This window comes from Burkholderia sp. SRS-W-2-2016, from assembly GCF_001931485.1.
In the GTDB taxonomy this organism is placed as follows: Bacteria; Pseudomonadota; Gammaproteobacteria; order Burkholderiales; family Burkholderiaceae; genus Paraburkholderia.
In genome coordinates this window covers 55670-113340 of the sequence record NZ_MSDV01000028.1, presented here as the reverse complement: position 1 = coordinate 113340, position 57671 = coordinate 55670, and the positions used below count along the sequence as shown (strand labels likewise).

The window sequence follows — 57671 nt, the reverse complement described above, 5'->3', positions numbered from 1 at the left end:
CGCCGCGAATGCGCAGTGGCGCCAGTCGGTCGATGCGATCGGCACACCGGTCGGTGAGGCCGCGCTCAGTGCGTGGAATATCGATGTCGCGCCGGACGGCCACGGTTTGCCCGCCGGCAGCGGCGATGTCGCGACGGGCGCGCGCATTTTCGCGGCCAAATGCGCGGCGTGCCACGGCGCGAAAGGCGAGGGATTGATCGGCGATCAGTTGATCGGCGGCGCGGGCACGCTCGCGAGCGCGAATCCGAAGCGCACGGTAGGCAGTTACTGGCCGTACGCGACCACGCTGTTCGACTATATTCGCCGCGCGATGCCGTATAACGCGCCGCAGTCGCTGAGCGCGGACGAAGTGTATGCGGTGAGCGCGTGGATTCTGAACCGCAACGGCATCGTGCCGGATGATGCGCGGCTCGACGCGGCTTCGCTCACCGCAATCAGGATGCCGAACCATGCCGGATTCGTGCCGGACCCGCGGCCCGGGCGGCTGTGATCCGCGTAACGCGGCGGCCCGGCCGTGGCCGGCGCCGCCGCGCGTTGCGCGTTGCGCGATGCCGGCCGGCCTGCGCCGCGCTCCACGGCCACCGGCGCGCCGGGCTTCACGAAGCGGCCGCCGCCAGTTCGCCGCGCTCGCGCGCACTCTGCGTATAGCGATTGACCGGACGCGGCAAGCCGAGATGCTCGCGCAGCGTACGCCCCGTGTACTCGGTGCGAAACAGCCCGCGGCGCTGCAATTCCGGCACGACGGTATCGGCGAATTCGCCGAGCCCGCCCGGCAGCCACGGCGACATGATGTTGAAGCCGTCCGCGCCTTCTTCTTCGAACCATTGCTGCAACTGGTCCGCGATGCTCTGCGGCGTGCCGATCACCTGCTGATGTCCGCGCGCGCCCGCGATGCGCAGATACAGATCGCGGATCGTCAGGTTGTCGCGCCGCGCGAGATCGAGCAGCAGCCGTTGCCGGCTCTTGCCGCCATTGGTTTCGGGCAGCTCCGGCACCGGGCCGTCGAGCGGATACGACGACAGGTCGACGCCGCCCGACATGTTCGACAGCAACGCGAGGCCGACCACCGGATCGATCAGTTCCTGCAACGCGTCGAACTTGTCCTGCGCTTCCTGCTGGGTTCTGCCGATCACTGGAAAGATGCCGGGCATGATCTTCAGATGCTCGGGCCGGCGGCCATAGCGCGCAAGCCGGCCTTTGACGTCGCGATAGAACTGCTGCGCTTCGTCGAGCGTCTGGTGCGCGACGAAAATCACCTCCGCCGTTTGCGCGGCCAGTTCGCGGCCGGCTTCCGACGCCCCGGCCTGCACGACGACCGGCCAGCCTTGCGGCGAGCGCGCGACGTTCAGCGGTCCGCGCACGCTGAAGTGCTTGCCGCGATAGCCGAGCACGTGCAGCTTGTCGGCGTCGAAATAGATGCCGCTCGTCTTGTCGCGTAAGAATGCATCGTCCTCCCAACTATCCCACAGGCCCGCGACCACGTCGTAGAACTCCTTCGCGCGCTCGTAGCGCAGCGCGTGATCGAGGTGCTGGTCGCGGCTGAAGTTGTGCGCTTCGGTCTCGGTGCTCGACGTCACCAGATTCCAGCCGGAACGGCCGCCGCTCAGATGATCGAGCGATGCGAACTTGCGCGCGACGTTGTACGGCTCGTTAAAGCTGGTCGAAACGGTCGCGATCAGGCCGATGCGCTCGGTCACGACCGACAGCGCGGACAGCAGCGTCAACGGTTCGAAGTGATCGGCGCGCGCGGTGCGCGACAGCGACGGCAGGTTGGTGTCGCGCACGCTGACGCTGTCCGCGAAGAAGATCGTGTCGAATTTGGCCCGCTCGGCGATGCGCGCGAGTTCCGCGTAGTGCGCGAAGTCCAGACCGCCGGCCGCGTGCGTGTCCGGGTGACGCCATGCGGCGATGTGGTGGCCGGTTTCCATCAGGAACGCACCGAGACTCATCTGCCGTTTGTTGTGTGCTGCTGCGCTCACTGCTGGCTCCTTGCGATTGACGATTGACGTGGACGAAAGACGCACTTTCGGAAACACGCTAGGCGGCGTGATGCGCCGGTTCGGCGAAATCGGCGAGGATCCGCTCGCGCAATTGCACGAAGCGCGCATCGCCGCGCTCGCGCGGCCGCGGCAAGCCGACCTCGGTGATCCGCTTGATGCGGCCGGGGCGCGGCGCCATCGTGACGACCCGGTCGCCGAGCTGGATCGCTTCGTCGACATCGTGCGTGACCAGAATCATCGTGATCCGCTCGTGTTCCCAGATCCGTTGCAGCTCGGTTTGCAGGCGCGCGCGGGTGAGGGCGTCGAGTGCGCCGAACGGTTCGTCGAGCAACAGCACGCGCGGCCGGTTCACGAGTCCGCGTGCGATCGCCACGCGCTGCGCCATCCCGCCCGACAGCTCATGCGGGTACGCGCGCTCGAAGCCTTGCAGGCCGACCAGCGCGACGTGCTGCGCGACGGCCGCGCGCTTCTGCTGTAACGAAAGCGGCGCGTTGCGCAGCGCGGCCTCGATGTTCTGGGCCGCGGTCAGCCACGGGAACAGCCGGTGATCCTGAAACACGATCCCGCGTTCGAGCGACGTATCGCGCACGCGCTCGCCGTGCACGCTGATTTCGCCGCGATAGTCGGTGTCGAGCCCGGCCACCAGCCGCAGCAGCGTGGACTTGCCGCAGCCGCTCGCGCCGAGCACGCTGATGAATTCGCCGGGGGCGATGTCGAGCGAAACGTCGTCGAGCACGAGCAGGCCGTCGTCGTTGCCGGCCTGCTTCGGATAGCGCTTGGTGACGCCGCGAATGCGGATGCCTTCGGAAACCGGATGGGTCATGGGTTTGCTTCCTGTCGATACCTGGCTGTACGAATGAAGGATTTCAGGCGGGCGCGCGTTCGCGCGGCGCGCCGCTGCGCCGCGCCATCACGCGCCGCTCGACGCCGCGGGCCAGCGCATTGAGCGCCCAGCCCGTCAGCCCGACGACGATGACGCCGAACAGCACGAGGTCCATCCTGAACTGCTCGCTGCCGTCGATCAGCGTGTTGCCGATGCCGCTGCCGGCAACCAGCAGGTATTCGGCGCCGAGCGTCGCGAGCCACGAATAGATCAGCCCGAGATAGAGGCCGGTGAAAATCGTCGGCAATGCGGCGGGCAGGATCACGTAGCGGATCAGTTGAACGCGCGAATAGCGCAACGCGCGCGCGACCTCGATATAGCGGCGCGGCACCGAGTGGATGCCGTCGCAGGTGTGCGCGGCGACCGGCAGCAGCGCGGCCAGCGACAGGAACACCACTTTCGCGACATCGCCGAGGCCGAACCACACGGAGATCAGCGGGATCCATGCGAACAGCGAGATCTGTTTGAAGGTGTCGAACGACGGCCCGATCAGCCGGGTCGCGAGCGGCGACAGGCCGAGCATGCAGCCCAGCACCAGTCCGCTCGCGGCGCCGATGATGAAGCCGCTCGCTTCGCGCGCCAGCGAAGCCGACAGCGCGCGCAGCAACGCGCCGCTGGTGAGTTGCTGCCACGCGGTATGCGCGACGTCGGCGGGGCTGACCAGCAGGCCGCTTTTGACCAGATGCAGCGCCGACACGAGCCACCACAGCGCGAATAGCGCGAGCGGCAGCACGAGGCCGCGCCAGTTGAACGCGCGCACGCGCTGCGCGAACGCCGAGGTTCGCGCCGGCGTGACGGGTGCTTCGCAAGCGCAGCGCGGCGGCGCGCCGCGACGCGGCTGAAACAGGCGGCGCGGCGTCGAGGCGGATGAGAGCAGGGGCATCGCAGATTCCTCTTTCAGTTAAGCGCCTACGCGCGAAACGCCGAAGGTTGGCCGCGCCGCAGACGCGCTTCGAGCGCATCGAGCAGACGGTTGATCGCAAAGCCGATCGCGCCGACGATCACGACGGCCGCCATCACCAGATCGAGCTGAAACAGCTGGCGTCCGTAGACGATCAGATAGCCGAGTCCTTCCGACGACGCGACCAGTTCGACCACCACCAGCGCGAGCCACGACTTGGTGAACGCGAGCCGCACGCCGGTCGCGAGCGTCGGCACCGCGGCCGGCAGCACCACGTACACGATGCGCTGCCAGCGGCCGTAGCCGAACCCGCGCGCGACTTCATCGAGCGCGGCGGGCGTCTGCCGAAAGCCTTGCATCGTGCCCAGCGTGACCGGCACCAGCGCCGCGTGGGCGATCAGCAGGTACTTCAGCGGTTCGCCGACGCCGACCAGCAGCAACAGGAACGGCAGCCAGCCGAGCACCGGGATCTGCACGAGCGCGTTGAAACCGGGCAGCACGTACGCTTCGACACTGCGCGACAGACCGAGCGCCGCACCGATCAGCAAACCGGCCAGCGTGCCCGCGGCGAAACCGAGCAGCACCCGCTGCACGCTGATTAGCGTGTGGTGCGCGAGGTCGCCGTTGCGCGCGAGTTCGTACAACGTGTCGAACACCAGGCGCGGCGGCGGCAGGATTTGCGGCGCGATCCAGCCGCGTGCGCAGCCGATGCTCCACAGCGCGAACAGCGCGGCGGGCAGCAGCCACGGCGCGAGATGCCAGCCGATGGTGCACGCGCGGCGGCGTAGCTGCGCGGTTCGAGGGGCGGCCGTGTCGGCCGCGTTCGAGCCATGCGCGGCGGCCGGCGCGCCACGCGTATTGGCCGTGTTTGCTCCACGCGCGGCGGCGTGCGCCGCGCCGGGCGACCATTCACTAATCGCCTTGCTCATCGTCGATCTCCGGTTAGCCGAGCGGTTTGCCCTGCGGGTCGTAGCGGGTCCAGTAGTGTTCGAGTGACTGACTGTGCAACGCGTTGTCGAGATAGCGCGGCTCGAACCAGCCGTCGACCTGTACGGGTTGCCGGATCAGCTTGAGTTTCAGCGCGTCGCCGGCCACCGCCTTGTAGCGCGCGACGATGAACGGATCGATCAGCGGCGAGTTGCGCGACTTCAGCGGCTGGTTCGCGAACTCCGCTTGCCACGACGCGTAGCTGACGCCGCTGTTTGCCCACAGCTTGAACAGCGCGTCGCGGTTCGCTTCATCGGATGACCATTGCGCGCCCTTGACGAACGCATTGACGACCCGTTGCACGATGTCCGGATGCGCGCGCTCGAAATCGTCGAGCACCAGCAGATGCGATTGGCGCGTGAACTGCGGACCGGCCGTCTGCGATTCGAACACGATCTTCGCGAGCCCCTGATCGCGTAGCTTGTACACGTGATAGTCGTTGACCGATGCGTCGATCCCTTTGGACGACAGCGCCGCCAGCGAGCTTGCCGCATCGAGATTGATCACGCGCAGCTCGCGCTCGTCGAGCTGATTGGCCGCGAGCACGTTGTCGGCGACGAGTTGCAGATTGGTGCCGCGGAAAATCGACACCCGCTTGCCCTTCAGATCTTTCACGCTCTGGATCGGCGAGTCGGGCGGCACCGCGAACTTGATGCCCACGCGCACGCCCGATTCGAGCAGGATGCGTGTCTTCAGGCCGTTGGCCCGCCCGAGTACCGATGGCAGATCGCCCTGAAACGCGAAGTCGAGCGACTTGTCGGCGATCGCTTCGTTGACCGCGGGGCCGGCGCCCTTGAAAAACAGCCATTCGACCTTGATGCCGTCGGCGGCGAATTCCTTTTCGACCAGTTGTTGCTGTTGCACGGTGGCGGCGGGCGAGCCGCCGAACGTCGGCGGATCGCCGGCGCCTTGCTGCGCGACGCCGATGCGGATCACCGCGGGTTTGTCGGCATGCGCGTAGGGCACCGTAAACGCGAGCGCGGTGGCGAGCAACGCGGACTTCAGAGCGCGCAGCGAGCGCAAAAAGTTTCCGGCAAATCGATTGGCCATGGATCGGGACGCGGCGGCGCGGCGTGTTGGACGAATGGCCATTCTTGTCGACGGTTTTCGTCAGGACAAGAAAGCATTGCAGCTATGGATATGCGTGGCGGTGCTTTTGGGCGCACGGGAATCGGCCGTTGCTGCGATGGATTCGACGCGGTGGAGGGATCGAGGCGGCAGCGAGTTTCGCGGACGCTCGATTGTGCGGATCTTCGCTGGCGCGGAGGGTGTGAACGGGAGTGCTTCGGTGCTGCTATTTGTAGCGAGTGTGCGCGGCGGCGGCTCGCGAGCCGCGTGGCCGCCGCGCGATGGCGTGCGCAGACTACTTCAACCGCCCCGCCAGAAACTGCTGCAAGCGCTCGCTGCGCGGATTGGTCAGCACGTCATGCGGATGCCCCTGCTCCTCGATCTTGCCCTTGTGCAGAAACACCACATGATTCGACACGTTGCGCGCAAAACCCATCTCGTGCGTGACGACGATCATCGTGCGGCCTTCCTCGGCGAGCGCCTGCATCACGCGCAGTACTTCGCCGACCAGTTCCGGATCGAGCGCGGAGGTCGGTTCGTCGAACAGCATCACCTCGGGCTCCATCGCCAGCGCGCGGGCAATCGCGACGCGCTGCTGCTGGCCGCCCGACAGATGCGACGGATACTTCTGTTCGGTATTGGCCGGCAAGCCGACCTTGGTCAGATACTTGCGCGCGCGTTCCTCGGCTTGCGCGCGGCTCAGACCCAATACGCTGATCGGCGCCTCAATGATGTTCTCGAGCACCGTCATATGCGCCCATAGATTGAAATGCTGGAACACCATTGCGAGCCGGGTGCGCATCGTTTGTAGTTGCTTCGGATTGCTGACGCGCAGCGAGCCGTTGCGATCGACGCTCGTGTTGATCGCCTCGCCGTTCAGCGTAATGCGTCCGGAGCACGGCGATTCCAGAAAATTGATGCAGCGGAGAAAGGTGCTTTTGCCGGAACCGCTCGAGCCGATCAGGCTGATCACGTCGCCTGCCTTCGCCTTGAGCGAGACGCCTTTCAGTACTTCGTTATCGCCGAACTTCTTGTGCAGGTCGTCGACCGTCAGCTTGTACATGCTCGTATGCTCCATCGTCGCGCGATTGCGCGTTTAATGCCCTTGAGGTTTCAGATAAGCCAGCAAACGCAGTTCCATTTTGCGGAAGCCCCAGATCAGCGCGAATACGATCGCCGCATACAGCAGCGCCGCGATCGTGTACGCCTGGAACGTCGCGTAAGTCGCGGAGTTCACGTCGCGCGCGATCTTCAGAATGTCGGGGACGGTCGCGGTGAACGCGAGCGTGGTCGCGTGCAGCATCAGGATCACTTCGTTGCTGTACGACGGCAGCGAGCGGCGCAGCGCCGACGGCAGGATGATGCGGGTGTACAGCTTGTACTTCGACATTCCATACGCCTGCGCCGCCTCGATCTCGCCGTGCGAGGTTTCGCGGATCGCGCCGGCGAAGATTTCGGTGGCGTACGCGCACTCGTTCAGCGCGAACGCGAGCAGCGTGCAATTCATCGCGTTGCGAAAGAAGCTGTTCAGCAACTCGTGCGAATGAACGAAATGCAGGCTGTAGAGCCCGGTGTAGATCAGCAGCAATTGCACGTACAGCGGCGTGCCGCGAAAGATATACGTGTAGAGCCAGACCGGCCCGGAAATATAGCGATTGCGAGACGCGCGCGCGATTGCGAGCGGCACCGCCATCACGAAGCCGAAGCCGATCGACGCGACCAGCAGCCACAGCGTGATCGCCAGACCGGTGGTATTGAAGCCGTCCGTGAACAGGTAGTTCTGCCAGTATTGGCGAATCAGATCGATCACAGTACGGCCCTCCGCACGCCCGTCGAATAACGTTTCTCGAGGCGATTAAGAATCAGATTCGAAATGGTCGTGATGGCCAGATAGATCGCGCCGGTCATCAGCGTGAAGAAGAAAAACGATTGAGTACTTTTGCCGGCATCCTGCGAGGCCTTGACCACGTCCGCGAGACCGATGATCGACACCAGCGCGGTCGCCTTCACCAGCACCTGCCAGTTATTGCCGATGCCGGGCAGCGCGAAACGCATCATCTGCGGAAACAGGATGCGGGTGAATACGCGCCGCGCGCTCATCCCGTATGCGAAGCCCGCTTCGATCTGGCCGCGCGGCACCGCGAGGAACGCGCCGCGGAACGTTTCGGTGAAGTACGCGCCGTAAATGAAGCCGAGCGTGATCACGCCGGCGAGAAACGGATCGATGTCGATCTGGTCGACGTTGAACACGTCGGTCAGATCGTTGAGCCAGATCTGGATGCTGTAGAACAGCAGCAGCATCAGCACGAGATCGGGCACCGCACGGATCAGCGTCGTGTACGCGGTGCCGATGCGCGAGAGCACGCGATTGCTCGACAGCTTCGCCGCCGCGCCGAGCAGACCCAGCGCGAACGACGCCGCGAGCGACAGCACCGCGAGCTTGATGGTGACCCACGTGCCGGCGAGCAGGATCGGGCCGAAACCTTGGAAGAGCATGGGAGTGTCCCTCGGGTGTCCTGGTAAGAGGAGCGAGCCGCGCGCGAGCGCGGGCGTGGGTTTATCCGCCGTACACGTCGAACGAGAAATACTTCGACTCGATCTTCTTATAGGTGCCGTCCTGGATCATGTCGGCGATCGCCTTGTCGATCTTGCCCTTCAGTTCGACGTCGTCCTTGCGCATGCCGATTGCCGCGCCGCTGCTCGGAATTTCCGGGCCGGCGAAGCTAAAGCCCTTGCCGCGCGGCGTTTTCAGAAAGCCGAGGTCGGCCTGCACCGCGTCCTGCAGCGCGGCGTCGAGGCGGCCGGACTGCAGATCGGCGTAGACCTGATCCTGGTTCTGATAGGGCACCACGTTCACGCCCTTCGACGCCCAGTTCTCCTTCGCGTAGCTCTCCTGGGTCGTGCCCTGTTCGACACCGATCGTCTTGCCTTTCAGCGATTCGGCCGTCGGCTGCAGCGGCGAGCCGCTCTTCGCGATCAGGCGCGTCGGCGTTTTAAAGAGTCGCGACGAGAACATGATCTGCGCTTCGCGCTGCGGGGTGACCGTCATCGCCGAAAGCACGCCGTCGAATTTCTTTGCCTTCAGGCCCGGGATCATTCCGTCGAAGTCCTGTTCGACCCACACGCACTTCGCGTTCAGGCGACGGCAGATCTCATTGCCGAGGTCGACGTCGAAGCCGACCAGCTTGCCGTCGGCCGCCTTCGATTCGAACGGCGCATAGCTCGCGTCGACGCCGAAACGGATCGTCGACCACTCTTTGGCGAACGCGCCGCTGGCGGCAAGCGCGATGGCGACGGACAAGACGAGTTTCTTCATACAGTCTCCGGGATAAGTCTTCTGACGTGGATGGCGGGCAACGGCGGCCTGCTCGGTATTCAATGTTGTCTAGACAATTTAGCGCTCTGGAGCGAGGGCGGACAATCGGGGTTAGTGCGGATGGGGCGTCCAGGCGAGGCGATGTTTATTACAAAAAATCCATTTAAATACGGTGTGTTATCGATATTTTGTGGAGATGATGTGGTGGCTGGATTTTTCTGCTGGCCGGGGATTTATTTCGGCAGGCTATCTTGTCCATACAACTTCGTTGCGGCGGCGATCGGAAGGAGAAGGAGTTCGTTCGCGGCGCCCCAACGCGCGTGAACGCCTCGTGACGCGAATGGCACCCGGAGCGCGATGCTGTCGGCAAAATGTAAGCACCGCGAAGCAACGCAACTGCTGCAACCGTCGCAACCGTCGCAACGGTCGCAACCGGCACGATCAGGCCGAAATACCTTCTAGGTATCGACGCGATACCAAATCGGTGTTGGACCATGCGAACGGCGTGCCACTATTCTTCAGGTCCGGCTGGTGTCCCCGAGAAGCCGTACCTATCAGAAACAGATAAGCAGCAATGAGACATGCTGAAATCGACACCGTGACCGCTTTCATGCGTTCGCGCCTCGTCCCTCATCGCAATCGTTCGTGTGGCACGGCAAGCATCGGGCTTGCCGATAGGCGCGCCGGCGATTGTCCTGCATACTATCGGCCCACCATGATCCCGCTGCGCGCAGCGCGTGCCACGCGTTTCGCTGCGGACGGCGTGCCGTGCCTCGACCCACATCGACAATGAATCCCTCCAATAGTCAGACGCCGGCGACGCGCGCAATAGCCACCGACTGGTCCGTTTCCGCGATCGTCGCGGGCTTTCTGGCCGTGCTGATTTCGTACGCCGGTCCGCTCGTGATCTTCTTTCAGGCGGCGCAAGCCGCGCATATGCCCAACGAAATGGTCGCGTCGTGGGTATGGGGGATTTCGATCGGCGCGGCGGTGTCCGGCATCTACGCGAGCTGGAAACTGAAAGTGCCGGTCGTGACCGCGTGGTCCGCGCCGGGCACCGCGCTGCTGGTCACGCTGTTTCCCGCGTTGACGCTGAACCAGGCGGTCGGCGCATACCTCACCGCGGCGGTGATCATTCTGCTGATCGGCGTATCCGGCTATTTCGACCGGATGGTGCGCAGTATTCCTAAAGGCATCGCGTGCGGGATGATGGCCGGCATTCTGCTGCAGTTCGGCACGCATGCATTCGGCGCGGCCGCGTCGATGCCGGCGCTCGCGTTCGGGATGATCGCCGCGTATATCGTGTTCAAACGCTGCCTGCCGCGCTATTGCATCGTGCTGGTATTGCTGACCGGCACGCTGCTCGCGATCGCGCTCGGCGACGCGCATCTGAGCGCGTTGCCGCTGCACGTCACGCGGCCGATTTTCATCAAACCAGAGTGGACGCTGAGCTCGACATTGAGTCTCGCGCTGCCGCTCGTCGTCGTCAGTCTGACCGGACAGTTTCTGCCGGGGATGGCGATTCTGCGCGTATCCGGTTATCAAACGCCGGCGCGGCCGATCATTACCGCGACCAGCGTCGCGTCGATCGGCGTCGCGTTTTTCGGCGGCATCACGATCGTGATCGCCGCGATTACCGCGGCGCTGTGCACCGGCAAGGACGCGCACGACGATCCGGACAAGCGCTATATCGCCGGGATTGCGAACGGCGTGTTCTATCTGATCGGCGGCACTTTCGCCGGCGCGATCGTCGCGTTGTTCACGATGCTGCCGAAAGAGTTCGTCGCGATTCTCGCGGGCCTTGCGCTGATCGGCGCGATTACCGCGAACGTGATGGGCGCGATTCAGGACGAGGACCATCGCGAGGCATCGGTGATCACGTTTCTGGCGACCGCATCGGGGATGACGTTCCTCGGCCTCGGCTCCGCGTTCTGGGGGATCGTGATCGGCTCGTTCGCGTATCTGGTGTTGAACAAGGTGCGGCGTTAAGCGGTGCGCGTAGCGCGGCGCGGGCTCGATTCTCAGTCGAGCGTGCGCCGGTAGAACTTCACCGCGATGCCCATCACGACGCACAGGAAGATCAGCAGCGGCCACACGTGCGGCCACATATCGGCCCAGCCGACACCCTTGAGCAGAATGCCGCGCACCAGCCGGTTGAAATAGGTGAGCGGCAGTAGATTGCCGATCACCTGCGCCCACTTCGGCATTCCGGCGAACGGAAACATGAAGCCCGACAGCAGGATGTTGGGCAGGAAATAGAACATCGTCAGCTGCATCGCCTGCAACTGGTTCTGCGCGAGCGAGGACAACGTAATGCCGATCGTCAGATTGGCCGCGACGAACAATAACGCCGACAGATACAGCGCGATCAGGCTGCCTTCGAACGGCACGTCGAACACGAAGCGCGCGGCCACCAGAATGATACTCACCTGAATCAACCCGATCGCCACGTACGGGACGATCTTGCCGGTCATGACTTCGAGCGGCAGCACCGGCGTGGCGAGCAGGTTTTCCATCGTGCCGCGCTCGCGTTCGCGGGTGATCGCGAGGCCGGTCATCATCACCATCGTCATCGTCAGGATCACGCCCATCAGGCCCGGCACCACGTTGTACTGGGTCACGCTCTCGGGATTGTAGAGGCGGTGCAATTGCACGTCGAACGCGGCGGGGCCGACCGCGAGCGTCGCGAGCGGACCGGTCAGATCCTTCCGCAATACCGATTGCGTAATCGACGGCAGCGCGCCGAGCGCGGTGCCGACCGCGGTCGGATCGGTCGCGTCGGCCTCCATCAGCAGCGACGGATGCGCGCCTTTGGCCAGATCGCGCGTGAAACCGACGGGAATGTTCAGCACGAACAGCACCTTGCCTTGCGCGAGCGCGCGGCGGCCCGCTTCTTCGTCGGGCAATGTCGCGACGATGTCGAAGTAGTCGGAGTTGCGCATCGCGGCGACGAAACTGCGGGTGAACTCGCTGTGATCGGCGGCGATGATCGCGGTCGGCAGATGCTTCGGGTCGGTGTTGATCGCGAAGCCGAACAGCGCCATCTGCATGATCGGCAGACCGATCATCATCGCGAACGTGATGCGGTCGCGCTTCAGTTGCAGGAACTCCTTGCACACGATGCTCCACCAGCGTGTCAGCGAAAAACGCGGCAGCCGGCGGGCGGTACTCACGCTGCGCGCTCCGCGGCAGGGGGCGCGTAATTGTCGGTCGAGCGGTTCATCATGAAGATGAACACGTCTTCGAGGCCGGTTTCCTGAGGTTCGATGCGCAGCGCGGGACTCGTGTGCGCGAGCTGGTCGATCGTCGCGTGCAGCTCGGGCGTGTCCGGACCGCTCACATGCAGCGACGAACCGAATGCGACGGTCTGTTCGACGCCGGGCGAGCGCCGCAGCCGGTCGCCGAGTTCGACCAGATTCTCGCCATACACGGCCCACGTCACGAGTCCTTGCGAAGCGATCACCTGACTCGACGTGCCTTGCGCGAGCAGCTTGCCGTACGCGATATACGCGAGCTTGTGGCAACGCTCCGCCTCATCCATATAGTGCGTGCTGACCAGCACCGAGATGCCGCGCGCGGCGAGGCGGTGCAGCTCTTCCCAGAAGTCGCGTCGCGCGCTCGGGTCGACTCCGGCGGTCGGTTCGTCGAGCAACAGCAGTTCCGGCTCGTGCAGCATGCACGCGGCCAGCGCGAGACGCTGCTTCCAGCCGCCCGATAACGCGCCCGCCAATTGTTTCGCACGGCTTGCGAGTCCGAGTTGTTCGAGTGCGCGGTCCACGGCATCGCGGCGATTCTTCATCTCGTAGATACGCGCGACGAAGTCGAGATTCTCGCGAATCGTCAGGTCCTCCCAATAGGAGAAGCGCTGCGTCATATAGCCGGTGCGCCGTTTGATCTGCGCGCTGTCGTGCACGATGTCGTAGCCGAGACAGGTGCCGCTGCCGGAATCGGGCGTGAGCAGTCCGCACATCATGCGGATGCAGGTGGTCTTGCCGCTGCCGTTCGGACCGAGAAAGCCGAAGATTTCGCCGCGTTGCACGCGCAGCGATACGTCGTTGACGACGTGCTTGCTGCCGAAATGTTTGTTCAGCCCGTGTACGTCGATCGCGTAGACGGGGGCGGCCTCGGCTGTTTTCTCGGCGGTGGCGGATGTGCTCATTGCAGCGTCACCGTGACCGGTTGGCCGGGGCGCAGCTTCGGCGCGTCGGCGGTTTGCGGTTTCGCTTCGACCATGAACACGAGCTTCGAGCGGCTTTCGTTGCTGAAGATCACCGGCGGCGTGTATTCCGCCTGGTTCGAAATGAAGCTGAGCACCGCCGGCACGTCGGCCGCGCAACCGTCGCAACGGATCGTCACGCGGCGGCCCGGCGCGAGCGAACCGACCACCGCCTCGGGCACGAAGAAGCGCACCTTGACGTTTTCCGGCGGCAGCAGCCGGATCACCGGACTGCCGGCCGGCACCCATTCGCCGCTGCGATACATCGTGTCGAACACGAGGCCGCCATGCGGCGCGCGCATGCTTTTCTGGTCGAGTTTCCACTGGGCCTGGCCGAGCTGGGCCAGCGCCGCGTCGACCTGGGCCTGTTGCGCGCGGATCTGTTCGCTGCGGCCCGGCAGATGCGCGACCACGACCTGGCTTTGCAGCTCGCGCACTCGCGCGGCGCTCGACAGCGCGTTCGCGCGCGACTCGTCGAGCTGGCTTTGCGCGATGCCGCCCGCTCGCAACTGTTGTTCGTCGCGCCGGTACTGGGTGGCGGCGCGAGCCGCGTCCGCCTCGGCCTGAACGAGTTGCGCGCGGGTCACGTCGACTTCGGGCGGACGTTTGCCGGTCGCCAGATCGGCGAGTTGCGCGCGCGCCGCCTGCAATTGCTGATTCGCCTGGGCGACGGCCTCCGTTTCGTTGCGCGCTTCGAGCGCGAACAGCGGGGTGTCGTTCGCAACCGTCTGGCCGCGCGACACCGACAACTCTGTCAGTTGTCCTGCCTGCGATGACGCGAGGTACAGGAACTCGCCTTCTACATAGCCTTGCCAGCTATTGGTTGGTTCGCGCGAGCAACTCGCGCAGACGATGCAAAGCGCGAGGATGAACACGAGCGGGGATTGGCGCGCGAAGTACTTCATGGCGCGGGCCTTTTCGCGCGGCGTGACGCCGACACCGGCGTTGGCGTCGGGCCGCCGCTGATTCCATGCGTCAGCAGCGCGACCACATGGCGCTCGAGCGTCGCGCGCTCGAACGATGCGTGCGGATCCAGACGCTGCCAGATTTTCGCGGTGGCCTGCGGCAGCATCACCAGACCGAGCACCGAATTGAACAGCAGCAGCGGTTCGAGCTGCGCGTTCAACTGCCCCGACGCGCAGCCGCGCGCGATGTTCTGCGCGAAGCCCGCGAGCTTCGATGCCGGCAGATGCGCGAGCGCGCGTTCGCGCAGCAGGCCGCCTTCGTTGATCACTTCGCGCAGCCACAGCGAAGGCAGCCATGGCATCCGCGCGGTGACGTCGAACATGCGGGTGACGATACCTTGAGTGAGCGCGAGCGGATCGTCGTGGGCGGGATCGGCGGGCTGCCAGACCGAGTCGAATGCGACCAGCAGTTTTTCTTCGAACAGCGCGTCGAGCAGCTTTTCGCGGGTTTGAAACCAGTAGTGCACCATCGCAGACGTCACGCCGCTGGCGGCCGCGATCTGCGCGACCGTCGTATTGGCGATACCGCGCTCGGCGAACAGTCGCACCGCGACATCGAGCAGATGTTCGCGCGCGTCGAAGTCCTGCGGATGCGAACGGCGACCCATGCGGGAGCGGGCAGGCAAAGCCATGTTCCGGTCAACTAATTGATGAGTTAGTTAGTTTCTCGTCTTTGAGACTAGGATGTTTTCGGGCGGGTTGCAGGAGGGGAAACCCTGGCGGCCGGCGAACCGGTTACTACGTTTCGGATTTCGGATATTCGAAGTCGATTTTAAATGTCACAAAAGATTCATTCCAAACGAGTTTGAATTTCGACTCACGCGGCCAATAATTTTTACAGACTCTTTTCAACGGCATACCTCCTGTTCCTCTCCGATCTTCGCGCTGCTCGAATCGAGCTGCGCGAATGCTGGTTGTTTTCTTCGCTGGAAGCAGGACGGCAAAAGCGCTTTATGCGGGTACTGTAAAAGGAGAGACATCATGGTCGCAGAAAAGAAATCACGCTATACCGTAGTCAAAGGCAAGTACTGGATTCACAACGCGGAAAAGCCGCGCCAGGGACCGCAGCCCGACGGCGATACCGTCGCGTTTATCCCCGACTCTCCCGACGTTGTCCGCCAGCTACGAAAGATCTCCGGCCGGCCGGCGGATATCCACGGCGGACGGATCAACGTTCGCTACGAGGGTGTCGACGCGCTCGAAACGCACTTCGTTGGCGTACATCAGCAACTGGCATTGGCGCGCGCCGCGCGCGACCGCAATCTGCAACTGCTGGGATTTACCAACGTGCGCTTTTTCGAAGATTTGCCTAACGTCGTCGAATCCGTCGATCAGAGCCAGTTACCCGGCTTCGTATTGGCGAACGGGATTGAAGCGAATGGCCGTTTGCTGGGGCTCGTGTACGCGGGCGGGTCGGATCACGACGATGGTGAGGGCATGTTCGTCGAGACGGAGATGCTGGACCAGAGTGTCAACGCGAAGTTGGTCGTCGCAGGACTCGTCTATGTCGAGCCGTACGATTCGATGCCGATGTCGCTCGTCAGGCATCTGCGTGCGGCCGTTCACTGTGCACGAAAAACCGGCGCCGGGCTGTTTCCGCAGGAGAGCATCACGACTGAAAAAGCTGCTGTGGTGCAGAACCTTGGCGACGCTCAGGCACTGGTCATGTGGCCGAAACTATTTCGACGGCTCGCAACGTTTCTCGATGAAGGGCATGTGGGCCTCGACCGCTTTGATGAGTGGATTCGCGACGATCCCGTTCGTCGAGACGACACGCTGCGCTTGCCGGACGGCGAAAAAGGCAATATGCACGACACGTTCACTATCGTGAACAACGCATTGCAACTGCGATTTCGCCCTGAGGATCTGCTGATCACGCCGGACCCAACGCCTGTTCCGCACTAGCCGGTCCGCAGCGCCGCGTTCAACGACTTCCGTGCGCTTTGATGAACGCCATCAGCGCCGCAAAGGAGGGGGGAACGGCAGGGTCGGCGCAACTGAACTCCGTCGTGTCGTCGCCAGCGGTAATGCGGATGCGATAGGCCCGCCCGTCCGGCACGGCTTTTGTCGCCGCTGCTTTCATCCCGGCCGGCGCCATGCGGGCGGCCGATACGAGTTGCGCAAGCTCTTCGCGCTCCGCGGCCGGAAGCTGGTTTTCATCGAGCACGATCGGCCGCGCGAGTCCGGGAAAGAAGCCGACGCCTCCGTCGATGAACAATTCCGCATGCATCGGCAACTCCTTTTGAGCGGCGCCATCGGTCATACAGCCTGCCAATATCAGACAGAGGCAGACGGGCCCGGCCAGCACGCGGCCCCATCTGCCCGCTGCTCGACTCACAGCACGCCAACCGTCTTCCATGCTTTGCCGACCGCTTTTGCTTCGGCGCTGCCGGAGCCATATAGCCGATCGGCATTGGACACCGTGAGTGTAGCGAAGCTCTTGAAATTGGTGTTTGGCTTCAGGTGCGAGTCGTTGAGCGTCTCGTACCACACGCGTCCGACCTTTTCCCACGCATGCCCGCCGATCTCGAGTGCAGCCAGGCAGAACGCACGGTTCGGAATGCCCGAGTTGATGTGGACGCCGTGGTTGTCCTGCGCGGTGTTCACATACTGACTCATCTCGGCGGGCTGCGGATCCTTGCCGAGCACCGGATCGTCGTAAGCGGTGCCGGGCTCTTTCATCGAGCGCAGCGCGACGCCTTTGACGCCGCTCGCGAGCAGTCCCGCTCCGATCAGCCAGTCGGCCTTGTCCGCTGTCTGCTTCAGCGTGTACTGCTTGATCAGCGAGCCGAACACATCCGACACGGATTCATTGAGCGCGCCGGGCTGACCGGAGTAGAGCAGGCCTGCCGTATGCTCGGTGACCCCGTGCGCCAATTCGTGGCCGATTACATCGAGTGCGATCGTAAAGCGGTTGAACAACGTGCCGTCGCCATCGCCGAATACCATCTGCTGCGAATTCCAGAACGCATTGTCGTACTGCTGCCCGTAGTGCACCGAGCCAATCAGCGGCATGCCCGCATCGTCGATCGAATTGCGGTGGAAGATCTCCAGATAGAACTCGAATGTCGAACCGAGGCCGTCGTACGCTTCGTTCACACTGACATCGTTCGACTTCGGCCCGCCTTCGGATCTCACCAACGTACCGGGCAGCGTCTCGCTCTGATTCGCCGTGTAAATGGTGCGGTGCGCGGACGGCACGGCCGGAACCGGCGCGACGGAACTGCCGCGTTTCGGTGCGAGCAGCACCGACTGAACGGAGCGGATCTGGCGGAACGAGTGATCGGTCGCCAACGTGTCGATGGCGACCGAGCGCTGTGCCGGCGTGCCGTTCTTTGCTATTTCCTTGAGCATGTGCGGCGGCAGAATGCAATAGATCGAGGGAGCTCGCTGATGTCCGGCGTGATTGCACATGATTTCCTCCATGAAAGGACCAGGCGACAGGAATGACGGCTGGTGAGAACAACAAGTCCGGCGCAAGCTCGACGTGACAACGTGGCGCGAACAATACCCGCCACGTTACGCATGCTCAGGTCTGCGCGGACAACGGGGTTTCGCCGGCCGCAGCCGGACGCTCGCGCTTCGGCTCGGACGGCGGCTCGGGCTGCTCACGGTCCGATGGAAACAACGCGTGCACGAGCCGGTCGATGAACTGGAAGAACCTGTCTGACGCATAACCTGCGACGAACGCGACCGCCAGCGGCGACATGCTCTTACCCTCCTGGAGCATCTCGCTGAAAAGCCCGATCGAAATGCCGACGATCACTGCTGTTGTCACATGCGCACGATTGGCGACCTTCGAGTATTCGGGGTGAAAAAGACACGCGGCGGTATCGTCGCGTAACTTGCGAAGGATCGCGGCGGTCGCGCCCAGCCACGCGTAAAGAATCGGCAGGACGAAGCCGGTTGTCATGCCGACGAAGGTGAGGATATTGTCGCGGGCGTAGTTCGCCGTCGCGCGAATCTGCTGATAGAGCGCGATTTTCTGGAAGCCCTGATTCACTGTGTCTTTTGGAATCTGCTGGTTTTTCTGATCCGATGTCGTGCTGATATCGAAGAGCGGCACATCTATTTCCAGTGCATGGCGCAAGGAATTGGTCGAGCATTCCCAATCCGCGGTTGCTGGCGGCGTGTGCACAATTGGAGGGGAGCCGGGCGGCATGCCGTTGGAGAGCGCGAAATTCGGGTCCGGCACGCTCCCGGTATCCGCCGACGGGCAATTCTGCCCATACAGGCTCTTCACGATGCCCCAGTTTTCGCCCCACGGCTTGCCGAACAGCGCGTACAGGTGTTGGCCCAGCTGATTCGGCAGCCAGAAAAATAGTCGGCTTATCGTTCTCGTGCGCTCGATGTCCGAATACAACTGGCGATTATTGGCCGCGAACTTTTGCAGTGTGTCCTTGATCGCCACTGCTTCGGGAGAGTTCTGCATCTGTTCGAGCACATCCTCGGAACGACGCTGATTGACCTGCTCGTTCGCTCTCGACAGCGCGGAGGAGTAGGCCTGCAACTGGTTGTGCATCCTGAGCGCCATCGGATCGCTCTCCTTGATGCGATCTTCAACGTCGGCGGAGATCTGCTTGATAGCGAAAAGCAGGCACGACAACACCAGCACCAGAAGCGTGAGAAGCGCAGCCAGCAGCGAGTAGTTTCGAATGGCTTTGCGAGCGCCTTTGCGTGCTTCGGCGCCGACCGTATCGCCGGCCACCGGCGCGATCGATTCGGTCATGCGGCTCATTGCATCGTAAAACGGCACCTCGACCGCCGGCGACCAGTCGAACTCCCTCTGCGCATCGCGCGCCGCGGCGAGCGCATTGAGATCGGACGTTGCGAGTGCTCTGCCGGTGATCCCCGCATGCGATACGACATCTGCGCAACATCTCAGATCTTCCGCGATTTTCGCATTCGGATAAGGCGCGTGCGACGCGATGTGCGCCATCGCGCTGTAGAACGCGGCTTCCGTTTCCGGATCGACCCCGCCTGCATGGAGTTGCGCGCGTGCCAGCTTGACCGCGCGGATTATCGGTTCGGGAATAGTCACGCCCGCCCGCGCGGCCTGCGAAATGCACATTTCGCAATACCTGATGTCCTGTCTGAGTTTCTCCTGCAGCGATTCGTCGCCAATTCCATTTACTGAAGACGCAGCACTCATAGAAAACTCCACGAGGATTCGCGACACGAACCTCCTTGAGCGCCCTTCGAGATAATACGGCTTATGTTGGGATTAACGCGCGCTGAAAATGGCGGATTTCTACTCGTTGTCGTTATTATGGAATCCGGGTTGTATCAGCCGGTCAATGGTGATTCACTCGGTAAGAGTAGTTCGATTTTTCGAACTGTCCATCGAGTAATCGGCAAAGGTGTGAAATATAACGGCGTATGCCTTGTCTTGTCGCTTTCTCGCTAGGCTTTGTCGGCACGATGCGCGCGCAACGCGAGGAAGCGTTGAAATAGGGCCGGCCGCCGGATGCTACTCGCCCGGCGGCCCATTTGCCTGCAACGCGTTACAGATATTCGACGTTCCCGTCGACACTGATCGCCTGCCCCGACACGTTGCGGCCGGCCGGCGACGCGAGGAACAGCGTCATCGCCGCGATATCGTCGACAGTGACCATGCGGCGCAGCGAGATCTTCTCGAGGTATTCGTTCTTCATCTGCTCGAAACCGATCCCGAGCGCTTCGGCGCGCGCGGAAATCACCCGGTCCATCCGCTCGCCTTCGACAACCCCCGGCAAAATCGCATTGACACGGATATTGCTCGGCCCGAGTTCGACCGCGAGCGACTTGACCATGCCGACGATCGCCCACTTGCTCGCCGCATATGGCGTGCGAAATGCGTAGCCCAGGCGCCCCGCGACCGACGCCATCGAGATGATGCACGGCTGCGTCGAGGTCTCTTTCAGCAGCGGCACCGCGCGATGCAGGAAGTAGTACTGGCTGTTCAGGTTGGTCGCAATCGTGCGGTCCCACTGCTGCGGATCGATCTCGTCGATGCCGCCGGTCGGCCCGGCAATGCCCGCGTTGTTGACCAGAACGTCGAGTCCGCCGAGCTTGTTGCCGGCGTCGTCGATTACGCGGTCTACCTGCTCGCGATCCGACACGTCGGCAACGCCGACATGCAGCCGCGGATTCGCGCTCTTCGCTTTCTCGATAGCGGCCGGATCGACGTCGCACACATACACATTCGCGTCGACGTCGAGAAACGCTTGCGCGATCGCCGCGCCGATGCCGGCGGCGGCGCCCGAGATCAGCACGCGCAAACCGGGGGTGGGTTTCAGAAGCTCGATGGTTTTCATATCAGTGTTCAGGAAGCTTGTGACGGGTAAATGGCGTCGCTCGTTGCGTCAGCGCCGAGATTCTGCGATTGAATCGCTTTCGCGAGAAGGGGCACCAGCAGCAGGCCGAGAATCGATGCGCCGATCACGACCGAGAAACCCGCCGAACTTTTGCCCGTCGCGCTTTCGGCGAGACCGAACAGATAAGGGCCGACGAAGCCGCCGATCAGCCCGATCGTATTGATGAACGCGAGTCCGGCGGCAGCCTGGATGCCGTGCAGCCACTTCATCGAGATCGCCCAGTACAGCGGCAGCACGCCGCCGGCGAAGAACGCGGTCGCGACGAACAGCAGCAACTGTGCCGGCAACCAGTTCGACCACGTGAACAGCATTGCGCTGACCACGAGGCCGGCGGTCAGCACGCCGAGATAGCGGCAATCGTTGGTGAGGCGTCGATGAATGCGCGGCACGACCAGCACGCCCAGCAGAAAGCCGAAGCCGACGCTGGTCGACAGCAGCCCGATCATCAGCGACGAATCGACATGCATCTGCTGGATCATTGCCGGGGTGAAGAACACGAGTCCGACCAGCGCGACCTGGTTGAGGAAATAGATCAGGCCGATCAGCACGGTCGCGGGGCGCTTCAACGCGGCGACCCAGTCCGGCGAGAACAGGCCCTTATGCGCGGCTTCGGGCACCGCGCGCGCTTCGAGCACCTGCGCTTCTTCACGCGAGAGCCAGCGCGCGTCGGACGGCTTTTCCGGCAATTTGAACCACAGCACCGCGCCGACCACGATGGTTGGCAGTCCTTCGAGCAGGAACAGCCATTGCCAGCCGTGCAAGCCGCCGATGCCGTCCATCTGCATCAGCAGGCCGCCGATCGGATTGCCGATGATCAAGGCCAGCGCGGGCGCGGTATAGATCCAGCCGATCACCAGCGAACGGTCCTTCGGCGCGAACCACAGCGTGACCATATACATCAGCGCCGGAAACAGGCCCGCCTCCGCGATGCCGAGCAATACGCGAATTGTGTAGAACGACGCTTCGCCCTGCACGAACATCATCGCCGCCGACAGCGCGCCCCACGTGAGCGCGATACGCGCGATCCAGCGCCGCGGCCCGACCCGGTGCGCGATCAGGTTGCTCGGCACTTCGAGCAGCGCATAGCCGATAAAGAAAATGCCCGCGCCGAGCCCGTAAGCCGCCGCGCTGATGCCGAGATCGGTTGCGAGTCGCGCCTTCGCTAGCGACACGTTGGTGCGATCCAGATACGACATGAAATAGATCGCGCACATCAGCGGGATGATCCGCCACATTGCCTTGTGCGTCGCGAGGCGATGCAGCAGATCGCTGTCGCCGTTCAGCTGGTTTGCCATGTTGTCTCCACCAAAGTTTGCGCGTTGTTGTTGTCGAATCGCGTTTGCGTTGCGTTGTATTGCGCTTAAAAGTTGACCTTGCTCGCGCCTTTCAGGCCGAGCATTTGCCGCGCTTCGGCCGGCGTCGCGATCTCGAACGACAGCTCTTCGAGAATGTGGCGAATCTTGCGCACCTGCTGCGCATTGGTTTCGGCCTTCACGCCCTTCGCCAGATACACGCTGTCTTCGAGGCCGACGCGCACGTTGCCGCCCATGATCGCGCCCATCGTCACGAACGCCATCTGGTGACGGCCCGCGCCGAGAATCGAGAAGTGATAGTTCTCGCGGCCGAACAGGCGGTCCGCGGTCGCGCGCATCACTGACATGTTCTCGGGCTCCGCGCCGAGTCCGCCGAGAATGCCGAATACCGACTGAATGAAGAACGGCGGCTTGATCAATCCCGCGTCGACAAAATGCGCGAGATTGTAAAGGTGGCCGACGTCGTAGCATTCGAATTCGAAACGCGTGCCGTATTCGCCGAGTTCGAGCAGGATGTGTTTGATGTCGCGGAAGGTATTGCGGAAGATCGTGTCTTCCATTCCTTCCAGATAGTCCTTCTCCCAGTCGTAGCGCCACGACGAAATGCGCTGGGCGATCGGATGAATCGAGAAGTTCATCGAGCCCATATTGAGCGAACACATTTCCGGCTTCGCAATGCGCGGATAGGCGAGGCGCTCGGCGAGCGTCATCCGGGTACTGCCGCCGGTCGTGATGTTGATCACCGCATCGGTCGCGGCGACGATCTGCGGGACGAATTGCCGGAACACCTCGGGCGACGGCGTGGGCCGGCCGTCGACCGGATCGCGCGCATGCAGATGCAGGATCGCGGCGCCGGCTTCGGCTGCTTCGATCGATTGCGCGGCGATTTGCGCGGGCGTCAGCGGCAGATGTTCGGACATCGACGGCGTATGCGTCGCGCCGGTGACCGCGCATGAAATGATGACTTTACGGTTGAGCAAGCGTGTCTCCTGTCGCCCGGAACCCGTGCTGAAGCGAGTGTTCCGGACTCGTGCAAGTTGATGGCGAGGTTATTGGCGATGACGGGTTGGCCAACGGACCCGTCTGTTGTGCTAGCGATACTAGTCAGATACGATTGCGCCGAAAAGGTCATTTCCGGACAACGCGATGTTGTTGCGGGACATTCTGGGAGGAAGCGGTGTCGTCGAAATTGCCGTTGCAGAACGAGCGCATTTACGCGCCGTACAAGATCGCCGCGCTGGTCGAAGTGCTCGGCGAGCAGGGCATCGCGCCGGAGGACATCCTGAAGGGCAGCGGTGTGGAGGTGGACAGCATTTACGACGCATCCGCGCTGACCTCGGTCCGGCAGTACGCGGCCGTGTGCCGTAATGCGATTTCGCTGTCGTGCAATCCGGCCACGCCGTTTATCGTCGGCTCGCGGCTGCATCTGTCCGCGTATGGAATGTACGGTTATGCGCTGATGTCGTGCCTGTCGCTGCGCGACTATTTCCGCCTCGGCGTCAAATATCACCGACTCGCTACTCCAACGCTGACGATCGAATGGACCGAGTATCCCGATGAAGGAATCTGGACGTTTCCCGATGCGTTCACGTCGAGTACTTCGAGGGAATTGAACGAGTTTCTGATCGAACAGCAATTCACGCAGCACGTGACTCATCTTCAGGATGTGGCCGGCAGAAGCTGTCCGCCGACCAAGGCGTGCTTTTCATACCCGGCGCCCGCGCATGCGGAGCTTTATTCGCAATACCTCGGTTGTCCGTGCTATTTCGATCAGCCGCAATGCGAGTTGCACTACGACAGCGGCATTCTCGAACAGCGGCCGCAACTCGCGCACCGGCTCACCGCGACGCTATTGCAGGAGACTTGCGACCGGCTGATCGGTCAGGCGAAGACGTCGGTGGGCGTGTCGGGCGAGGTGTATCAGTTGATGATGCGCACGCCCGGCGAGTTTCCCGATATGGAGTCCGCGGCGGCGATGCTGAAGATGACGAGCCGCACGCTGCGGCGGCGGCTCGAGGCGGAAGGCACGTCGTTCGTCGCGATCGTCGACGACGTGCGCTGTTCGCTGGCCACCGAGTACCTGAAGACGACCCGCATGAGTACCGACGATATCGCGATGCTGCTCGGTTTTAGCGACGGCGCGAATTTCCGGCGCGCGTTGAAGCGGTGGACGGGGAAGGGGCCGAACGAGTTGCGGGGGTGAGAGCAAGGCGCCGGACCTTCCGGGTGAGCGGAGGTCCGGGCTGCGAGCATTATTCGCCGGAAGCCGCCGGCATTTCGTTAGCCGCGTTCTTCGCGGCGGCGCCTTCGAGACCCGGCACCAGACCTTGCAGCGTGCCGCCCGACAAACCGATTTCATTGAGCAGCGAATCGAGCAACGGCGCATGCGCGCGGTAGGTTAGCGCCGCGGACATCGCCTGCTCGGCGAGATTGCTGCCGTTGTGCCCGCCCGGCTGGCCGGCCGCGCCGTCTGCTCCGCCCTGGCCGCCCGCGCGATTCAAGCCGTCCACCTGAATGATCTTGATGCCGTCGATCGACTTCATCGGTTCGACCGTCTGCTGGATCACGCCCGGCAGCGCCTGCAGCAACGCAAGCTTGAACTTCAGGCTGGTCTGATCGGACGACAGCGCGTTGATCGCGTCATTGAGCGCGCGTTGCGCCTCGGCTTCCGCGAGCCCTTTCTTGCGGGCCGCTTCCGCCAGTTCGACGATCGCCGTGGCCCGCATCTGCGCGGCCTCGCGCTCGGCGCGCGCGCCGGTCGTGATGTGTACCGCGCTCGTCTCCGCTTCCTGGGCAGCTTCGATCAGCGCAACCTGCTTCGCGCGGTCGGCCTCGGCGGTGCGCCGGGTGGTTTCGACGAGCTGTTCGGCCTTGACCGCTTCCGCGAGCGCCTCGTTGGCGCGTGCCTGCGCCTGCGATTGCGCTTCCGACTTGGCCGCGATCACGATCGCCTTGTCCTGCGCGGCGATCTCGGTGACCTTCGCCTGTTCGATCGCCGCCATCTGCGTGACCTTGGTCTGCTCGATTTCCTTCACGCGAACCTCGCGCTCGGCTTCGACCTTGCGCGTGCGCACCGCCTGCTCGCGCTGAATCTCCGACTCCTGCACCTGACGCTCGGCGACGATCCGGCTCTGCTCCGCCTCCTGATGCCGCTCGGCTTCATAGGCGGCGATTCGCGCGCTCTGTTCCGCGGTACGCGTCTTCACCTGCTGTTCCTGTTCGAGCTTCATGAAGGATTCCTGCTGCTCGATTGCCAGCTTTTTCGCGAGTGCATCACGGTTCTTCTCGCGCACGGACACTTCGGTATCCTGTTCGACTTCGTTGCGCTCCTTGCGGCGGCGCTCGGTTTCCTGAGTCAGCTTGGTCAGCCCTTCGGCGTCGAACGCGTTGTTCGGATCGAAGAATTCTTTCGAAGTCTGGTTGAAGTTGGTCAGCGAAACGCTTTCGAGTTCGAGGCCGTTCTTGGTCAGATCTTCGGCGACGGTGTTCTGCACACCCTGCACGAATTTCTCGCGGGCGTCCTGCAGATCCTGCATCGTCATCTGCGCCGCGGTGGAGCGCAGCGCGTCGACGAACTTGTCGTCGACCAGCGCGCGCAGGTTTTCCGGCGCGAGCGTGCGCTGGCCCAGCGTCTGCGCGGCGGTCGACACACCCTCGGCGGTCGGTTTGACCCGCACGAAGAACGCGACCACCACGTCGACGCGCATCCGGTCCTTGGTGATCAGGCTATCGCGCATCGCGCGGCTGACCTCGAGCTTCAGCGTGTTCATGTTGATCGGAATGACTTCGTGAAACACGGGCAGCACGACCGCGCCGCCGCTCATGATCACTTTTTGGCCGCCGAGGCCGGTGCGCACGAAGGCCCGTTCAGCCGACGCCCGCACATACAGCCGGGCAAAGATCAGGCCGATGACGCTCAGGCCGACGAGCACGGCAAGGCCGATGGCCCCCCAGAAGATGATTGCATCCATGTTGGTGGTTGAACTCCGTTGAAAGAACGACTTGGAAAACAGTGGGAAATGCAGGCAGGCGGCGTGTTTCGCACGCCAGCTATTGCGGGTCCGGCACGGCAATGGCGACCGCGCGATACAGCGACCCCGACACGCGCGACACGATCGCCACGGTCGTGCCTCGTGCAAGGATCTGATCGGCGCGGTCAGGCTCGACACGGATGTAATGGGTGCGGCCGAAGCGGTCGCGCAGGCGGGCTTCCGCGGGATTGCCGACCGATGCTTCGCCGGTCACGATTTGCGCGGGCAGGCCGACAAAATCGGTTTCGGACACGGCGAATGATTCGATCGGCGGTAGATAACGCGCGATAACGCCGCCGCTGAAGCGGATGAACGGCAGCGACCCGAAGGTAGCCGCGATGATGGCGAGCGCTGCCGGCAACTGGATACCTGCGAGCAGATACAGCAGCGATTGCAGCAGCAGTCCAACGACGGAAAATCCGAGCAGAAAAAGAATCAGGAGAATTAGTAACGGCACCCGGCCGAGATGCAGCCAGCTAAGAAACTGGCCGACGACATTGAGATCGGCGTTGACTTCGGCATGGTCGATGCCGAAATGGCTGACGAGAAGATTGCCCGCATGTTCGGTAATGCTCAGTCCGAACAGCAATGCGACAACCTCGACGATACCGATCATGATCATCAGCCCGAGTGCGGCCACGAAGGGCGCCTGACCAGGCAGGAGCAGGAGACTCACGGTGATGGTGTCCCGTTATGAATATTGAATGAAATTTGCCGGCGCTCTTGTAGTTCGTGATTTCTTTAAGGTGCCGGCGGGAGAGCGGGGCGGCTGTTTGCGGAGTCGCGCATGGCGTTGAGAAAACCCATTCATACCTGTCATCGCGGAAAATTATCTGGAAAAGTAATCCTTGATATATAAGGCATGAGAATACGTCAATCGGAAGAGTCCGAAATCAAAATATACTCGCATTCAAATGGTTTTTGAGGCAATTGAGATGCCAGTTTTTTGAATATATTTGACGAATAAAGCTGCGATACGGAGAAAAGGAGAAAAGCAAAAAGCCGTATTGCCGCTGCTGCTTTCACGCAGCGACGGCGAACCGCAAGGTATGCGAATGGAGATACCGCTTGCTACGAATCTCTAAGCAGTCCGCTGCCCACCAGTAATCACCCGTTCCAGCGACAGCTTCAGATGGCGCAGCATCGCTGCCTGCGCCTGAATCGGATCGTGCGCTTCGAGTGCTTCCAGAATCACGCGATGCTCGTCGGGCACCGCGCCCCACGTCGTTTCGTTCTCGAAGTGGCCGCGCAGCTTTTCCGACAGCGGGCTATGGCGCGCATCGAACAACGAACTCACGGTTCTCACCAGCACTTCGTTGCCGGACATCTGTGCGATCGCGAGATGGAACGCGCGGTCGGCCGCGACCGGAATTCTGCCGGCCGCCACTTCGCGCTCCATCTCCTGAAAGATCGCGCGCAACGCCTTCAGGTCCTTCGGTTTGCACAGCGGCGCGACGTTCGCAACGATCGCGCCTTCGATCACGCAGCGCGCGCCCATGATGTCGAGCAGGCTGTCGCCGAGTTCGGCCGGTGCGGTCGCGCCGTTTTGCGCGGGCGGCGTCGCGCACAGATAGACGCCGGAGCCCATGCGGATTTCGACCAGCCCTTCCAGTTCGAGCGCGACCAGCGCTTCGCGCACCGACGGCCGCGACACGCCGAGCGTTTCCGCCAGCGCGCGCTCGGGCGGCAGGCGGCCGTGCGGCGCGAACTCCGGCTGCGCGATCAGCTCGCGCAGTTTGTCGGCGATCTGGAGATAGAGACGGCGAGTGTCGGCAGGTTTGGCGGTCACGAGATGTTTCCTGGCGCGAGGGCTTCAGCAAGCCCATTCAGCGGGCCAATTCAACAGGCCGGTCGGACGGCCCAATCAGACGAGCCCGAAGGCGAGCGGCGATTGTAGATCGAAGCGCCCGCCGCGCAAACCGGCGCCGCACGCGCGTCTCGGGGTTTCCCCCGGGTTCGGATAAATTGGCTTGACCAGTATCGCATGCGCCGTTATTTTTGCAAATTGGTAAGGCCAATACGATCATTCCGATGAAGACAGTCATTTGCGAACAGCCCGGCCAGCTTGCGCTGACCGAACAACCGGTCCCGCACGCCGGCCCCGACGACGTACTGATCCGGATCCGCCGGGTCGGCATCTGTGGGACCGACTTTCATATCTTTACCGGCAAGCAGCCGTATCTGTCGTATCCGCGCGTGATGGGTCACGAACTGGCCGGCATCGTCGAAGCGGCGCCGGCCGGCGCGCGCGTCGCGCGAGGCGATCAGGTGTACGTGATGCCGTATCTGTCGTGCGGGCGCTGTGTTGCGTGCCGCGCGGGCAAGGGCAACTGCTGCGTGAACATCCGCGTGCTCGGCGTGCATGCCGACGGCGGTATGACCGAATATCTCGCGGTGCCGCAGGCCTTCGTGTTCAAAGCCGACGGCGTCACGCTCGACGAAGCCGCGATGCTCGAATTCCTCGCGATCGGCGCACATGCGGTCGCGCGCGCGGACGTGCAGGCCGGGCAGCGCGTACTGGTGGTCGGCGCCGGACCGATCGGGATGGCGGTGACGATCTTCGCGAAGCTGCGCGGCGCCGAGGTCAGCGTGCTCGACGGCCGCGCGGACCGGCTGGCGGTGTGCGCGGACGCGTTGGGCGCGGCTCACACCGTGCAGCTCGACACCAGCGAGGCCGCGACCGATGCCGCCGCGCTCGCCGAGCTGACCGACAACGAATTCTTCGACGTGGTGTTCGACGCGACCGGCAACATCAAGGCGATGGAGCGCGGGCTGCAGTTCGTCGCGCACGGCGGCAAGTATGTGCTGGTATCGATCGTCAGCGAGCGGATTTCGTTTGCCGACCCCGAGTTTCACAAGCGCGAGACGACGCTGCTCGCAAGCCGCAATGCGACCGTCGCCGACTTCGAAACGGTGCTCGCCGCGATGCGCGCGAAGCAGATTCCGACCGCTGCACTCAATACGCATGTAGTCGAACTCGCCGCTCTGCCGGACGAATTCCCGCGCCTGCTGAAACCGGAGGCCGGCGTGATCAAGGCGCTGGTCGCGTGCTGAGCCCAGGGCCGAAAACGATGAGTAATCCGATCCTTCAATTCGGCACGAGCCGTTTTTTGCAGGCGCACGCGGATCTGTTCGTGTCGGAAGCGCTCGATGCGGGCCGTGCCCTGGGTCACGTCACGGTCGTGCAGACCACCGCGAATCCCGACAGCCTCGCGCGGATCGACGCATTGCGCGCGCGGCGCGAATACGACGTGCGGATTCGTGGCGTGCGCCACGGCGCGGTGATCGATACGACGACCCGTTGCCACGCGATCAATGAAGCGTTGAACGCGAACACGGACTGGCCGACGGTCGTCGAACGCTTCGCAAACGATGCACGTGTGGTGATCTCGAACACCGGCGATCGCGGCTACGAAGGTTTTGCCGAAGACACCGCCGACCTGCTGCGCAACGAGTCGAGCGTGCCACGCGGTTTCGTCGCGAAGCTGGTGGTGCTGCTGCACGCGCGCTTCAACGCGGGCGCCGCGCCGCTGACGCTGCTGCCTTGCGAACTGGTGTCACATAACGGCGATACGTTGCGCGGCCTCGTCGCGGACCTCGCACGCGCGTGGGGCGCCAAGCCTGAATTGGTCCGCTATATCGAGCACGGTTGCGTGTGGGTGAACTCGCTGGTCGACCGGATCGTCTCCGAACCGATCCTGCCGGTCGGCGCGGTGGCCGAACCGTACGCGCTGTGGGCGATCGAGCGACGCGCCGGCATGGTGCTGCCGTGCGAACACGAGGCGATCGTCGTCACCGACGACCTGCCGCACTACGAACGCCTGAAGCTGCTATTACTCAATCTTGGCCACACGTGGCTCGCCGAGCGCTGGCAGACCGACGCGCGCGATCCACACGAAAACACGCTGCACGCGATGCGCGATCCGGCGTTGCGAGCCGATCTCGAATCGCTGTGGCACGACGAAGTACTGCCGGTATTCGACGCGCTCGGCCAAGGCAGCAACGCGCGCGCGTATCTCGACGAAGTGCGCGAGCGCTTCGAAAACCCGTTCCTCGACCACCGTCTCGCCGACATCGCGCGTAATCACGAACAGAAGAAACAGCGCCGCTTCGGACCGGTGATCGAACTCGCGCGCGAGCTTGGCGTGCAAGTCGAACAGCCGCGACTGCGCGCGGCGTTGGGGGCGTCGCCCGCAAGCCGTTGACGCCGCACCGCTTCGCACTCCCACACACCTGAAAACCCTAACCCGGCCCAGAGCCAGGAGGAGACAGTTTCATGAAAAAAATGCGTTGGGTCGTGATTTTTCTGTGCTTTCTGGCCATCGCGGTGAACTACATCGACCGTGCGAACCTCGCGGTCGCCGCGCCTCAGATCGAAAAGGCGCTCGGCATCGGCCCCGCCGAGATGGGCTTTATCCTGAGCGGCTTTTTCTGGACTTATGCGTTGATGCAGATGCCGTTCGGCTGGTTCGTCGATCGGGTCGGCGCGCGCATCGCGTTGCCGCTCGCGGTCGGCTGGTGGTCGGTATTCACGGCGGCCACCGCGGTGACCAGCAGCGTCGCCGGGATGTTCGGCTGCCGGCTGCTGCTCGGCGTCGGCGAGGCGGGCGCGTATCCGTCGTGCACCAAGCTCGTCAGCCAGTGGTTCCAGCCGCGCGAGCGCGCGATTGCGACCAGCATCTTCGATAGCGGCTCGCGAGTCGGCTCCGCGCTGTCGATCCCGGTCGTCGCGCTGATCATCGGTACGCTCGGCTGGAAAGCGGCCTTCATTCTGACCGGCGCGCTCGGCGCGGTGTGGATCGTCGGCTGGTTCGTGATCTATCGGAATCCTACACACGACGTGCTCGGCGACGCGCAGGACGCGACACCGGCGCCGTCCGCCGGTGTCGATCAGGAACAGGTCACGTGGGCTTCGCTGTTTCGTCACCGCACGCTGTGGGGGATGATGCTCGGCTTCTTCTGCCTGAACTTCGTGATCTATTTCTTTATCACGTGGTTTCCGAGCTACCTCGTGCAGACGCGCGGCTTTTCGCTGAAATCGCTCGGCACGCTCGGGATGATTCCGGCGCTGATCGCAATTCCCGGCGGCTGGCTCGGCGGCTATGTGTCCGACACGCTGTTCCGACGCGGCTGGAGTCTGACCGCGGCGCGCAAGACCTGCATGGTCGGCGGGATGCTGTTGTCGTCGGTGATCACGCTGTCGGCATTTACCGAGAACACCTATCTGATGCTCGCGTTCTTCGGCATCGCGTACGGCAGCCTCGCGTTCGCCGCCGCGAGCATCTGGTCGCTGCCGTGCGATGTCGCGCCGACGCCGCGCCATGTCGCATCGATCGGCGGGATCCAGAACTTCGCGTCGAACCTGGCGGGGATCGTGATTACGACTTTCACCGGCGTGATGGTCGCGATGACCAAGGGCTCGTTCACGATTCCGCTGGTCGTCGCGGGCGGTTTTTGTTTTCTCGGTGCGTTCAGCTATCTTGTGATCGTGGGCCGCATCGAGCCGCTGTCGATCGAGCCGGCCAACCGCGCCGAACCGGAAGGCGCGGGCTCGACGGTCTGACGCGTTGCGCTTTCACGTATCGGCTCATTACGTATCCGACTCATTTCGCTTTCGAGGCTTTTCATGTCGACTCAAGCCAGCGTCGCGTCCGCGATCATCCGCCTGCATCCGGCCGACGACGTCATCATCTCCACCCGTCAGCTATTGCCCGGCACCCGCATCGACGCGGAACAGTTGGTGGTGACCGGGCTGATTCCGCCCGGCCACAAGATCGCCACGCGCGCTATCGCGAAGGGCGAGCCGGTCAAGCGCTACAACCAGATCATCGGCGTCGCGCGTGAAGCGATTGCGCGCGGCCAGCACGTGCATGTACACAACCTCGGGATGTCCGAGTTCGAGCGCGAGCATCGCTTCGGCATCGATGCGCAGCCGACCGCCTATGTGGACGAACCCGCGCAGTTCATGGGGATTCGCCGCGCCGATGGGCGCATCGCGACGCGCAATTACATCGGGATCCTGACCAGTGTGAACTGCTCGGCGACGGTCGCGCGCGCGATCGCCGATTACTTCCGGCCCGATGTGCGTCCGGAAGCGCTCGCCGACTATCCGAATGTCGACGGCGTGATCGCACTCACGCATGGTCTCGGCTGCGGGATCGACATGCAGGGCGAGGGGATCGGCATTCTGCGCCGCACGCTCGCCGGCTACGCGGTGCATCCGAACTTCGCGTCGGTGCTATTCGTCGGGCTCGGCTGCGAGACCAATCAGATCGACGGCGTGCTCGAAGCCGGTGGACTTTCCAATAGCGATCTGAAGCTGCGCAGCTTCACGATCCAGGACAGCGGCGGCACCCGCAAGACGATCGAACGCGGGATCGCGATGGTGCGCGAGATGCTCGCCGACGCGAATCGCGTGGAGCGCGTGCCGGTGCCGGCCGCGCATCTGTGCGTCGGCTTGCAGTGCGGCGGCTCGGACGGTTATTCCGGCATCTCCGCGAATCCGGCGCTCGGCGCGGCGGTCGACCGATTGGTACGGCATGGCGGCACCGCGATCCTGTCGGAGACACCGGAGATTTACGGCGCCGAACATCTGCTGACGCGCCGCGCGGTCAGCCCCGAAGTCGGCGCGAAGTTGCTCGCGCGGATCGCATGGTGGCAGGACTACTGCGCGCGCAACGGCGGCGCGATGGACAACAATCCGTCGGCCGGCAACAAGGCGGGCGGGCTGACCACAATCCTCGAAAAATCGCTCGGCGCGGTCGCGAAGGGCGGCACGACGAATCTGGTCGACGTCTACGAATACGCGCAGCCGATCGCCGCGAAGGGCTTCGTGTTCATGGATTCGCCGGGCTACGACCCGGTGTCGGCGACGGGCCAGGTCGCGGCGGGCGCGAACCTGATCTGTTTCACGACCGGGCGCGGCTCGGCGTATGGTTGCGCGCCGTCGCCGTCGCTGAAGCTCGCGACCAATAGCGCACTGTGGGAACGCCAGGAAGACGACATCGACCTCAATTGCGGCGGCGTGATAGACGGCAGCGCGAGCATCGACGAACTCGGCGAAGCGATCTTCCGGATGATGCTCGACTGCGCGTCCGGAGTCCGCACGAAAAGCGAATTGCACGGCTACGGGCAGAGCGAATTCGTGCCGTGGCAGGTCGGCGTGGTGACCTGAGTCACTGCTATTTGCAAGACCAAATGGCACCGCATAAAAGACTTTGCACACAGGAGGATCGAATTGGAACGCCGCCTTTATTCGGGCCGCGATGTGAAGCGGGCGCACAGCATCGACGATCTGCGCGCGATGGCGCGCCGGCGCTTGCCGAATTTCTGTTTCGAGTATGTGGAGGGCGGCGCCGAGGACGAGGCAACGCTGCGCCGCAATCGCGACGTGTTCGGCGAAATCGCGTTTCTGCCGCGCACGCTGGTGAACGTCGAGAAACGCAATCAGAGCGTGACGCTGTTCGGCACGCGCAGCGCATCGCCGTTCATGATCGGGCCGACCGGTTATAGCGGTTTGATGTTTCGCGAGGGCGACGTCAAGCTCGCGAGCGCGGCGGCGGCGGCCGGGATTCCGTTCGTGTTGAGCAACGTGTCGACCGTCGCGCTCGAAGAGGTCGTGCGGCGCGCGGGCGGACGCGTGTGGATGCAGGTTTATATGTACCGTACGCGCGAATTTCTCGCGAAGCTCGCGCGGCGCGCGCAAGCCGCCGGCATCGAGGCGCTGGTCGTGACGACCGACAGCGCGGTATTCGGCAAACGCGAATGGGACCTGCGCAATTACATCGCGCCGCTCAAGCTCGACTGGCGCAACAAGTTCGACGTGCTGCGCCATCCGCGCTGGGCCGCCAACGTGCTATGGCCGCACGGGATGCCGCGCTTCGCGAATCTCGGTGATCTGTTGCCGCCGGGGCAGGACAGCGTGAAGGGCGCGACGATCACGCTCGGTCAGCAGCTGGACCCGTCGCTGTCGTGGGACGATATCCGCTGGCTGCGCGATCTGTGGCCGCATCGGCTGATCGTCAAAGGCGTGCTCGGCGCGCCGGATGCGTTGCGGGCGGTGCAGGCCGGTGTGGATGGGATCGTGCTGTCGAATCACGGCGGCCGCCAGCTCGACAGCGCGGTGTCGCCGATGGACGTATTGCCCGAGGTCGTCGAGCAGGTCGGCGGCAAACTCAGCGTGATGCTCGACGGCGGTTTCCGGCGCGGCTCGGAAATTCTCAAGGCGATCGCGCTGGGCGCGGACGCGGTGCTGCTCGGCCGCGCGACCACGTACGGTCTCAGCGCGGGCGGCCAACCCGGCGCCGAACGCGCAATCGAAATTTTGCAGACGGAGATCGATCGAACGCTGGGCCTGTTGGGTTGCCCCGATATCGCGGGGCTCGATCCCGGCTATCTGCGCTGTGTTCGCGACGCGTCACCGCTCACACACACAAGGACTGAAGCGCCGCACACCGACGATGAGGCGCTGCTCGCGTGACGAACAGGAGACATCCGATGCAGGACCCAAAGACCCCGGCTAACGACAGCAACGACGCGCTCGCCGAATTGCGCGCGACGCTCGGCGCCGACGTCGTGAGCCTGCCGGCCGAATTCGACGGCCGGCAGTTCGCGGACTGGAGCGGTACGCCGAGCACCACGCCGCTTGCATTGATCCGCCCGCGCACGACCGAAGAAGTCGCGACCGCGCTGCGGATTTGCCATCGGCACAGCCAGCCGGTCGTCACGCAGGGCGGCATGACCGGCCACGCGGGCGGCGCATGTGTGCTCGGCGGCGAGGTTGCGCTGAGCGTCGAGCGGATGAACGGCGTGCTCGAGATCGACCCGGTCAGCGCGACGCTGACCGTGCTCGCCGGCACGCCGTTGCAGGTCGTGCAGGAAGCGGCCGAGCGCGCCGGTTTCATGTTCGCGCTCGATCTCGGCGCGCGCGGCAGCTGCACGATCGGCGGCAATATCGCGACCAATGCGGGCGGCAATCGCGTGATCCGCTACGGGATGATGCGCGACCAGTTGCTCGACGTCGAAGCGGTGCTCGCGGACGGCAGCGTGATCGGCGGGCGGCGCAAGATGATCAAGAACAACACCGGCTACGATCTGCGCAATCTGCTGGCGGGCAGCGAAGGCACGTTGGCGGTCATCACCAGCGCGGTGCTGCGTTTGCGCGCGAAGCCGACGGCGGTGTCGACCGCATGGTGCGCGATGCCGAACTACGACGCGGTCACCGCGCTGCTCGGCCGCGCGCAGGCGCAACTGCCGGCCGGCGTGTCCGCGTTCGAGGTGATGTGGCCGAGCTATTGCGACTTCATCCGCGAGCGGCTGCCCGAGTTGCGCGTGCCGCTCGGCAGCGAGCACGCTTACTACGTACTACTGGAAACTTGCGGCGCGGACCCGGAACGGCAGTCGGCGGCGTTCGAGGATTTTCTCGCCGACATGCTCGATGACGGTGTGATCGCCGATGCGGCACTCGCGCAGTCGGAAGCGGACGCCGCCGCGTTCTGGGCGATTCGCGATGCGCCGGCCGAGTATCCGCGCCTGATTCCAGGGCGCGTGTCGTTCGACATCAGCTTCTCGGTCGCGCAGGCGGGCGAGGCCGCGCGGCGTTGCGACGAACGGCTGCGCGAGCGCTGGCCGCACGCGACCATCCTCGTGTACGGCCATCTCGGCGACGGCAATCTGCACGTGGTGGTGCAGGAACCCGGCTGGAGCGACGACGCGATCGACGCGGTCAAGCAGGTTGTTTATGACGTGACCGGCGAGCTGGGCGGGTCGGTGTCGGCCGAACATGGGATCGGCGAGGAGAAGTTGAAGGTGCTCGGGCTGTCGCGCTCGCCGGCCGAGCTCGCGGCGATGAAGGCGATCAAGCTGGCGCTCGATCCGCGCAATATTCTGAATCCTGGCAAGGTGATCGCGATGTAGTCGTGCGATCACGGAACGCGTTACGCGTGGGCGCCGACAGCGAACACCGCGTGTTCGGGCCTGGTTGTTTCGGTGTCCACGCATTGCACGCGCCAGTGGCCGCTCAGCAGTTCGCGGCCTCGCTCCGCGCACCAGTGCACGCAGCCGGTCTCGCCTTCGAACGGTCCGCCCGGATTGTTCAGATCGAATCCTTCCAGTACGCACACCGGCGCTCCGCCAGTGGCGCCGCATACGAGCACATTCGCGCCGTCCTGATACAACGCGCCCCAACTGGGTAGATCGAGCCCGAAATGGCCTTCGCGCGACCAGCGCAGCGTGTCTTTGTCGAGCCAGAGGATGGCGAAAGCCATCGGATTGACACGGTTGAACGTGTCGAGATGAACGGTGAGGCGCATGATGTGTCTCCGGGGCGTGAGGAAAGCTGGTGTGGTGAGGGGGCCGGCGCGGCGCGCGCTTGTCGCGGCCGGCATAAGATCAGTGTAGGAGCCGGCATGCGGCTGGGGGTGTGGCCGGATGTCGCTCTATCTCAAAAAAGCGGCCGCCGCGGCCGTCGTCGCGACGCACGGTAGCCGCCCAAGCACCGCAAGGAGGAACGCGATGCGAGCGATGCTATTCGACGGCACTTCCGCGACGCTGCACGAGCGCGATCTGCCCGACCCGCAGCCCGGTCCCGGGCAGATTCTGCTCGACGTTCACGCGTGCGGTGTGTGCCGCACCGATCTTCATCTGGTCGATCGCGAGTTGACGGAGCCGAAACGGCCGGTGATTCCGGGGCATGAGATCGTCGGCGTGGTGGCCGAACTCGGCGCGGGCGTAACGGGCTTCGCACCCGGCGAACGGGTCGGCGTGCCGTGGCTCGGGCGCACTTGCGGGCAGTGCCGCTACTGCCGGTCCGCGCGCGAAAACCTCTGCGACGACGCGGGCTTTACCGGTTACACGATCGACGGCGGTTATGCGGAGCGTACCGTCGCCGACAGCCGCTACTGTTTCCACCTGCCGTTTCACTACACCGATATCGAGGCCGCGCCGCTGCTGTGCGCGGGGCTGATCGGCTATCGCACGCTCGGCATGGCGGGCGATGCGCGACGGCTCGGCATCTACGGTTTCGGCGCGGCCGCGCATATCGTCGCGCAGGTCGCGCGTCATCAGCAGCGCGAGGTCTATGCGTTCACGCGCCCCGGCGATCACGCCGCGCAGCAGCTCGCGCTGCGGCTGGGCGCGGCGTGGGCCGGCGGCAGCGACGAGGCGCCGCCCGTCGAACTCGACGCGGCGCTGCTGTTCGCGCCGGTCGGCGCGTTGGTGCCGCAGGCGTTGCGGGCGGTCGCGAAGGGTGGGGTGGTCGTCTGCGGCGGGATTCATATGAGCGATATTCCGGCGTTCCCGTACGCATTTTTGTGGGGCGAACGGCGGGTGGTGTCGGTCGCGAATCTGACGCGCGACGATGGCGTTACGTTTATGAAGATCGCGGACGCGACGCGGTTGTCGATCGAGACGACAAGCTACGCATTAAGCGACGCGAATCGCGCGCTCGACGATTTGCGAAGCGGCAAGTTGACGGGCGCGGCGGTGTTGACGATGGGGTGAGATTCGGCCGGGTTAGACGCCTGGCTTCGCGTAGCCGTAGCTGTTGATTCGGAATCCTGCTGATGGTGTGCCGGCGGCCAATGCCCGGCTCAATCCGCGCGCGTGGCGCCGATCAGCGCATCGGCGTCCCGTTCTTCGTTTGCTCGGTATTTGCTGGCTGCTGCGGAGTTTCAGCCGGAGCCGGGGTGGTGGCCGCAGTATCCGGCGCTGCCGCATCAACCGACGACTGTTCCTGATTAGTCGCGTCGGCCGCTGCCGCTACCTGCGGATCATGTCCGACCAGCGGCGGCTGCACATCGCGCCGTCGCGCGTAGCGTCCCGCATACGCGCAGCATGCGCCGACCGCAAAAGCGCCGAGCGCCGGCAAGGGCAGCGACACTGCGAGAAACACCGAGCCGGTGCCGATGGCCACCCATGCGACGAAAGAGAAATTTTTTCGTCTGAAGAGTGCGCGTCGGATCATGGTCGTGTCGCGTGGCATGCGCGAGAACTCAGTGCGCGAGTGCGGTTCAGAACCGCTGTGGCTGATCGACGCGAGTGGCGCGCTCGCTTGCAGCGATCACGCGTGTTGCTGATAAAGACCGTTGGCGTTGAGACAACGGCTGCATTGCGATGACGGGATTATGCGTTTCCATGATGAGCCTCCGTGAGGTCGATCGGATACCTTAGTCAACGCAATTGCCGTGCCCAATCGTCAGCTCGCTGTAAACGCGTGTGAATCGGGGCATTTCTACGCACTCCAACGGGTGTCGTTCCCAGCTAGCGGCAACTCTGACCTGGAAATTTTTCCGCGCGTTCAATCAAACGAATCGGGGAAGAGCGCCGCACTGTTGTCGAGATTGCCGGTCTGCGCATAGATCAGCGGCGGCCCATCGGCGGCGAGCAGCGCGCCATCGACAACCCGACCAATCATCAACCTGTGATCGCCCGCCGCGACTTCATGGAGCACGCGGCAGTCGAAATGCGCGAGCGCATCGAGCAACAGCGGCGCGCCGGTGATGCCCGCGCGCCAGCGGACCGACGCGAGCTTGTCGACGGTGCGCCCCGACTGTGTGCCGAAATGCGCGGCAAGCGGCTGCTGGTCCGCGCGCAATACGCTGATCCCGAACACCGCGCCGCGCCGCAGCAGTTCGTATGACTCGTGATCGGGACCGATCGTGAGCGCGACCAGCAACGGCGCAAACGACACCTGCATCACCGAGCTGGCGGTGAACGCATTGCGGCGCTCGCCGTCCGCGACGCCGATCACGTACACACCCGAAGTCAGCTGTCTGAACAGCTTCGCGATGTCATTGCTCATGGCGACTCCTAACGGTTTGCGCGTTGCGGGCGGCGCGGATCGCCGGGCACCGGGCAGCTAGTTTGAATCCGCCGCGCTGAAGCGAAGCGCAAGAGTCGCGCCCGGCACCTCGCGCAGTGCGGCCTCGCATCGTTGCGAAGGACGCACAGCAAATCTCCAGTGAACGCTTAAGGGCCTCTTAATGCCCGATCCCCGATCCTGTCGCCCTGACTCCGCTCGCATTCGACAAGGGAAAAACATGGACGGCAGCATAGGTAGGACTCTCAAACATTCGGCCAGCAAGGTTCCGCAGGTCACGCTGGGTTTCTGGATCGTCAAGATCGTCGCGACCACGCTCGGCGAAACCGGCGGCGACTGGGTCACGATGTCGTTGAAGCTCGGCTATCTGATCGGCTCGGCGATTTTCGCGGTGTTCTTCATTGCGCTCGTCGCCGGACAGATCAACGCGCGGCGCTTTCAGCCGGCGCTGTTCTGGGCCACGATCGTCGCGACGACGACGCTCGGCACGACGCTCGCGGACTTCTTCGATCGCTCGCTCGGCGTCGGTTATCCCGGCGGCGTCGCGATCATCTTCACGCTGCCGCTGCTCAGTCTGCTGCTCTGGTACCGGAGCGAGGGCACGGTGTCGGTGCAGAGCATCACGACCGCGCGCGCCGAATGGTTCTACTGGATCACCGTGCTGTTTTCGCAAACGCTCGGCACCGCGTTGGGCGATTGGGTCGCCGGCACCGACCGCGGCGGGCTCGGGCTCGGCTACGGCGATGGCGCGATGCTGTTCGGCGCCGGGCTGGCGGTCGTCGGCGGGTTGTATTTGTGGCCGCGCGTGTCGCGCACACTGGTGTTCTGGGCCGCGTTCGTGCTGACTCGTCCGCTCGGCGCGACGCTCGGCGACTTTTTCGACAAGCCGGTCGCGGACGGCGGCCTCGAACTGAGCCGCCTGTATGCGTCGCTGATCCTGCTCGGGTTTATCGTCGTGTGGGTCGAGGTGGTGCCGCAGCGCGCGGCCAGTAAGGCCACTCATTGACGCGTGGCGGAATCGATCGTTTCAGGTCGATTCCGCATTATTGATATAACGCTGGTTTGTAAATTTTAATAATGAGATAAGCGAATAGATTGCGGATTATTTGCGCTTTCTCAATCCAGCTTACGATAAATCGGAAGAGTTGCGGCTTTGCAACGGTATATCCTCGGAAGCGGCGCTATATTTCCAGTCCTGGAAAGAGGCAGCCGTGCCTTATTCATTCGTTTTAACGATTGAATATGTATCCCGGAAAAGGAGTTATCGTGAAAAGAAAAAGCATCAGCAAGACTTTGATCGCCTTCGCCGCGCTCGGCGCATTCAGCGTCGCCGCGCACGCGCAGAGCAGCGTGACCCTGTACGGTTCGCTCGACGCGGGCCTCGCGTACGTGAACAACGTCGGCGGCGACAGCGCGTGGCTGCAGTCGAACAATCTGCTGTCTTACAGCTACTTCGGCCTGCGCGGCGCGGAAGACCTCGGCGGCGGCCTGAAGGCGATCTTCAAGATCGAGTCGGGCTTCAATCTGTCGAACGGCGGCTTCAGCGACAACGGCATGTTCAACCGTCAGGCCTACGTCGGTATCGCGAGCCGCGACTTCGGCACGTTGACGCTCGGCCGGCAGTTCGACTCGGTGGTCGACTACCTGTCGCCGCTGTCGCTGGCAGGCCAGGCGGGCACGGTCAATCTCGCCGCGCACCCGCTGAACAACGACAACATCGGCGCCCAGTACGCAATCAACAACGCGGTCAAGTACGAGAGCGCGGACTACGGGGGCTTCCATTTCGGCGGCCTGTACGGCTTCAGCAACGCGGCCGGCCAGTTCGCGAACGGCCGCGCGTGGAGCGTCGGCGCCGGCTATGCGAACGGGCCGCTGAAGGTTGCCGCCGCCTATGACCAGACCAACACCGACAGCCGTTCGTCGAACCCGAACGCCGCGGCGACGGTGCCGTTCGGCGGCGACCTGAAGCGCACGTTCGGCGTCGGCGCGAACTACGGGTTCGGCCCGGCGACCGCCGGCGTGCTGTGGACGCGGACCCGCGTGCAGGGTTCGGCGTTCGGTTTCGAAGGGCTGAATGCGCGCTTCGACAACATCGAAGTCAACGGCACCTATAGCCTGACGCCGTCGCTCGCGCTGGTCGGCAACTACACGTACACGTACGGCAAGACCAACGGCGGCGGCACCGACGGTTCGTCGCCGAAGTGGCACTCGGCCACGCTGGCGGTCGACTACTCACTCAGCAAGCGCACCGACGTGTACATCGCCGGCGCCTACCAGCATGCGTCGGGCGACATCTACAACAACGGGTCGTTCGTGGTGGGCAATGCGCCGAATATCGCCGGTCTGCTAGGCGAATCGTCGACGCAAAACCAGGTGGCCGCGACGATCGGGTTGCGCCACCGCTTCTGAATCGATGCGTAATTGCTGAATTATTCGTCAGCAGGATTCATGACTCATGACGCGCTATTCGAGATGGCGCGTCATTTTTATTTTTGTCTCAATAAGAGCTAAATCGCATTTAATTGATTTAGATTAAATCCATATCAGTGGTGCGCTGCTAATATCGATCTCTGAGGAGTTCGATTTCCTCAGTTGTCGTTCAGGTATTACTCTCGGGAACTTCGCCGCCCTTTCTCCAAGGGGCGGCATTTTTTTTGGGCGCACGTTTCGCCCGACGTTCGTCCGACGCGTCGCGGCCCGACCGGCGGCAGCGCAACCGGCATGCCGCGAACCAGCTAACTGCTCGCTTGCAATTGAAAGGTCATCTTCGTCACGCAGAATCTGGGGCCACAAAACCACACGAGGGGAGTTCCGGATGTCCGCATCACATTGCCGCTTGCCGTTGCATATCGCGCTGCTGTCGAGCATCGCCGTTCTGACCGCATGCGGGGGCGGCAACAAGAATGATTCCGCCGCGACCGCCAGCAGTGCCGCCAACATTGCGATCCCGGCCGCGCCGGCAGACCCGGGTTATGTCGACAGCGCACCGGTGCCGGCTGTGCCGGCCTTCGTCGATACGATCGCGACCAACCAGCGCGGCGACGCCCGCTACGCGACGCTCGATACCAACGCGGGGGTCCGCGTGGTCGAGCGCTTTCTCGACCTGTGGCAGCCGGCCACGCTGCTGGTCGACGCGGGCGTCAGCGCGACCGCGAACGGCTCGTTCCCGGCGGTCACCGCGTCGACCTGCTCGGGCTTGCCGGCGAGCGGCGTGGCCTGCGGCGCGACTCTGAACAGCACCGTGCTGTCGGCCAACGTTCAGTACGTGGTCAACGCCACCACCAGCCGCACCCAGGCGCAAGCCGACGCCGCTTACTACGACGACCGCCGCAACAAGGGCTACAGCGTGACCGACGGCATGGGCCCGCTCACCGACGCATGGCGCAGCGCGGCCCAGCAGACCACCACGATCACGAGCATCCCGGCCGACGCGACGACGGTCGTCTATAACGACGGCGGCAACAACGTCGGGGTCGGCAGCGCCGCCGGCAACTCGGGTTTCGGCGCGGTCGTCGATCTGCTGACGGAGATGGGCAATAACGCGTCGACCGAGCCGGCCAAGCGCTTCTACAAGTACGCGCGTCCGTATCGCTGGAGCTCGAGCGTGGTCGTCGACCCGACGCTGGTGCCGGCGGAAAGCGCGACGCCGGCAACCGACGGCGGCTTCATCAGCGGCCACACGGCCGAAGCGGTGCGCGACGCGATGACGATGGCGTGGCTCGTGCCGGAGCGCTATCAGGAGATGCTGAGCCGGGGTCTCGAACTCGGCGAGAACCGGATTCTGGCCGGCATGCACGCGCCGCTCGACGTGATCGGCGGCCGCATGTTCGCGCTGGCGGTCAGCGCGGCCAATCTCACCGCCTACAGCGCCGATGCGCAAACCGCCTACACGCAGGCGCATCAGACGCTGCAACAGCTGACCGGCACCACCGACGCGAACTTCGCCGCGCTCGCCCATTCGGGCAGCGCGAGCACCGATCGCTTCGCGGACCATGCGGCCAACAAGGCCGAGTTCACGCGCCGCATGACGTTCGGCTTCAGCCAGATCGAATCGACCGACGCGCCGCCGGTCGTGCCGAAGGGCGCCGAGATCCTGCTGCAAACCCGCTTCCCGTATCTGAGCGCGGACCAGCGCCGGGTCGTGCTGAAGACTACTGAAATGGTGTCCGGCTATCCGGTGATGGACGATGCGGAAGGCTGGGGGCGCCTGAACATGTTCGCCGCCGCGGACGGTTACGGCGCCTTCAACGGCGGCGTGACCGTGTCGATGGATGCGTCGCGCGGCGGGCTCAATGCGGCCGATACGTGGCGCAACGACATCGCCGGCACCGGCAAGCTCACGTTGCAGGGCAGCGGCACGCTGACGCTGGCGGGCAACAACAGCTACAGCGGCGGCACCCAGGTGAGCGGCGGCGTGCTCGCGGCCGGTTCGAGCGCGGCGTTCGGCGGCGGCGACGTGTATGTCGGCGCTGGCGGCGGCGTCAGGATCGCGGCGGCCGCGCCGGTGACGATCAACGGTAAGTACACCGAACTCGCCGACACCACGCTCGAACTCGACATCGACGGCAATGGCGGCGGACGTCTGCGCGTCGGCGGCCAGTTCACCGTGGTCGGCGGCACGCTGCACGTGAAGTTCGTCAACGGCTATGCGCCGAAGGCCGGCGACGTCGTCGATCTGATCGACGGCGCGGCGGGGGCGGCGAAGTTCTCGACGGTGGTTGTCGATGGCTTCAAGGCGACGCCGGTTTATTCGGCTACCGGTGTCTCGGTGAAGCTGTCGGCGTCGTAATGGGGTGACGTGCGCGCGGCGCCTGGCCGTGCGCACGTTCGTGCTCCCTTTCGTCGTTACTCCGCGAAGTAACTCAGACCCAGCGCGCCCTTCACGCCGGACAACGTGGCGGCCGCCACCTCGCGCGCATGCTCGGTGCCGCGCTTCAGGATTGCCAGCACTTCAGCGCGGTCCGCCTCGTACTCGCTTCGGCGCGCGCGGATCGGTTCGATCAGCGTTTGCAGCCGCTCGTTCAGCACGCGTTTGACGACGCTGTCGCCGAGCCCGCCGCGCCGATAGTGGGCTTTCAGTTCGTCGACCTTCGCGACGTCCGGTTCGAACGCATCGAGAAACGCGAACACCAAATTACCCTCGACCCGGCCCGGATCGCTGACGCGCAGATGCTGCGGATCGGTGTACATGTTGTTGACCGCGCGGGTGATCTCGTCGGGCGTTGCGCCGAGCGTGATCGCGTTGCCGAGCGACTTGCTCATCTTCGCCTTGCCGTCGATGCCGGGCAGCCGCGTAACCGACGACAGCACCGCTTCGCATTCGACCAGCACTTCGCGCTCGACCGTGTTGTTGAACTTGCGCACCAGTTCGTTGGTTTGCTCGATCATCGGCAACTGGTCGTCGCCGACCGGCACGTGAGTGGCCTTGAACGCGGTGATGTCGGCCGCCTGGCTGACCGGATAGGTCAGAAAGCCGGCGGGGATGTCGCGCTCGAAACCGCGCAGGCGGATCTCTTCCTTGATGGTCGGATTGCGTTCGAGACGCGCGACGGTCACGAGGTTCAGCAGGTATTGCGACAGCTCGGCCAGTTCCGGCACCTGCGACTGGATCAGGATCGTCGTCAGTTGCGGGTCGATGCCGACCGCGAGGTAGTCGAGCGCGACTTCCAGCACGTTTTCGGTGACTTTCTGGTGGCGGCCGACGTTGTCGGTCAGCGCCTGGGTATCGGCGAGCAGCAGAAACTGCGTGGCGTCGTGCTGCATTTGCACGCGGGTACGCAACGAGCCGATGTAGTGGCCGAGATGAAGCGGGCCGGTGGTCCGGTCGCCGGTGAGGATGGTAGGTCGATTCGCGAGCGTCATGGTTCGAGGTTCCGCAGGTTCGACACCACCAGCCGCGAGCGCAAAAACAAAAATGCCGCCCTGACTGGCGGCATCACGTTTGTTGAAAATGCGTGGAGAAACGGGCCGCCTGGGTTAGGCGCGCCACCAACGATGGGTGTTCAGCAGGGCCGGTTTCGTGTTCATGGCGGGGAGTATAGCGCAGCGGCCGACGGGTGGCATCGGCTTTGAGGGCGCGCGACTCGTTGCGGTATGCAATATCGCAACTGTGGCTCACCGTCATGGTGACCGGTTCGAGCGATACCTATCCGGTATTGGCTTGACGGAAATCGGTATTGGACGACCCTGGCTGCTGGCAAGCACTATTCGATGCAAACCGGACCGCGGCGCCGGATACAGTTCGATCGCTCGCCCGCTTGGAAATGGCGGGCACGGCGCCGCGCATCATCGATAGGGGGCACACATATGATCATCGGTAGTCAGCAGGACGTTACGCGCGCGGTACTGGCGGAAATCGAACGGGCACCCAGTCCGCGATTCCGCGAGATCATGTCCGCGGCGGTGCGGCATCTTCACGATTTCGCGCGCGACGCGAAATTGACCGAAGCCGAGTTTCACCAGGTGTGCGCGTACATCGCGAAGCTGGGCCAGTTGTCGAATGCATCGCATAACGAAGTGGTGCTCGCGAGCGGTTCGGTCGGTCTGTCGTCGCTGGTTTGTTTATTGAACAACGGCGACGGCGGCCAGACCGAAACGACCGCGAATCTGATGGGACCGTTCTGGCGGATGGATTCACCGGCGACACCCAATGGCGGGTCGATCGTGCGCTCCGAATCGCCAGGCGTGCCGATTTTCGTGAATGCGTGGGTGCGCGATACAGCGGGTCAACCGGTCGCCGGCGCGGAAGTCGATGTCTGGCACACGTCGGCGGAAGGCTTTTACGAGAACCAGGACCCGGACCAGGCCGAGATGAATTTTCGCGGCAAATTCACGACCGACGCCGATGGTCATATCTCTTTTCGCAGCATCAAACCCGCCGGTTATCCGATTCCGTTGTCGGGTCCGGTCGGTGAATTGCTGCGCGCTCAGGGACGCCACAACATGCGGCCGGCGCATATCCATTTCATGATCTACAAGCCGGGCTTCAAGACGCAGTTCTCGCAGGTGTATTCGAGCGACGATCCGAATCTCGAGACCGACGTGCAGTTCGGCGTGACGAAGGCGCTGATCGGCAATTATGTGCTGCACGAGAACGAAGCGGCGCCCGACGCCGATGTTGAAGGCCCGTGGTATTCGCTCGATCATCAGTTCCGGATCGAAGCGGGCGAGGCAAAGCTGCCGAAGCCGCCGATTAGCGGTAAGGCGGATGGGCCTCGGCCGGTGTGGACTGTGTTGGAGCGGGTGGGGTGAAAGGGGGGGGGTTGGAGGCTGGCGACGGGTTTTCAGGTTCAAACCCGTCGCGGCGACAGTTGGTTTGACCTGCTATCTCGTTGTGTAATGAATGCGCTGATTGAAACAGGTAGCTTCATCGAAACAAACAATTTCTTCAGGCTTTCCGTCATTTAAAACCTCAGTTTAAATCGTTCATTGGTTAATGGATTATTCTCGCGTCTATCTAGTGAGAAGGCGTGGGGTTGATCTAATCCGGATTAAATTTGGCACGAAGCGGGCCTGCATTATGAATTGACGCGAACGCGCTGTTTTGCCCGGCTAGCGCTGCATTTTGCCGAAATTGCCCTGCCATAAAAATAATTATTAAATTTATGCGTATGGAATTCACAGTTCCTCTGTCTTGTATAAAATTCGGTGAATTATTGTTAATTCCTGTGCGTCGATATTTATCTTGGCGACAATGCCATGCTATTTTTCGCCTCACGATGATTCGGTGAGCTGTGAAAGGGAGTGCGGCGCCGTAATCAAAAAATAAACACGATGACGAATTAGAAAGAAACGGGTATGGGGTTCAAGTCGCACCTTCTCGCAGCACGCCTCTTGCAACGCGATCTCGCGCGCTTCAGTGCATGGACTCGGCGACGCTTCGCTGCGCCATCCTGCGACGACGGTGCGCGTCGGCCCCAATGGATGCGTGCAACGGCGTGGATCATGGTGGTCGTGATGTATTTCACGCCGGCCGTGCTGCTGGCAGAGGCGACCGCGCAGGCCGCACCGATCGTCGATCCACGCGCGCCAATCTCATTTCAACCGACCATCACGCAGACCAGCACCGGCGTGGCAGCGGTCAATATCGCCGCGCCTAACACGAACGGCCTGAGCGCGAACCAGTACAGCTCGTTCAACGTCGACAGTTCTGGCCTCGTGCTCAATAACAGCCTGGTTCCGGGTACGCCGCTACTCGGCGGCACGCTCGGCGCGAATCCGAACCTCAACGGACGCGCGGCCACCACGATCCTGAATCAGGTCACATCTACTGCGCCGTCGACACTGGCAGGTCCGCTCGAAGTGTTCGGGTCGCCTGCCTCAATCATCATCAGCAATCCCAACGGTCTGTCGGTCAACGGACTTTCGCTGACGAACGCTCCGGGTCTCGTCCTGACTACCGGGACGCCGCAGTTCATCACCGGACCCGGTGGCGGCCTCACCAGCTTCGCGAGTGCGGGTGCCGTGGCGTACAACGTTGCGTCGGGCAACATCACCGTCAATGGCCCCGCAGGTGTGAATGGTCCCGGCGCAGGTGTCGAAGGGACGGTAGGCAATATCGACCTTATTGGTCAGTCGGTAACGCTGAACGCACCGCTCCATGCGAACCAGACTGTCAACGTGATCACGGGCAACCAGACGGTCATTCCGGGCGCGACGGGCAGCTCGGGCACGAGCTACGCCACCTCGAACATCGCCGCGGGTACGGTCGGCGCGATCGCGGTCGATGCCAGTCAATATGGTTCGGTCACCGCCGGGCAGATCTATATCGTCTCAACTGTGGCGGGCGACGGCGTGAACATGCAGGGGCCGCTGGCGGCGACCGCCGGCAACCTGAGCGTGAATGCGAACGGCGACATCACGGTCGGGCAGACGTTCGCGAACCAGAACGTGAGCCTCACCAGCGCTGGCAAGGTCGCGATCAGCGACACGGGTCTCGCGAACCAGAACTACACCGTCAATGCCGGGCGACGTCAATGCGACCGGCAGTGTCTCGGCGGGGCGGGATGTTGCGCTTACCGCAGGCAACAACCTGAATGCGGCGACGGTGGCCGCGAACGGGCAGGCCAGCCTTGTGGCAGGCAATTCGATGGCGCTGGGCTCGCTCTCCGCAAACGCGATCAGCCTGCAGACGGGAACCGGCGACCTGACCGTCAATTCGGCGCTGACCGCTCCCGACACCATTGCGGCGACCGCCGGACGTGATCTGACGATCAACGGGGCGGTGCAGGGCGGCAGCACGGTGGCACTCTCGGGCGCGCGTCACGCGACGGTCAACGGCTCGGTGGCGGCGGTCGGTGATACGACGATTACGGCGCAGACCGGTTCCGCAGCCGTTTCAGGCAACGTGCAGAGCAGCGGGGCGATCACGACGGCCGCTGCGCAGGACGTCGCACTCGGCGGTACCGTGCAGGCCCAGGGACCGGTTACGGTTACCGCGGCGAATGGTTCGATCACCGGGCAGGGCGAGGTCGCTTCGTCGAACGGGACGGTGTCGCTTGCAGCAGGCCAGAATGTGCAGATGGGCGGCAATCTGCAGGCGGGCACGAACCTGAGCGTGCGCGCAGGCGCCGACGCCACACTCGACGGTACGCTGACGGCGCCGGGCTCGGTCAGCGTGACGAGCGGACGGGATGCCACGCTCGCCGGTGCGGCGACCGCGGGCACGACGCTCGCCGTCGACGCAGCCCGCCATGCTTCGATCGAGGGCGTGGCGGCGTCGCTGGGCAACATGTCGTTGTCGGCTTCGGCAGGCACACTTGCCACGACTGGCGATGTCATCAGCCTCGGCACGTTCAACGCAAGCGGCCAACAGGGCGTGAGCCTCGGCGGCACTGTGTACAGCCAGGGTGACGCGTCGATCGGTTCGGGCGCGGGCGCCGTGACGGTGGGAGGGACCCTGTCGAGCCCCGGCGCGATCACGGTGAACGCGGCGCAGGACGCAACGGTTGCGGGCACGCTCCACAGTGGCGGCGACACGACCGTCAACGCCAGCGGTAACGTGGCCCTTAACGGTGGGCTCGAAGCTGACGGCAACGGCAATGCTGCGGTGAACGCCGGCGGCAACCTCACCGGCAACGGTGCGATCAATGTCGCGAACAACACCACGCTGACTGCTGGCAACAGCATCGCACTGACCGGCGCGCTCCAGACAGGCAACGACCTGAGCGTGACCGCGGCCCGGGACCTGACAACGGGCGCTGTGACCGCGGTTGGCAACGCGAACGTGACTGCCACGAACGGCAGCGCCATGCTCGGCGGGGATGTACTGACAGGCGGCAACCTGAGCGTGAGCGCCGGCACGGATGTGAATGCGCTGACCAACGTCACGGCGCTGGGCGATCTGAACCTGAATGCACGAGGCGGCAATCTCACGGCCGGTGGCGCAGTGTCGACAGCCGGCAACGCGACACTGAATGCCGGGCAGGTGTTGGCGCTCAACGGCCAGACCAGCGTGTCGGGCAATGCGACGCTCACCGGCGCGAACATCACGACGCACGATGTCGGGGTGGGCGGCAACCTGACGGCGACCGCGGCGCAGAACCTCGACACATCGGCGGGGACGGTCAGCGCGAACGGCACAGCGACGCTCACGGGGGCGACGGTGACGACCGGCAATCTGCTGGTCGGCGGCACCTACAGCGCGACGGGCTCACAAAGCCTTACGACGACCGGCACGGGCGCGTACCTCGGCGACGCGACGCTCGCGGGTGGCACCGTGACGACCGCCGGCACGCAGATGGCCGCGGGTACGCTGACCGTCTCGGGTTCGACCGTGACGAACACCGGCGCGCTCTCAGGGCTGACCGCGGCGAACATCGATGCGACGAACCTCGTCAACAGCGGCACCGTGTATGGACCGGCAGTGAACGTGTCGGTCGCGAACGGCACGACCAACAACGGCGCGCTGATGGCAACCAATGCGCTCACGCTGACGAGCGCTGCGCTCGACAACAGCAACGGTGTCATTTTCGCGGGCGATGTGAACAACCCGACCGCTGCCACGGGAGACGTGACGGTCAACGTGACGGGTGCTAACGGCAGCTTCGTCAACACGAATGGGCAGATCCTCGGACAAAACAGCGTGACGTTGAACCTGCCGCAGCAGAGCGTCGATCCATCGTCGGCCACCTTCGGCACGGTGAATGGCGGTAATGCGCTGAACCTCGCAGTGGCGGCGATCGACAACGGCGGAAGCTGGACACTTCCGGGTACGAAGGTGACTGTTTCGGCTTCCCAGGGAATAACCAATACCGGAACGATCGGGCAGGCGGCAGGCTCGCTCGCGCTCAATGGCGCCGTCGCCAATAGCGGCACGATTGCCGCGCAGGATCTGACGATCAATGGCAGCCTCGCCAATCAGGCTGGCGCGACCGTACAGGCGGGTGACGCGTTCACCCTGAACGGTTCAGGCACGAACGCGGGCGTCGTCGAGGCGCTGAACAACCTCACCATCAGCGGCGCGAGTTACGACAATTCGAACGGCACGACGAAGGCCGGTACCGGCTCGGCGGGCAGCGGCAACATGGTGATCGGCCTGTCGGGCGACCTCGCCAATGGCGGCGGTTCGATCACGGCGACCAACGATCTGACGCTGACGGCGGCAAACGTGATCAATTCGGGCGCGTCGGGTTCCGGCGCGACCACGACTACGACGACGGTCATCGAAAATCCGGCGCTGCTCATGGCGCTCGTGGTCGGCTCCGACACGCTTGACGAGGCTACGATCTACGGTGCCGAGAACGGCTTCTGCTGCGATATCACCTCGACGCCGCAGAAGGTGACACTCGCGGACGCGCTCTCGGCTGACGGCACGGCGACAGGTGTCACGGAAGGCGTTCTTACGCTGCTGCCGGGCAGCCCGCCGGTGACGACCTCGGGCATGGTGACGTTTGTCCAGGTTGCGGTTCCGACGGCATCCGGTGGCACGCAGAATCTGTGGTTTGTGGAAACGCCGGATAACGCGGGTCTGGCGATCGCCAGGAAAACGATCGCCTTGCCAACGGTGACCGAAACGACGACCACGACCGGCGGCGCACCGAGTGCCAGTTCGGTGATCGCCGCAGGCCATGACCTCAATCTGAGCGCGGGCAGCCTGAACAATAAAGGTGGGACAGTCAGCGCGGGCAACGACGCAAACATCAACGTGCAGTCGCTCGATAACAGCGGCTCGACGTACAGCTCGACGGTGACCGACGGCGTCGATCTCGCCTCGCTGAATTCATTCCTCGCGGCTGCGCCATCCACGATTTCGATCTGGAACAACTACTTCGGCGATATGGCGGTTGGGCCCTACACGGTGGGCTACTACATCGCGCCGCCGGGCATCACGCTTGATTCGCCCGGAGCCGTCACACCGGTGTCGACCTCGTCGTCGGTCACGGTGCAGGGCGCGACCGGTCAGATCGTGGCCGGTCACAATGTGAATCTCGCGGGCGGCGACCTCACGAACGCGGGCACGATCGCTGCCGCGAACGACGTGAACATCACCGCGAACAGCTTCACGAACCTGGGCACCAACACCGGGACGATGACGACCACGGCGGGCTGTGCGGCCGGCTATAGCGGCTGCACAGCGGGCGCGACGACCAACAACGCTTCGCAGACCTACAGCTACCAGCAGATCAACGCGAACGTCACGGCGGGCAACGATATCGTCATCGCCGCAAACGCGGTCGGCAATACCTACGGCAACCTCGTCGCCGGACGAAACGTCGTGATCGGCGGTGCGGGTACAAGCGCAAGCGACGGCTCGGGTACCCCGACGAATTTGACGCAGGCTGCGAGCGTGACAAACACGTCGGGAGCGATCGCGGCAGGCAACGACGTCGATATCAATGCAGCGAGTCTGGTGAATACAATCGCGGCGCCGGTGCAGGTCCACGAAAACTACGGCAGCGCGAAGCCGTACACGGGCTGCTCGTCGAACTGCGAGGCGTATGTCGATGTGCAGTCGGCCAGTCCCGCGACGATCACCGCGAATCATGACGTCAATCTGGGCGCCGGTACGTTCGCGAATACGGGCAGCCTCGTGACGGGCCTGAACAATGTCACGATCAATGCGACGACGGCCGCGTCGAGCGATAACCAATATCTCAACGCGTACTGGCACGCGAACCTGTCGTACTACGATGCGAACTTCGCGGCCTGGGGCTGCGCGGGCAACACCGCGCTGTGCGGGTCGCTTTACGGCGGCGTTTACCAGAGCGCGCAGGCGCAGGATCCCGCGGGGCTGCCGGGTGCGGCTGGTCTGCCGAACTTCGTGCCGGGGACGATCCAGGCTGGCAACACGCTCGCAGTGAACTCGCCGACGCTGACCAATACGGGCAACGTGATCGGTCAGACGGTGAGTCTGACGGGCTCCACGCTCGTCAATGGCCTGACGAACCCGAATGCCTACACCCCACCGCCAGCGGTGGCCGGTCAGGTCATTACGCTCGGACCGCCCGCGGTGCCGTCTACGGCGACAACGACCGTCAACGCAGCGGGTCTGGTGACGAACCTCGCGGGTCAGCCGGTCTCCGTGACGGGGGCCGCGGGTCTGCCGTCCAACTCGCCGATTGGCGTGACGACCGTGGGCAAGCCGGTCGCACCAGCCGTTGGCAGCACAAGCGCTCCGACGGGCACGACCGTGACGACGGTGGGAGGGCAGACGTTGAACGTGACGTATCTGCTCAATAGCCCGGCGTCGGCCGTAACGGGCGATCTGTCGCCCGCCGCGTTGCTCGCGGCACTCCCCGCGAGTCTGCAGCCGGATACGACGCAGTTCTACTACGACCCGTACACGCAGGCACAGCAGGTGGAGCAGGCGGCGCTTCAGGCAACGGGCAAGTCGAGCTTCTACGCGCTGCCGTCGCAGACCGACAGCCAGACGCAACACACGGTCAACAACCTCGACACGGCGGCGCTGTATGGCGCGGCGCTGCAGTATGCGGAGCAGAACAACGTCGCGCTCGGCACGCAGCTGAGCCAGGCGCAGCTCGCACTGATCGATGCGCCGATGCTCTGGTACGTCGAGGAGACGGTGCCCGAGCCGGGTTGTACCGCAACGGGTAACGGCGCATGCCCGACCGTGCAGGCGCTGATGCCCGAAGTGTTGCTGCCGCAGAATTTCGCGACTGTGAATGCGGACGGCACGATTAGCGGCACGAATGTCGCGTTGAACTACGCGAACAGTATTCTCAACACCGGCTCTGTCAGCGCGGAGAACCTGAGCATCAGCACCGGCTCGCTGACCAATGAGCAGAGGTCGACCAACGTCGGTGCCATCTACGAAAAACTGGCCGGCGGCGCGGGCGTGACGGAGACGACGGGAACAGTAGTGCAGCAGGGCGGCCTGATGACCGCGGCGAACTACCAGCTCAACGTCGATACGCTGAACCAGATAGGCGGAGCACTGCAGCAGGTCAACGCCGACGGCAGCGCGAACGATGCGGCGAGCGCGCAACTGCTGGCGAACCTGAAGGCGCAGCTCGCGGGCAACTTCACGCAGTCTTCCGTGAGCGACAACCTGCAGACGTCGGTCGTGGCCGACCAGGGCATGAGCGTGCTCGGCACCGTTTTCATGATGACGGTGATGACCGTGATCTCAATCGGCGCGGCTGGAGCAGCCTCCGCCGCGATCGGTGCGATGGCGAGCGCCGCGGGCGAAGCGGCGGGCTCGGGGGCGACGTTTGCGGCTGCCGGTTCGGGAGCGGGTGCATTGGGCGCGGGTGTCGGCAACGTGGCGGTGTCGGCGGCCGTGGGCGGCATGGTGAACAGTTCGATGGGCCAGTCGCTGGGCGGTGACGGGTTCAGCCTGGGCAAGATGTTCGAGGCGGGCGCGACGGCGTTCGTGACGGCGGGGCTGACGAACGGCATTACCTATGCGAACGGTGCACTGGGCTTCACCACGCAGGCATCGTCGAACAGTCTGGCTGCGCTGGCTGGTGTGCAGGCTGTAGGCGGTGTGATGGTGCCGACCGCGGCTGCTGGCGCCGGCGATCCGCTTGTTGCGGGTCTTGCACTGGCAGCCGTGACGGGGATTCAGGCGGGGGCGCAGACGGCCATCGAGGGCGGCAGCTTCCTGACCAATCTGCGCAACGATGCGGCTAGTAACGTGGCGGCTTCGGTGAACTACGCGATCGGCAATCTGTTCGGGCCGACCGGAGCTGATCCGAACATGCTGGCGAGTATCGCGAGCCATGCGGCACTCGGCTGTGCGGCGGGTGCGGCCTCCGGACAGGGATGCGGTGGCGGTGCTGTGGGTGGTGCCGTGAGCGCGGCGCTCTCCCCGGGCTTCGTGAGCGCGATGGATCCGAGTGGGGCTCCTCTGAATCAGGCTCAGCAGGCAGTACTAGCGGGATTCGCTACCGCGATGGGAGGCAGTGCGGCGGTGCTGACGGGCACGAACGTGCAGGGTGCGATCAGTGCGGCACAGAGTGAAGCGCTGAATAACTCGGGTGGGCCGGGACACACCAAGGTTCTTGGCGACCTTGGAACGAATGGCGGCGAGCCGGGCATGGAGATCGAGGTCGAGAAGGATACGGTATCGATCCTGCCATCGAATCAGGCTGGCAATACCGGAGGTGGCCTTGGCGGGGCGAAAGCGGAAGCTGAAACAGCCGGGGACGGTGCGTTGGTTGCTGGGGCTGCGGCTGGTGCCACAAACATGGCGAACAAGCTTGCGTTCGGTGATAACGGGCGCAAATTGGATTTCCTGTTCAACAACAACATCGATTCGTCGAACGCGTACAACGCATCAAGGGCGGCTGGGAATGCAAGCAGAATTGCGATCGCAGATACTCCTGCAAATCGTGCTGAAGTGACGCAGTTGTTCAACCAAGCCTACAATAATCCATCGTCCATCGTCGGTCCGGGAACGGTCCCAGGCAGCAACCTTCGGGAATTCTATTTACCTGGGATAACTGGTACAGGCTCCATGATTCAGTTCGTTGAATTGAACGGGAAGGTGCTTACAATTATCGCCAAGTGATTATGATTAAATTTGACATGCTGAAGTGGGTCCCGTGCGATTCCCGTGGCGACATGGAAGCGCGTGCCTCCGGAGAGAAAATCGTCGGAACGCTGCTGACTACTGATGCGAATACCTGGGGATACATTCAAACGCCAGACGACTGGCGTTTGAACGTTGGCTACGCGAACATAGGACTAACACCGCAGGCTGTGCTCCTAGGTCATCGTATGCTTGTCGGCATCAACGAATGTTTGGTCGGATATGACTTGTTCGTTGGTACGGCGCAGTTCTCCTATCGGATGCCTTTGGTGTTTCACGAATTTGTCGAGGTCGGTGATGCAATTATTGTTCGAGACGAGATGGGGTTTGTCGGCATTGCACCGGATGGGCGCGAGCTTTGGAAGTTTTGTACAGAAGGTGTCGTGAACAGCTATACGGTTTCTTCGTCGAGAATTAGCGGAAGTACGACAGAGGGTTCGGATTTCTCGTTTGAAATACCCGTGACAGAACCGAAGACTTAACGGTCCCGTGCGCCGAGTGACGCCCTACATCTTCCGTGACGATGTGGACCATCTGACGGATACTCCAAAGAATCTGGCGCTTTCCTGTCTCCGCGAACTGCGAGGATGTATGGAAGGACCCACAGTTGGTACTTTGACTTACGCTGGTTTTCTGCATCGAACGGTTAGCTCGCTCTCCTGTTCGAGTTTTTTTGGTCAAAAAGCGAACCTCAAGAAGCCGATAGATTTCGATAACTTGCTGTTCGATTGCAGCGTGAGCAGAAAATGGAACAGAGCAAACTTAAGGCGATTATAGGGCGCGAAGTTGTGGCTGTTGATCTATCACCCCAAGATGCGGGTTTGCTGTTCGAAGGGGAAATAACGCTGAATATTTACAATCGCTACGCGGTGCTCGGCATCGATGGAGATTATGAAAAGGCGCTAGTTGGGGCAAAGGTAACGGGGGTCGATGAGACAAAAAATAGTGCAATCTTTGACTTCGACTCAAATGCTCGTATAGAGGTTGATTTAACAGATGACGCGTACACGTCGCCAGAAGCGATGCAACTGCGGATCCCCGGGGAGCCGATCCTGGTTTGGAACTAAATTCAACGGGAACTCGTGATGTTGAGTCACGAGGTGACCAATGCTTCACCAAAATGGTTCCGCTCTGGAGTGGTATCGGCTTTGCCGAAAAATGCTTGGTGCTAGATCGGGATGGTAGTCCTTCTGCAGTCATTGGCACGGCGTCGTGCGTTGCGTTTGGTCGGTGCGCTGGATAGAGATCATACGGATATCTGAACGGGATACACGCTGACCATCGGTCCAGCCGCCCGCAGCATCGGCGCGAACGACTTACAAGGCATCAATCGAATTTGCATTGCTTAATATTATTGAGTCGAAAACGGAAAAAATCGTGTGCATCACTGTGTGAGATCGAGGACGATTTGGGTGCTGGCAATTGGGCCTGAGGACGATGCAGTTTTACTGGAAGTTTAACGGTGAAGAAAATCTCACGATCATGGACGATCACGGGTCTTTGCTGCCTCGCAGCTTCTGCGATATCTGCTTACGCTAACCTCGTGATTTTTAGAACCTACGACGGGGTTAATCAGCCAGCTTTGGTTGGCTATGTGCATATCGCGGCGGCATTTGTTGGCGGTGGTCTGCTTGCACGATTTATTCAAGGGAGCAAGTACGCGATAAACGAGCCTACTCCAGGTACGGTGATCGGTACCTACTTCATCGCCCGGGCGGGTGAATACTCGCGGCGCGTCCAGGTGAAAAGTGCCTTCTTCTCAACTAAGCGAACAGCAATGTTGCTCGGCTTCCTACTCTGTCTTATGTCGCAGTTTGTGTTCGTTGCCGCGCCTGATGAACTTCGAAGCCCGGATAGCAACGTAGGCCGATCTGCTATCCGCTCAATACCCGCATGACCACGCGTTTTCAACCCCGTGTACTCGAATGAAATTTAGTCAATTATGGTGCGTTGCTTCAATCAATGCGGGCAATGCCTTTTTCGCAATTGGAATGCTGGGTCTGGGCAAAGCATTCGAGGTATTTGACATTAATTTGTATTTTTGGATCGCGTTTGGGATTGGAGTGGGGGCGTTCGCTACGGGACTTTTTTGCTTTCATTTTGGAACGCGACAGCTCGGGTTGCACCCGATACATGGCGTTCCCGCTCGGCTGTCCGATCGAAATGTCGGAGAACGAGCCCGATGAAGTCTGTATTGCGATCAATCGTGATTGCCGTAGTGGTTGCGTTGCTGACCACTGCGTGCGGAGCGCTCAGTTGCGCCGGCTCCGCAAGTAACGGAGGCGGTTTGGGCGGATGCGGTGTTGGTACTCGGTTTTGATGGAAAAATGAGAAAAACGAAGAAAAGAAAATCACGATTCGGCTTGAATGGCTCAATGATGTTGAAGCCGTTATGCGTCGGGCTCGTGCTCGCGCTGACGCACATGGATTCAAATGCCGCGGGGATCGTCCCAGACGGCGCCACAGCGACAGGCGTCTCGACATCAGCGAACGGTCATCAGACCGTGTCCATCGCGCCGGCGATAGGCGGCGTGTCGAACAACACGTACCACTCGTTCAACGTGTCATCAGCGGGCGCGGACCTGAACAACGCGGGCATCAACGCCCGTACCATCGTCAATCAGGTAACCAGCACGAATCCCTCGCTGATCCAGGGGGCGGTCAACGTGCTGGGACAGCGCGCCAACGTGATCCTGGCGAACCCCAACGGCATCACGGTCGACGGCGGGTCGTTCGTGAATGCTGGCCACGTGGTGCTCTCCACCGGTCAGGTCAGCTTCAACGACATCACACTTGCGCCGGGACAGATCCAGCGCAACGTCGT

At 63.2% G+C, this 57671-nt stretch carries 47 protein-coding genes (2 of these 47 running past the window's edge); 21 read left to right on the top strand and 26 right to left on the bottom strand.

Annotated features, from left to right (window positions below):
* Nucleotides 1-490, top strand: partial view of a c-type cytochrome gene (locus tag BTH42_RS14460; protein ID WP_372237265.1) — the 3' portion only. Its footprint begins 122 nt before the window's first position; 490 of the gene's 612 nt are visible here — the last part of the coding sequence; the start codon falls outside the window, past its left edge; it ends in the stop codon at nucleotides 488-490.
* A gap of 106 nt (nucleotides 491-596) precedes the next feature.
* Here the strand turns inward: BTH42_RS14460 and BTH42_RS14455 are convergent, their stop codons facing one another.
* From BTH42_RS14455 to BTH42_RS14415, 9 genes are all read right to left on the bottom strand, one after another.
* Entirely contained in the window at nucleotides 597-1949 is a 1353-nt protein-coding gene (locus tag BTH42_RS14455) for an LLM class flavin-dependent oxidoreductase (protein ID WP_075300581.1), read from the bottom strand.
* Nucleotides 1950-2037: 88 nt separating this feature from the next.
* Nucleotides 2038-2823 carry an ABC transporter ATP-binding protein gene (locus BTH42_RS14450; RefSeq protein WP_075300438.1) on the bottom strand — a complete coding sequence of 262 codons (786 nt, stop codon included), beginning with the start codon at nucleotides 2821-2823 and terminating at the stop codon, nucleotides 2038-2040.
* A gap of 43 nt (nucleotides 2824-2866) precedes the next feature.
* The gene (locus BTH42_RS14445; RefSeq protein ID WP_083654799.1) at nucleotides 2867-3766 is read right to left on the bottom strand and encodes an ABC transporter permease; all 900 of its coding nucleotides are present in this window, start codon (nucleotides 3764-3766) and stop codon (nucleotides 2867-2869) included.
* A 26-nt stretch (nucleotides 3767-3792) separates the two neighbouring features.
* Nucleotides 3793-4713 (bottom strand): ABC transporter permease, encoded by a 921-nt coding sequence (locus BTH42_RS14440; RefSeq protein ID WP_075300436.1) that lies wholly within the window; start codon nucleotides 4711-4713, stop codon nucleotides 3793-3795.
* Nucleotides 4714-4726: 13 nt separating this feature from the next.
* Nucleotides 4727-5821, bottom strand: a complete 1095-nt coding sequence (locus BTH42_RS14435) for an ABC transporter substrate-binding protein (protein WP_075300434.1) — start codon at nucleotides 5819-5821, stop codon at nucleotides 4727-4729.
* Nucleotides 5822-6134: 313 nt separating this feature from the next.
* Complete coding sequence (locus tag BTH42_RS14430; protein WP_075300432.1) at nucleotides 6135-6902, bottom strand: ABC transporter ATP-binding protein; 768 nt, start codon at nucleotides 6900-6902, stop codon at nucleotides 6135-6137.
* Between the two features lie 33 nt (nucleotides 6903-6935).
* A complete protein-coding gene (locus tag BTH42_RS14425; protein ID WP_075300430.1) occupies nucleotides 6936-7649 on the bottom strand; it encodes an ABC transporter permease in 714 nt (237 codons plus the stop codon).
* Nucleotides 7646-8335, bottom strand: a complete 690-nt coding sequence (locus BTH42_RS14420; RefSeq protein WP_075300428.1) for an ABC transporter permease — start codon at nucleotides 8333-8335, stop codon at nucleotides 7646-7648. The genes BTH42_RS14425 and BTH42_RS14420 overlap by 4 nt, the downstream gene beginning before the upstream one ends.
* A gap of 61 nt (nucleotides 8336-8396) precedes the next feature.
* Complete coding sequence (locus BTH42_RS14415) at nucleotides 8397-9155, bottom strand: ABC transporter substrate-binding protein (RefSeq protein ID WP_075300426.1); 759 nt, start codon at nucleotides 9153-9155, stop codon at nucleotides 8397-8399.
* A gap of 789 nt (nucleotides 9156-9944) precedes the next feature.
* Between BTH42_RS14415 and BTH42_RS14410 the strand changes: the two genes are divergently transcribed.
* Nucleotides 9945-11144: a benzoate/H(+) symporter BenE family transporter gene (locus BTH42_RS14410; protein ID WP_075300424.1), complete on the top strand. Its 1200-nt coding sequence runs from the start codon at nucleotides 9945-9947 to the stop codon at nucleotides 11142-11144.
* Nucleotides 11145-11176: 32 nt separating this feature from the next.
* Here BTH42_RS14410 and BTH42_RS14405 read toward each other — a convergent pair whose 3' ends face one another.
* From BTH42_RS14405 to BTH42_RS14390, 4 genes are read right to left on the bottom strand one after another with little or no spacing between them, the layout of a single operon-like run.
* The gene (locus tag BTH42_RS14405; protein ID WP_075300422.1) at nucleotides 11177-12328 is read right to left on the bottom strand and encodes an ABC transporter permease; all 1152 of its coding nucleotides are present in this window, start codon (nucleotides 12326-12328) and stop codon (nucleotides 11177-11179) included.
* On the bottom strand, nucleotides 12325-13314 hold the full coding sequence (locus tag BTH42_RS14400) for an ABC transporter ATP-binding protein (RefSeq protein ID WP_075300420.1): 990 nt from the start codon (nucleotides 13312-13314) through the stop codon (nucleotides 12325-12327). The genes BTH42_RS14405 and BTH42_RS14400 overlap by 4 nt, the downstream gene beginning before the upstream one ends.
* Complete coding sequence (locus BTH42_RS14395) at nucleotides 13311-14276, bottom strand: HlyD family secretion protein (RefSeq protein ID WP_075300418.1); 966 nt, start codon at nucleotides 14274-14276, stop codon at nucleotides 13311-13313. Before BTH42_RS14395 ends, BTH42_RS14400 begins: the two co-directional genes overlap by 4 nt.
* Nucleotides 14273-14944: a TetR/AcrR family transcriptional regulator gene (locus BTH42_RS14390; RefSeq protein ID WP_075300416.1), complete on the bottom strand. Its 672-nt coding sequence runs from the start codon at nucleotides 14942-14944 to the stop codon at nucleotides 14273-14275. The genes BTH42_RS14395 and BTH42_RS14390 overlap by 4 nt, the downstream gene beginning before the upstream one ends.
* A 373-nt stretch (nucleotides 14945-15317) precedes the next feature.
* On the opposite strand from BTH42_RS14390, the gene BTH42_RS14385 reads away from it, so the two are divergent.
* The gene (locus BTH42_RS14385; RefSeq protein ID WP_075300414.1) at nucleotides 15318-16241 is read left to right on the top strand and encodes a thermonuclease family protein; all 924 of its coding nucleotides are present in this window, start codon (nucleotides 15318-15320) and stop codon (nucleotides 16239-16241) included.
* A gap of 19 nt (nucleotides 16242-16260) precedes the next feature.
* Here BTH42_RS14385 and BTH42_RS14380 read toward each other — a convergent pair whose 3' ends face one another.
* The 6 genes from BTH42_RS14380 to BTH42_RS14355 all read right to left on the bottom strand — a co-directional run bounded on the left by BTH42_RS14380 (nucleotide 16261) and on the right by BTH42_RS14355 (nucleotide 22985).
* A complete protein-coding gene (locus BTH42_RS14380) occupies nucleotides 16261-16599 on the bottom strand; it encodes a protealysin inhibitor emfourin (protein ID WP_256702028.1) in 339 nt (112 codons plus the stop codon).
* Between the two features lie 71 nt (nucleotides 16600-16670).
* Complete coding sequence (locus BTH42_RS14375; RefSeq protein ID WP_075300410.1) at nucleotides 16671-17750, bottom strand: M4 family metallopeptidase; 1080 nt, start codon at nucleotides 17748-17750, stop codon at nucleotides 16671-16673.
* 115 nt (nucleotides 17751-17865) lie between these two features.
* A complete protein-coding gene (locus tag BTH42_RS14370; protein ID WP_143752053.1) occupies nucleotides 17866-19515 on the bottom strand; it encodes a hypothetical protein in 1650 nt (549 codons plus the stop codon).
* Between the two features lie 325 nt (nucleotides 19516-19840).
* Nucleotides 19841-20632, bottom strand: coding sequence for an SDR family oxidoreductase (locus tag BTH42_RS14365; protein WP_075300406.1), 792 nt, complete (start codon nucleotides 20630-20632; stop codon nucleotides 19841-19843).
* Between the two features lie 8 nt (nucleotides 20633-20640).
* On the bottom strand, nucleotides 20641-21987 hold the full coding sequence (locus BTH42_RS14360) for an MFS transporter (RefSeq protein WP_075300404.1): 1347 nt from the start codon (nucleotides 21985-21987) through the stop codon (nucleotides 20641-20643).
* A 65-nt stretch (nucleotides 21988-22052) separates the two neighbouring features.
* The gene (locus BTH42_RS14355) at nucleotides 22053-22985 is read right to left on the bottom strand and encodes a 3-keto-5-aminohexanoate cleavage protein (protein WP_075300402.1); all 933 of its coding nucleotides are present in this window, start codon (nucleotides 22983-22985) and stop codon (nucleotides 22053-22055) included.
* Nucleotides 22986-23182: 197 nt separating this feature from the next.
* On the opposite strand from BTH42_RS14355, the gene BTH42_RS14350 reads away from it, so the two are divergent.
* Entirely contained in the window at nucleotides 23183-24208 is a 1026-nt protein-coding gene (locus BTH42_RS14350) for an AraC family transcriptional regulator (protein WP_075300400.1), read from the top strand.
* A 49-nt stretch (nucleotides 24209-24257) separates the two neighbouring features.
* Here the strand turns inward: BTH42_RS14350 and BTH42_RS14345 are convergent, their stop codons facing one another.
* The 3 genes from BTH42_RS14345 to BTH42_RS14335 all read right to left on the bottom strand — a co-directional run bounded on the left by BTH42_RS14345 (nucleotide 24258) and on the right by BTH42_RS14335 (nucleotide 27825).
* Entirely contained in the window at nucleotides 24258-25976 is a 1719-nt protein-coding gene (locus BTH42_RS14345) for a flotillin family protein (RefSeq protein ID WP_075300398.1), read from the bottom strand.
* A gap of 79 nt (nucleotides 25977-26055) precedes the next feature.
* A complete protein-coding gene (locus BTH42_RS14340; RefSeq protein WP_075300396.1) occupies nucleotides 26056-26712 on the bottom strand; it encodes an OB-fold-containig protein in 657 nt (218 codons plus the stop codon).
* A 405-nt stretch (nucleotides 26713-27117) separates the two neighbouring features.
* Nucleotides 27118-27825, bottom strand: coding sequence for a FadR/GntR family transcriptional regulator (locus BTH42_RS14335; protein ID WP_075300394.1), 708 nt, complete (start codon nucleotides 27823-27825; stop codon nucleotides 27118-27120).
* 242 nt (nucleotides 27826-28067) lie between these two features.
* Here BTH42_RS14335 and BTH42_RS14330 point away from each other — a divergent pair, with 242 nt between their 5' ends.
* The 6 genes from BTH42_RS14330 to BTH42_RS14305 all read left to right on the top strand — a co-directional run bounded on the left by BTH42_RS14330 (nucleotide 28068) and on the right by BTH42_RS14305 (nucleotide 35951).
* Entirely contained in the window at nucleotides 28068-29090 is a 1023-nt protein-coding gene (locus BTH42_RS14330) for a zinc-binding alcohol dehydrogenase family protein (protein WP_075300392.1), read from the top strand.
* 17 nt (nucleotides 29091-29107) lie between these two features.
* The gene (locus BTH42_RS14325; protein ID WP_075300390.1) at nucleotides 29108-30241 is read left to right on the top strand and encodes a D-mannonate oxidoreductase; all 1134 of its coding nucleotides are present in this window, start codon (nucleotides 29108-29110) and stop codon (nucleotides 30239-30241) included.
* 71 nt (nucleotides 30242-30312) lie between these two features.
* Entirely contained in the window at nucleotides 30313-31599 is a 1287-nt protein-coding gene (locus BTH42_RS14320; protein ID WP_075300388.1) for an MFS transporter, read from the top strand.
* Between the two features lie 63 nt (nucleotides 31600-31662).
* A complete protein-coding gene (locus tag BTH42_RS14315; RefSeq protein WP_075300386.1) occupies nucleotides 31663-33210 on the top strand; it encodes a UxaA family hydrolase in 1548 nt (515 codons plus the stop codon).
* Between the two features lie 63 nt (nucleotides 33211-33273).
* On the top strand, nucleotides 33274-34515 hold the full coding sequence (locus BTH42_RS14310; RefSeq protein WP_075300384.1) for an alpha-hydroxy acid oxidase: 1242 nt from the start codon (nucleotides 33274-33276) through the stop codon (nucleotides 34513-34515).
* 17 nt (nucleotides 34516-34532) lie between these two features.
* The gene (locus BTH42_RS14305; protein ID WP_075300382.1) at nucleotides 34533-35951 is read left to right on the top strand and encodes an FAD-binding oxidoreductase; all 1419 of its coding nucleotides are present in this window, start codon (nucleotides 34533-34535) and stop codon (nucleotides 35949-35951) included.
* A gap of 20 nt (nucleotides 35952-35971) precedes the next feature.
* Here BTH42_RS14305 and BTH42_RS14300 read toward each other — a convergent pair whose 3' ends face one another.
* Nucleotides 35972-36346: a DUF3564 domain-containing protein gene (locus BTH42_RS14300; RefSeq protein ID WP_075300380.1), complete on the bottom strand. Its 375-nt coding sequence runs from the start codon at nucleotides 36344-36346 to the stop codon at nucleotides 35972-35974.
* 202 nt (nucleotides 36347-36548) lie between these two features.
* Here BTH42_RS14300 and BTH42_RS14295 point away from each other — a divergent pair, with 202 nt between their 5' ends.
* Nucleotides 36549-37535 carry a zinc-dependent alcohol dehydrogenase family protein gene (locus BTH42_RS14295; protein ID WP_075300577.1) on the top strand — a complete coding sequence of 329 codons (987 nt, stop codon included), beginning with the start codon at nucleotides 36549-36551 and terminating at the stop codon, nucleotides 37533-37535.
* Nucleotides 37536-37647: 112 nt separating this feature from the next.
* Here BTH42_RS14295 and BTH42_RS14290 read toward each other — a convergent pair whose 3' ends face one another.
* Both BTH42_RS14290 and BTH42_RS14285 read right to left on the bottom strand, forming a co-directional pair.
* Complete coding sequence (locus BTH42_RS14290) at nucleotides 37648-38016, bottom strand: hypothetical protein (protein ID WP_075300378.1); 369 nt, start codon at nucleotides 38014-38016, stop codon at nucleotides 37648-37650.
* Between the two features lie 315 nt (nucleotides 38017-38331).
* Nucleotides 38332-38835: a flavin reductase family protein gene (locus tag BTH42_RS14285; protein ID WP_075300376.1), complete on the bottom strand. Its 504-nt coding sequence runs from the start codon at nucleotides 38833-38835 to the stop codon at nucleotides 38332-38334.
* Between the two features lie 238 nt (nucleotides 38836-39073).
* Between BTH42_RS14285 and BTH42_RS14280 the strand changes: the two genes are divergently transcribed.
* From BTH42_RS14280 to BTH42_RS14270, 3 genes are all read left to right on the top strand, one after another.
* Complete coding sequence (locus tag BTH42_RS14280) at nucleotides 39074-39859, top strand: hypothetical protein (RefSeq protein ID WP_075300374.1); 786 nt, start codon at nucleotides 39074-39076, stop codon at nucleotides 39857-39859.
* 275 nt (nucleotides 39860-40134) lie between these two features.
* Nucleotides 40135-41262: a porin gene (locus BTH42_RS14275; protein ID WP_075300575.1), complete on the top strand. Its 1128-nt coding sequence runs from the start codon at nucleotides 40135-40137 to the stop codon at nucleotides 41260-41262.
* Nucleotides 41263-41668: 406 nt separating this feature from the next.
* Nucleotides 41669-43642, top strand: coding sequence for a phosphatase PAP2 family protein (locus tag BTH42_RS14270; protein ID WP_075300372.1), 1974 nt, complete (start codon nucleotides 41669-41671; stop codon nucleotides 43640-43642).
* A gap of 56 nt (nucleotides 43643-43698) precedes the next feature.
* Here the strand turns inward: BTH42_RS14270 and trpS are convergent, their stop codons facing one another.
* Nucleotides 43699-44715 (bottom strand): tryptophan--tRNA ligase, encoded by a 1017-nt coding sequence (trpS, locus tag BTH42_RS14265; protein WP_075300370.1) that lies wholly within the window; start codon nucleotides 44713-44715, stop codon nucleotides 43699-43701.
* A 444-nt stretch (nucleotides 44716-45159) separates the two neighbouring features.
* Here trpS and BTH42_RS14260 point away from each other — a divergent pair, with 444 nt between their 5' ends.
* The 7 genes from BTH42_RS14260 to BTH42_RS14235 form a co-directional block, all read left to right on the top strand.
* Nucleotides 45160-46104 (top strand): dioxygenase, encoded by a 945-nt coding sequence (locus tag BTH42_RS14260; RefSeq protein ID WP_075300368.1) that lies wholly within the window; start codon nucleotides 45160-45162, stop codon nucleotides 46102-46104.
* Between the two features lie 693 nt (nucleotides 46105-46797).
* Nucleotides 46798-48057, top strand: a complete 1260-nt coding sequence (locus BTH42_RS36000; protein ID WP_256702024.1) for a filamentous hemagglutinin N-terminal domain-containing protein — start codon at nucleotides 46798-46800, stop codon at nucleotides 48055-48057.
* Nucleotides 47942-54826, top strand: a complete 6885-nt coding sequence (locus tag BTH42_RS36305; protein ID WP_075300357.1) for an S-layer family protein — start codon at nucleotides 47942-47944, stop codon at nucleotides 54824-54826. Before BTH42_RS36000 ends, BTH42_RS36305 begins: the two co-directional genes overlap by 116 nt.
* Nucleotides 54827-54879: 53 nt before the next feature.
* Nucleotides 54880-55329 carry a hypothetical protein gene (locus BTH42_RS14245; RefSeq protein WP_143752051.1) on the top strand — a complete coding sequence of 150 codons (450 nt, stop codon included), beginning with the start codon at nucleotides 54880-54882 and terminating at the stop codon, nucleotides 55327-55329.
* A 264-nt stretch (nucleotides 55330-55593) separates the two neighbouring features.
* A complete protein-coding gene (locus tag BTH42_RS14240) occupies nucleotides 55594-55914 on the top strand; it encodes a hypothetical protein (RefSeq protein ID WP_075300353.1) in 321 nt (106 codons plus the stop codon).
* 395 nt (nucleotides 55915-56309) lie between these two features.
* The gene (locus BTH42_RS34840) at nucleotides 56310-56744 is read left to right on the top strand and encodes a hypothetical protein (RefSeq protein WP_143752049.1); all 435 of its coding nucleotides are present in this window, start codon (nucleotides 56310-56312) and stop codon (nucleotides 56742-56744) included.
* 481 nt (nucleotides 56745-57225) lie between these two features.
* A protein-coding gene (locus BTH42_RS14235; RefSeq protein ID WP_075300571.1) for a filamentous hemagglutinin N-terminal domain-containing protein crosses the window boundary here: on the top strand, nucleotides 57226-57671 show its 5' end (the start). 1576 nt of this gene lie beyond the right edge of the window; 446 of the gene's 2022 nt are visible here — the first part of the coding sequence; it begins with the start codon at nucleotides 57226-57228; its stop codon lies off the right edge, out of view.

Bases quoted from the DNA above. Each gene is read 5' to 3' on its own strand.
- BTH42_RS14455 (WP_075300581.1), bottom strand. From the start codon at position 1,949: ATGAGTCTCGGTGCGTTCCTGATGGAAACCGGCCACCACATCGCCGCA.
- BTH42_RS14450 (WP_075300438.1), bottom strand. From the start codon at position 2,823: ATGACCCATCCGGTTTCCGAAGGCATCCGCATTCGCGGCGTCACCAAG.
- BTH42_RS14445 (WP_083654799.1), bottom strand. From the start codon at position 3,766: ATGCCCCTGCTCTCATCCGCCTCGACGCCGCGCCGCCTGTTTCAGCCG.
- BTH42_RS14440 (WP_075300436.1), bottom strand. From the start codon at position 4,713: ATGAGCAAGGCGATTAGTGAATGGTCGCCCGGCGCGGCGCACGCCGCC.
- BTH42_RS14435 (WP_075300434.1), bottom strand. From the start codon at position 5,821: ATGGCCAATCGATTTGCCGGAAACTTTTTGCGCTCGCTGCGCGCTCTG.
- BTH42_RS14430 (WP_075300432.1), bottom strand. From the start codon at position 6,902: ATGTACAAGCTGACGGTCGACGACCTGCACAAGAAGTTCGGCGATAAC.
- BTH42_RS14420 (WP_075300428.1), bottom strand. From the start codon at position 8,335: ATGCTCTTCCAAGGTTTCGGCCCGATCCTGCTCGCCGGCACGTGGGTC.
- BTH42_RS14415 (WP_075300426.1), bottom strand. From the start codon at position 9,155: ATGAAGAAACTCGTCTTGTCCGTCGCCATCGCGCTTGCCGCCAGCGGC.
- BTH42_RS14410 (WP_075300424.1), top strand. From the start codon at position 9,945: ATGAATCCCTCCAATAGTCAGACGCCGGCGACGCGCGCAATAGCCACC.
- BTH42_RS14400 (WP_075300420.1), bottom strand. From the start codon at position 13,314: ATGAGCACATCCGCCACCGCCGAGAAAACAGCCGAGGCCGCCCCCGTC.
- BTH42_RS14395 (WP_075300418.1), bottom strand. From the start codon at position 14,276: ATGAAGTACTTCGCGCGCCAATCCCCGCTCGTGTTCATCCTCGCGCTT.
- BTH42_RS14390 (WP_075300416.1), bottom strand. From the start codon at position 14,944: ATGGGTCGCCGTTCGCATCCGCAGGACTTCGACGCGCGCGAACATCTG.
- BTH42_RS14385 (WP_075300414.1), top strand. From the start codon at position 15,318: ATGGTCGCAGAAAAGAAATCACGCTATACCGTAGTCAAAGGCAAGTAC.
- BTH42_RS14380 (WP_256702028.1), bottom strand. From the start codon at position 16,599: ATGACCGATGGCGCCGCTCAAAAGGAGTTGCCGATGCATGCGGAATTG.
- BTH42_RS14375 (WP_075300410.1), bottom strand. From the start codon at position 17,750: ATGTGCAATCACGCCGGACATCAGCGAGCTCCCTCGATCTATTGCATT.
- BTH42_RS14365 (WP_075300406.1), bottom strand. From the start codon at position 20,632: ATGAAAACCATCGAGCTTCTGAAACCCACCCCCGGTTTGCGCGTGCTG.
- BTH42_RS14360 (WP_075300404.1), bottom strand. From the start codon at position 21,987: ATGGCAAACCAGCTGAACGGCGACAGCGATCTGCTGCATCGCCTCGCG.
- BTH42_RS14345 (WP_075300398.1), bottom strand. From the start codon at position 25,976: ATGGATGCAATCATCTTCTGGGGGGCCATCGGCCTTGCCGTGCTCGTC.
- BTH42_RS14330 (WP_075300392.1), top strand. From the start codon at position 28,068: ATGAAGACAGTCATTTGCGAACAGCCCGGCCAGCTTGCGCTGACCGAA.
- BTH42_RS14325 (WP_075300390.1), top strand. From the start codon at position 29,108: ATGAGTAATCCGATCCTTCAATTCGGCACGAGCCGTTTTTTGCAGGCG.
- BTH42_RS14320 (WP_075300388.1), top strand. From the start codon at position 30,313: ATGAAAAAAATGCGTTGGGTCGTGATTTTTCTGTGCTTTCTGGCCATC.
- BTH42_RS14315 (WP_075300386.1), top strand. From the start codon at position 31,663: ATGTCGACTCAAGCCAGCGTCGCGTCCGCGATCATCCGCCTGCATCCG.
- BTH42_RS14305 (WP_075300382.1), top strand. From the start codon at position 34,533: ATGCAGGACCCAAAGACCCCGGCTAACGACAGCAACGACGCGCTCGCC.
- BTH42_RS14300 (WP_075300380.1), bottom strand. From the start codon at position 36,346: ATGCGCCTCACCGTTCATCTCGACACGTTCAACCGTGTCAATCCGATG.
- BTH42_RS14295 (WP_075300577.1), top strand. From the start codon at position 36,549: ATGCGAGCGATGCTATTCGACGGCACTTCCGCGACGCTGCACGAGCGC.
- BTH42_RS14290 (WP_075300378.1), bottom strand. From the start codon at position 38,016: ATGCCACGCGACACGACCATGATCCGACGCGCACTCTTCAGACGAAAA.
- BTH42_RS14285 (WP_075300376.1), bottom strand. From the start codon at position 38,835: ATGAGCAATGACATCGCGAAGCTGTTCAGACAGCTGACTTCGGGTGTG.
- BTH42_RS14280 (WP_075300374.1), top strand. From the start codon at position 39,074: ATGGACGGCAGCATAGGTAGGACTCTCAAACATTCGGCCAGCAAGGTT.
- BTH42_RS14270 (WP_075300372.1), top strand. From the start codon at position 41,669: ATGTCCGCATCACATTGCCGCTTGCCGTTGCATATCGCGCTGCTGTCG.
- trpS (WP_075300370.1), bottom strand. From the start codon at position 44,715: ATGACGCTCGCGAATCGACCTACCATCCTCACCGGCGACCGGACCACC.
- BTH42_RS14260 (WP_075300368.1), top strand. From the start codon at position 45,160: ATGATCATCGGTAGTCAGCAGGACGTTACGCGCGCGGTACTGGCGGAA.
- BTH42_RS36000 (WP_256702024.1), top strand. From the start codon at position 46,798: ATGGTGGTCGTGATGTATTTCACGCCGGCCGTGCTGCTGGCAGAGGCG.
- BTH42_RS36305 (WP_075300357.1), top strand. From the start codon at position 47,942: ATGGCGCTGGGCTCGCTCTCCGCAAACGCGATCAGCCTGCAGACGGGA.
- BTH42_RS14245 (WP_143752051.1), top strand. From the start codon at position 54,880: ATGGAAGCGCGTGCCTCCGGAGAGAAAATCGTCGGAACGCTGCTGACT.
- BTH42_RS14240 (WP_075300353.1), top strand. From the start codon at position 55,594: ATGGAACAGAGCAAACTTAAGGCGATTATAGGGCGCGAAGTTGTGGCT.